Source organism: Vibrio sp. Y51_MX_L26, from assembly GCF_024181935.1.
Classification (GTDB): Bacteria; Pseudomonadota; Gammaproteobacteria; order Enterobacterales; family Vibrionaceae; genus Vibrio; species Vibrio diabolicus.
The window spans coordinates 1-57671 of record NZ_JAMZAS010000005.1; the positions used below are offsets into that span (position 1 = coordinate 1).

Genomic DNA, 57671 nt, shown 5'->3' on the forward strand with positions numbered 1-57671 from the left:
ACTGCTGATAATTCATGGTAGTACTGCTTGTTTCTTTGGCGAGAAGAGCGTACCACTTTCAGCAGTTGGCTTCCTCTTCTACACCTTTCCATGAATGTCGCACTTATTATCTGAAATCGGGTCTAATAGTAGATCTTGAGCTTCTTTAGCAGAAGGAACTAATTTTATGTTTTCACGAGGAATACCAAAATCAACCATCTTTCCAATTAAGGATTTATATCTTAAAATTTGATCATCAGCTATAAGTATTTTCATTTTTTATTAAATAGCCCTAATGTTTTTAATGTAGCAGATATTTTATTTTTCCATTCTGAATATGCGGAGTTATAATAAAGAACATCTATTAAAAATGTCCCAAACTCACTTTTTAATTCATCCGAAATTTGAGATAACTCAACTAAACCTTCTTCTCTCATAAAGGCTTCATAACCAGTTAACACGAGAGTAGGACAGGAAGATCCAGACATTTTAAGGTGCCGCAGTATCTCCAACCCTCCGAATCCTTGTGGTCTTCCCCCCCCTTCAATATCTGATATGTCATACGTAGGTAGAGACATATCTAAAATTATTAATTCAGGCTCGTTGTTATCTAGATAGTCTAAAGAGGAAGACACAGAATGAAAGAAGATAACCTCCAAGGAAGCACTATCTAAATGAGATTTAATGTGTTCCTCAATGTGTTTTCTTTTCGGGTCTTCGTCTTCTATGATCAATATGCTTCTTCTAGCCATGGACTTCCTCCATTGATATAGATGTCATAAATAATCTAGATGTTACATTCAATGTGAATGAGTCATCTATGACTCCGAAATCGATACTACCTAGCGGATCTTGTAATGCAGCCGCAGCGATTTTTAATAAACCACTACCACCCTCTTTTCTAGTTCTTCTTTCAAATTTCCTTTCATCTATTAACTTTTTAATCTCATCTAGCTTTTCATTAGTATTTTTAAGATTTTTACTAGAAAAATCACTCTTAATACTGATTGAATATGATTTTTCCTTCACTCTCGTTTCAATCGCAATGTTTGGCTCTTTAACACCAGAATGGCGACAAACATTACCTAACGCAACAAACATTACATCGTGAGCAAACATCAACGCTGTAGTATCAAGTAATAAATCCTCTTCATTAAATATAGATTTTCTTATTTTAGGATGGAAAGATTGATGGCACTTTAAGGTTGAGTCTATCGCGATGTCTACAATCTGTTCCGCATCAAAAGTGCTTTGAGCAATGTCATCTGTACCACTTCTAGAAAACCATTGTGCCGCTAAGTCTAATTGTCTTTGAACTTTAATGGAGCAATTTTTTATGTCATGTATAAGACTATGTAGTGCCATGTTCTGACATGGTACAATTTTCTTCAAGTTGATTGTAAGTTCATCGAACAATGCTACTATTGCTTGCTTCAAATTGTGTGATATGTATTGTCTGACTTTAGACAATGAGCTAGATAAAGATGTCCAGAAAACTTGAATGGCAATATCTACGAAGTCGCTAAACTCCGTTACTTTATGTGTCATCATTTGGAGAAGAAAAATCGCTTGTTCTTGAATTTCTAGCTGAATAAGCCCTTTAGGATTATCTGCACCATTTATTTGAAAATAGGCATTCTTTGTATTTTCTAGTAGATCATCAAACTTCTTATAAAATTTTCTTAACTCTTTATCAATGGCATTGATTCTATCTTCGGAATAATCGCTAAGTTTAGATAGTATATGCTGATTCTTATCATATTCTCCTGAACTTTCTTTCGTCGTAATAAGGTCATCAAACTCTAATGGCCCTCTAATTAAGCCGATAAAAGACTGATGTCTAACTCGTTTACTAAGATAAAAGTCTAGTCCATACTCAGGACTGTTGAGGAACTCATCGCTAAGTTTTGCTAATAGACTGATAAAAACCATATCGGCTTCTGTATCTTTATTCAGTGACCTCCATTTAGTAGTATTTCCTCCCTTTTTCAACAGCTCTGAAAATATCTCATTAAATTCATTTTCGAAGCTATCCTTGACCTTGACATCTAAAAGGTCATGATAGCGTCTATAGTCTTCAATTAACTCTTTTTCTGCCCATCGACCTAACGCATCAACATCTACGTGGATCCTAGTTCTATCAATGAACCTTTTTCCATTATCGATTGCTAAAGATTTTGCGATACCTGCCAACTCATCTTCATAAAAATCTGTAAATTCATAATCAATATTTGACATATGCGCACAAATTGCTTGCCTTTCGAGTAGTAATTCATTAGACCCTTGTACCAACTGATCTATAAACTGGTTTTTACAAACCTCTCTAAAAAAATATTTCCATACTCTTAACGGCGTGTTTCTTCTTAGTTTAAGCAACTCAGAAGGACGTCTTACTTTATTTTTTCTAACGCACTGCCTAATTGAAAATCTCAACATAGAAGCTGTTTCTGCATTACTATTTTGTTTCCATAGTAGATGTATGGCAACACTTACCAGTATAGGATCGTTCACATTCTTATACTTAGACCAATCATCACAGCTTAAAAATTTTTGTATATTAGATAAAGGATATGATTTATATTCCTTAACCCCTTCAGTCGCAATAAGTCTTGTTATATTATTTACGTCAGATATATTAAAATACGAGGATAATAGTAAATCCAAATTAATTGGCCATAAATTTCTGTAATTAGAACGACCTAAATCTATGATTGTATCAATTGCCGACTCATAATCTTCACTATTTATCATCGATATAGCAACGAGTGTTTTTCTGATACTTTCAGGAATGTCAAAATAATTATTATCAATGCCACGTATCAGATTCCAAGCATAGCTAGTTGCATTAGTGAAATTCTTTGAATTATTACTTCTAGGTGAATTCTCATGCCCTATAAACTTACAGTTAATACCGATATTACTAAAATTGTATTTACGTATAGGAACATTGCATAACATTAGTTCAGCGAAAGTATAAATATCTTTTATGAAATGCAGACCAGAATAATTTAAATAAATTTTCCTGATTTTATCTAGGTATATTTTACCATTAACATTACTTGGTAGGATTATTTCCCTCAATAAAAAAGGTATACTTGAAGGTGATGGTTCTAATTTCCTATCTCTTAACTCTTTTATGCTTGATAAAGCAAAGCCATAGTATATAAACTGCCAAGGATCGCATTTATCCTTTGCTGGCATTTTATTCCATCTTATAAGTGATTTTTTTATATTGCCGACAAATAAATTATCAGAAAGTTCATTGTTTCTAGTTGGTAAGGAATGAGGAGGTGTCTTAATACTACATATTATTTTTTTAATCCTATAATCATCAATATCAGTTAAATTATTACAGCATGATATGATAACTTTATTTAAGCTACTAAAATTATCACTTTGACTAATCTTCTGTAATATATCTAAATATGTATTATACAAATCAAACAGATGATGAGATTGCTCAATAAATAAAACGTCATTAAAACTCTCCAAGTCGCAAGTAAGCTCACCAGATAGTTTATACTTCAAGTAACGTTTAACGCTATCATCATAATACTTATGGTTTTCTAGCCTAGTATTCAAGTCTTCATTAAATTTAGTTATTGTTGTTTTATCTTCATTTCTAATACTTGTATAGTAGCTAATGAATCCCAGAAGACCACCTTTAACTTTACTTCTTACTTCAGCTACATATTCTTTTTGTTTCTCTAATCCGCCATTTGAATTTTCAAGTGCTATACGATTCTCATGTGTATAAAAGGATGTTCCGTGCTTACTCTCAAACTCTTCAATTAGAGAGATGGCTTCTGAAATCAAACCAGATATTATGAAGCACTCTAGTTTTTCATTGAATAAGATAAACTCATTTAGCAGTACGGAGTTTATCTTTAGTATGGTTGAAACCCATATGAGTTCATCTTCTAAGTCACTTCTAGAGACGCCCGTAGAGATAACACCTGCTAAGTCGACATACAGTGCATTTGACTTAGATAAGTCTGATGCGACAGTCTGATTTTGTTCTTGAACCCATAGAAGAAAAGGCTCAAACTCGTGCGGAAACAGTTTTGTTCTTGAATCCAGATAAATTTCTTTAAGCCCTCGACAATAAATATACGAAGGCTCCAAATTCAAACCTTTTTGAAAGGCAGTTGACCTAGCTTTAGATATTAGGCCTCTAAGTTTATTTTTTTGTTTATTTAGCGTTTTGGATTTTAGAGTTTTTCCCACACAGAGTTCCTCAGAGAAGCCAAAGTGATAGACTAACCTAGGATGCTATCTCAAATGACTGTACGATGAAACTAGTATCACAGATGATAGTGGATGTTGTGATTGGTTTTAAATTGCAATCAATTAATTATTGCAGTTGCGCTGTAGGAATGAATTAGTACCAATAATCATACTCTTTAGTGACACCATCATGTCTGTGGTGTGCTATTGGAAAGAACATTATGACCCCGTCTGAGAGAGAGCGCTTTTACGCCTTATATCAACAACACCTCACTCAACTCAAGCCTCAAGGTAAACGGAAAAAACAATTCCAGTATACTCTCTTGCTGTACGACGTATCACTGCCCCTCATGACTCCAAACAGGTTAAAAATACACAAAAAAATTAACCTATCCCGTAAGGCAGTTAACTAGCTAGCTTTCACCCTTGTTCGGCTCTCGACGCTGGGGACACGATAATATCGTGCGATACTTACTAGCGTTCAGCCAGTCTTCATCATATTGGAAGCTATGAGCATTGCTACGCTCTTCAGCGAACAAGCCTACCAACTCACTATGAATTAAAACGTGCAATTGCCTTACCACTTCTCATCGCTCCCATTATTCACTTGGTCTATGCTTTTGCCTTTCGGCACAATATGCATATCCAAATTTAGCGATGATAAGATACGAAATAGCGTCTGAATGCGGGTGGCTTCTGGATTAACCTCAAACTTAGAAACGGTGTCCTGTTTAAGACCCACTGGATCGGCAACTTTAGTTTGAGACAGATTCTTGTTTTTTCTTTCATCACGAAGATGTATTGCTAACTGCTTGGCCGATGTTATCAACATAACAATTCCTCATTTACCCTCGATAGAGGGTAGTTTTAGTTTTACCCCTGAAAGGGGGTAAGAATCACTTCAATTGGCGCTGATGGCATCTCCTTCTTACTAGCACATTATTGGGTGTGGTATCTGCACTAGGCTACTAGAAGAGCTTTTGTTGTCATAGTTTCAATTCAACTTATCGCTCCAATCCGTCTTGCTCATGCGGTTGTGGCTTCGTTAGTTTTTTAAGAACCCGCCTCAAACCGTCTTTCTTCATGCGTGGTATTTTACGTGTTTCATTTCCAATCAAGCGCGATTTCAGCTCACCCTTCAATTTCGGTTCGGAAGCTATAGCGTCAAAAGCTCGACTAAGTTCGAGATAGCTGTCCCGCTGTCTTTCTGCCAGCTTTCCAGCATGTTCAAGCGGCGTTTCAATTGCTCGATTTGCTGTCTCGTGGATACGGATACTTCGTTTGAGGCTTTCGATAGCCCCTGTAACGCTTCGACTGAGGCTTGGTATTCTTGTATCATGAGCTGATTGGTCTGAATAATGTCGTTCAGGATTGTTTTGCGTTCGTGTTGATACTGTTCTTGAATTTCTTTTATCGTGTTCAGGTAAAACTCGTTCTGTGTCTCGACCATAGCGAGTAAATGCTCGTTTGAAATCTGCTGATTCTTCGTCAATGACGTAATTTGTGAAGCTAATTGTTTCTCGATGTCGCTCATATTCTATTTTTCCAGCCAGTAGAAAACTCATCCATTCTTGGATAAACCTTTTTTGTTGCTCGTGATACTGCTCTAGCGCTAACTTTGCATTTCGTTCAGCTAATGCTTTTCTTTCTTCAATTTGCTTAACCATCTCAAACCCTTTTAGGGATGGGTTGAACTCAGGCATGTGTGCAAAATTAACCTGAGGTTGAGGTATGTAAAAAGATGGCGTAGCTGTCCAACGAGAGTTCAAAGGTAAGTAATGCGCTTTGCTCACATTGAATTCGGGCTTACTTTTGTGTAATCCGTAACGTCTGTTGTTGTAGCTAGCTCGTTTAATAATCGCTTTATCGAGTTGGTCTTTTAACTCCTCCAGTCGACTTTGTTTGTTTTGTAATGGCTCGCTGGACTGGGTTAAGGAGTCTCTAGAATGAAACTGCTCAGTAAACACAAAACCATAGAGACGCACGTTCTTTTTATCTTTAAAGTGCAAACGGACGAAGTTGCTCGATTCACTAACATGGGTAACCCCGACTTTTTCTTTAAACTTATCGCTACTTAGTGCTTGTATAATGTCATTGCGATTGTTTACTCGATTGCTAGTAATCATGTCTTTAATCCAGACATTGATTGCTTTCTTTAGCTTGTGCCGCTTGTCAAAGCCGTTACCGTCTTGAGTAAGTCGTTTATGAAGAGAATCGAGAGGACTCACTAAATCATGCTTAAGATTTAAGTAATCCCGCAGTAGATTGAAGTCTTGTTCATGCCCAGGTGGAGCAGGGTTGAATGACAATCCTGTTGCAAGGTGGATCCTAGGTATCAAGAAGTGGTTTTCAATATTAATTTGGTGCGTGTGACGCACCCAGTCGATTAGTCGCTCATCTTTAGGGAAACCAGCAAAGCACAACTCTTCAAACAATTCCCGCCACTCTGCTTCAATCTCTGGATTGGCTTGCAACTTCTCTGTATCTTCAAACGCATGAGCAATAACACCGCTGACGTATTTGTGTTTATGTGGGTTATGCTCAATTGCATATTCCACAGCTTTTCGGTTCCCGTTAATTGATTCTGGGGGTGGATCTCTGCGTCTCCCTTTTTGTTGCTGGAGTACGTAGTCGCATTCCCACTCTGTCTGTATGTCGTTCGTTTCTCTGGCAGATTTACGCATTTGATAAGCATCGCTGTAAATTTGTTTTTGCTCGTCACTGAGACTGCACAAAGGACCATATAGATAGTTAGTAGCAACTTGTGGGTCAGTCTGACCTATTCCGCTTGTTCGAAAGAATGAAATTACTGCCATGCTTCCACCGATAACGGGTCTACTTTAGCTACGCGGTAATAGTGATCCACATGTGGTTTCGCTAGAATATTCATTACTCGAAGATCGTGCTGCTCAAATGCTTTATTTAGCTGGTTAAGCTCAAGCAAGACTTGAACGGCTTCCGCTCCAGATTTATGAGTGTTACACCACTTGACGGTCTGATTAAGCAGAGAATTGAAACGTACGCGTTCATGGATTACGCCTAACATCTCTTTTCTAGTCTGCTCTGCAAAAGGTACTATGATTTGAGTTTTATATAAGGATTCTGACAAAATCTGTGACACGGTTTTGTTAGCTTGCTTAGCTTTGTTCTTCCAGATTTTTTTATCCAGCAGAGTGCAATTCATTTCCATTCGAGTATTTTTTGCTTCGCAGTAGTGATGGTAAAGCGCATCTACTTCAGCGGATTTTAAACCAGTCTCTTTCTTCAAACGGTTTTTGCTGATTTTAATGTTGTTCTCAACACAGTTATCAAGTGATTTTTCGAACAATTCGGAAAGCTTTGGATCGTTAAGATAGTGCTCTGTTATCTGCTTTTTCTTGTATTTTCTAGTCATATTAGTGCCTAATTCTTTAGGTCTGATTATTGTTTGGGGTAGTTAATTAAGGGGTTTGGGCGCAGCCCAAGCGTTCCTAAGCAGCCGCTTAGACTCCCAACCCGATGAAATTTTTCATACGGGGTTGGGGTAACCTTGCTCTTTACTCTTTAGCTTTTACATCAATTTTCCACACTGTCGTCGACATGGAATTCTTTGGATAAGCTGGGATCTGCATCACTCAAATCGCCAAAATACCAATCGGGATGACTGGAAGTGAGACTTTCAATGAGTTTTGTGTTGTGTTCTTGTAGGCGTTCTTTATCGCGAGTTAATGAAGCGATATGCTCATCTAACATTTTCGCGCGAGCGCGTTCAACAACAAGCTCTTGGTTTACCAACAGTAACGTGTCGAGCTTTTGCTGTTGGTGGTCAATTCGAGACCGATAGTCAGAAGCAACTTGCTCTGATTGAGCAAGTTTATTTTCTAACTCATTGCACTTTTGACTCTGTGAATCAGTTTGCCGTATCTGCTTTTGCAATTCGTCAATGAACTCAACAAGCTCTTTGTTTTCTTTTTCTAATTCATCAATTTGCTTAAGAGATTCTTGGGTATGGGCGCTAACGAGCTGTTGAACCTCACCATCGAAAGCCTGCCAAACGATAGACATTTCGGCTTGAAGCGCAGAAATCAGTCGCTGCTCTGAATCTACAAACCACAGCGCTTTGTTACGAACTATAGGAGTTGGTTTTGTAGCTTTCCTTAGTATTTTGAAAGCGATGGACACTCTTCCAAAATCACCGCCAACAAGTTTTTGCAGTGCTTTTGGTGAAGCTGGTGCGATATTTAAATCGCTAAATGCTGATGCATACTCGTCAATGGTTTTACCTTTTTCTGTTGAGTAGCCTTGTTTTTCCAGTTCAGTGGAAAATCTTTCACGTAGCAATACAAGGCTTTCTTCCTGACCGAGGAAGGCAGGAAGACAGGGAGGTGGGATAGCATCCATAATTACTGTCCTTCCTTAAGCGTATCTTCGATAATTTTGTAGATTTGCTCTCTGTGTTTGTCACTCTTTGAAGCACGAGCAAATTGAAGCAAGTTTTGAATAAAGAGTTTGTCATCATTAACAACAGACTCTGCTTCATCTTTAACCTGGGCGATTTCTGTCGGCACAACAATGCTATTTTCATCTGTCGTTTTAAATAGTTCTGCAACTGTTTTATCTGCTTTGACTTGCTCTTTCTTCAAACTCACTTTATTACGTTTCGCATAGTGCTTTTCTACAATGCTGACGTCTCGATGCCCGAGTAACTCCGCTATCCAAGCTACACTAACTCCGTTATTAAAATGGATCGATGCGGCGGTGTGTCGCAATTGATTTGGACCTCGATGTGCTACACCAGCCTCTTTCAAGAAACCAGTAAAGAACTGCTTCGCAAACTGTTTAGGATTCAGCCACGGATGCCCCGTTTGCTCATTAAAAAAAACAAATCTGCGTTTCTCTCGTTTAACTGTGATGTTATCTCGTTGTACAACGTTAATAACTGTTGGTGCTTTGTCACCCGTTAAACGTTCGAGTTTGCGGAGTAATTGAGCGGCTTCTGCTGATAACTCAATTGTTCGTTCAGACTCTTCTGTTTTAGTTACTTTGTATTTGTTTAATGGTTTAGCTAAATCAACGTATAGTCGACACTTTTCAATCCCTTGCTCGGTATAAAACTCGATATTTTCCCAGCAAGTACAAATAAGTTCGCTGATACGTAATGCCGTTAGAATGGCAAAAGAAGCCATGTCTTTTGCCATCTCATTGTCGGTATCAGTCAACAGTAATTGACGTACTTCATCTTCAGTGAATGGGAATGGATCATCATTGACAACTTTCAGGTTTTTGATTTTTTCCATTAGGTCGTTTTTCTGCTGTTCAGAGGAACAAGCTTTAGCGCAGACGGCTCGTAAGATAGTGTAACAACCGTTAATGACCTTGCCTTTTTTGCCTTGTGTGAGAAGTGTGATTTTGAGTTCATCAATATCTTCGATTGTAAGTTCAGATATTGGTTTATCACCTAAGTTTAGGATGATATGTCGACCGTGAGTCTTCATTCCGTTCAGTGTTGATTCAGCAACAACAAGCGCTTTAGTATTTAGCTCATGACAAACAGCTTGGGCGACTGAGCTTAGCGAGTAATCATCTTTGTTTAATGAAATGTCAGACTTGCGAGTGCCTTTCCGAGCTTTTTGAATTCGAGATTTCAGGCGAGGGGATTTTTCATTTTTCTTCGTAGGGTTCATTTCTAGACCTATAGAGTGATAGGCCATTAAGGGCGGCTCTTCTGGCGGAGCCTTATTATGTATAATGGTCTGGTTTATTTGTTTATTATCAAACCACAACGTTTCTTTTTACACAATAGTTACGCATAATTAACTTTAATGTAAGTCTATGTATAATAAAGAAAAATATACATATCTGGAATATTTTTTATAGCGTAACTTATTGATATTTATAAGTGTAAGTGCTGACTAACTTATCGCATTTTCTGAACTTGCAAGATGCCAACGTTTACCTTTAAATGCAATAAATGTGATTGCAATCACAAAAAAAAGACATAGTGCAAATAACTACACTACGTCTTATGGGGTTCATAGAAGAATAAATATTAGGGTTACAGTGCCGTTCTCACCAAGCAACACGGAGGCTACACACTTTTGTCGGAGTGCTTTCTACGTAATTTCGAGTGCCAGCGTTGGTGAGCAATCTTTATTCGTCATCATTTTTCGCCTCTCCAAGAAAATCTAGCATGCCCAAAAGTTCACCATTGAAGTTATTTTGATGACGAATCGCTAACTCTTCGATTAAAGCGATGGGTTTACTGTTTCGACGTTTATGCTCTACAGGCAGATCGTCTATTAACGATATTGCATGTATAGCCTTGCCAGAAACGGAGGATGTATACAAACGAACCTCTATATCTACTGATTCACATTGATTTGTAAGCGTTAATATCGAATCAGCAAAGTTTATTTTGAATCCCGTGTATCGCCCATACCTAGAAATCAAAATCAGCATCATCAACTCAAATTCGTCGGCAGGGATACGCATAGTAGTCCCGCATCTGAACCTTAAGTGCGATACTTGCTTAGCCCCTAACTGCACTTGTAAATTTTCAACAAGAAGAGCACCGTCCATAAAATCACGACGAATTTCATCATAGAAATATTGATACACCATATAGGGTAGACAAAGAGGCTCATCTTCACTTAATCCGTTGGTTTTTAACCAATCTCGGTAAGTATATTCGTTTAAATTGAGCAGTTTTTTGAAATTATCTACGCTGCCAATAGTAAGCTGTACTTTTTGTACACCGTGCTTTGATTCGAAATCATCTTGACTCAAGTAAGGATGAAGTCGCAAGAGATACATAGCTGTATCAATTAGGTGTATCTGCTCTACAGTTACCCCCATTTGTATAAAGCGGGATAGATCGAGTTGGTCTCGATATGAAGCAGCTTCTTCTAGTGCTAGAACAATAGCTTTTCGTAGCGATTGACTGAGTTCTTGCATAATTACCCCTCCAGATCCATTTGGAACGTGCTAACGATTTCAAGCAATTTCTCTAATTTATGTTTCTTCCCATATCGCCCGAAGGTCATGTTCGGATTATTATGACCAACCACCTCGGCTACGCTATGTTCTGGAACATCCTGCTCTTTAAGAACATCAATGAATGTGTGGCGTAGTCCATAAGCGGTAGGACGCTTGCCAGCAAGCATACCCAACTTGGTTTGTAGCTTCCCGAATTGCGTTCGATACGTTTTAGTCCAATCTTTATCTGGTCCGAGCGGTGAGTAATCGAATAGAGGGGCATTGCCTTTATGACGGCGGCTTTCGCAAAATATGACGAAATCATCACGAATCGCAGGGTGAAGAGGGACATTTCGAACTGCATGCTCGTTTTTCAAGTGCTGATCTTTGGATTGGTCGGTGACTCGAAAGTATGGGATCTCATCATCTACAACAATATCTTGGATATATGGCTGACAAGCTTCGCCAGTGCGTAACCCATGAAAGAGCTGTAGTTTAGTGATCCACTGAAAGTCCAACGATTGCTGAGTAAACGCTGGACTTTTAATTAGTAATGTCAGTTCATCAGTTGTCCAACGCTCACGTTGTTCAGAGACATGCTTTTTACTTTTGAACTGGGGATTTAAGTCTTGAGCAGGGTTATTAGGAATATATTTCTTTGATTTTAGCCATTTGAAGAACTGCTTACTTGCTGAGAAATAGTCCTTGTTGGTTTTGGTAGAACGTCCTTCAGAGTAGAGCAGATCTATATAACTATCTAGGTCAGAGCTACTGACTGTATTCCGATTTATGCCCTCCTTTTCAAGGAAATTGATACAGTGACTTATGCGTTGCTCAAGTTGATGGATCGTAAGCTGTCGAACATTACGCTTCTTCTTACTTTCTAGAAATCGCTCAAGCAACTGAGTAAAAGGTACTACTTCGGCAGAGATGCTCTTTACGCTCGGTTCAGTCTCTTCAAGGTTAGTTAGATCGATATTACTTGGAATGTCTGAAACAATGTCATCTTCAAAATACGCAACGGTTTTAGGGGTTAGTTTATAGGCTGTTGGCGAGCTGAAAGATTCTCGCAGCGTCTCCATCTGTTGGTGAAGGACAACCTTAAATTTTGGGAATAATACGGGATTGGTTAAATCAATTTGGCTAATAGCAATCTTAATGCAAGAAGCCATTTTAAAATTGCGCTCTATTGCTTCTGAGCGCTCTTTAGTTAAAAGACTAACTTTGATATCGAAAGGATAACCAAACTCACGTAGTTGTTTAGGGATGCAAATGCGAGTTTGATATACGCCATTAGGCGCTTTTTGTAAGTACATTGTCTCACCTCATTGTCATGAAAGTGATTTGCAGTACTGTAGATACGAAAAAGCCCTTGAAAATCAAGGGCTTAATGCGTAAGAAAAATGGCGGAGAGATAGGGATTTGAACCCTAGATACGCTATTAACGTATGCCGGTTTTCAAGACCGGTGCTTTCAACCACTCAGCCATCTCTCCGTTGTTGAGGCGCATAATATAAGGCTTTGAAAATGTTGTAAACCCCTAGTTGAACTGATTGGATGTTTACTGCGCAAATTTGTGGTTTGTGTTGTTTAAATAAACAAAAACTCCCCAAAAAGGGGAGTTTGAATAGTGTATGGATTGCTAGGTATTAATCGTTTTTAGAATAAAAACGCTGTAACTCAGTTAAACCTTGCATCAAAACTGGCAACTTCGGTGCATCATCTCGAAGTCGTTTGTAATTTTTGTCATACAACTTGTAGTTGCCAAACTTATCGATCACTGTGGTTTGTGAGCTAGTAATTAAGGCAAGCTCACGAGTGTCACCCGCTAGGATCCAACGGCGACGACTTTCGTCAAATAGGTTACGACCACTACTGTAATCATATGGGTTGGAAGATACACCGAGCATATCCTGCAACAACGTGACCGAAAGGTCCAAGTGGCTTGTGCTGTGATTAAATTCACCAGCCAACATTCCTGGCCATTGGATTACCATAGGAACTTGTAACTGATAACGGCTGTAGTTGCTGTTTGCGCCCCAGCTGTTCGTATTGGTTTCGTTAAACTCACTACCGTGATTAGAAGTGATAATCACGATGGTGTTTGTCAATAATCCATTTTTTTCAAGCTCATCAATAATACTAGCGACGGTTTTATCCGCTGATTTCACCGCATATTCATAAGCTTTTTTGAAGCGATCACTTGCGGACATTTCTTCGTCATTATTTGAAGGGATCGATTCAAAATTATCAACGGTGGTGACTTCGATGTAACTAAACCATGGTTGACTCGCTTTCTCTGTTAACCATATATTCCAGTTCGCGATAGATTGCTTATCGGTATGAGCTTGTGTGCCATCGAGGTCTTCCGCTAGTTTTAAGTCGCGGAAAATAATCTCTGAGTAGAGATCATCTTCAAACCCGCTGCCACTGAATAGGCCGAAGTTGTAACCCTGATCTTTCAGTACATCGAGTAACACTGGCGAAGCACCTTGCGCCTTGATGCTTGAGGCGTAACTGGTTGGTAAGCCGTAGAACAAACCAAAAGCCCCGTAAGTATCATTACTTGAACTGTAATGATTACGGAAGTTCTGATTGTTTTCGGCAAACTCATAGAGGTTAGGCATCTCTTCTGGATTCAGCGCGTCTGCACGCAGGTTATTTACGCTGATCATCAACACGTTGAGCTTATTGACTCGACGGTTAAACTCTAGCTTTTCTAGAGGGTAATTGACTAACTCTACGTTGCCTTCATTTTCCGCTAAGCGTTTTAGGTATTCCTCACGGTCAAGTAGACCATGTTTTTCCATAAAGCTCTTCGCCGTCATCGGATAAGACAATGGGAAGTTTGAACGCTGACTGGTAATTGGATTGTAGAAGTATGCATCTGCCCAAATATAAACCAAATGGCTGGTCATAAAGCTGAGGAAAAATACAGCTGCTAGAGGACGTCCTACGTGCTTATGAGATAGTTTGCGCTGTTTTCGCCATACCCATTCGGATAGAGCGAGCTGAATAAGGAAGATCAGCGGCATTACAACAAACAGATGTTGTAGATCAGTGCTGAGTGCACTTTTATCTTCGCTGAATAGTAACTCCCAAACGACAGGAGTTAAGTGCAAATTGATCGACTGATACGCTTGGGTATCAATCAATAATATGGTTTGCCCAACGGTCGCGAAAATCACTGCCACCAAACGGAACAATTTCCGCGATGGCAGGATAAACGTTAACGGGAATAGAACGAGCAAGTAAAGCGCGAAAACTAGAAAGCCAAAGTGACCAACCCAAGAAACCGCCAGATAAAACTGACCAAGTAACGTCTCGGGCCAAGGAGACTGAACAATGTAGCGTGTGCCTATCAACATCGATGCAACGATATTGAAGAATGCAAACCAGTGACCCCAACCAACCAGTCGAGATACACGTTCGCCGTATGAGTTTCCGCTGTCTACCATGTATGTGTTCTATTGTCCGTTATTAGTGTGTTTTTGGTGTTTCTAAAGAAGACATCAGCGCCTGAGCAAATTTTTCAGCAATCGCTTTGCGTTGTGAAGCAGCAACACGTTGATTTAAGACATTGGTTGCGATATTTCCGGCAATCATTAGCGTCAACTCAGGAGAAGCAGCGTGTTTTTCAAGAACTGTTGCTACTTCAGCAAGAATTTTCTCTACTTGCTCGTCAGTATATTTAGATGTAATCGGCATAAAGACTCTAATAATGATAGTAAAAGCGGCTTATGATAACCTACAATGCCCATCAACTAAAACCTTGTAGCAAGATAAAATCACTATGAGCCTTCATCTTTCAAACGTTATTCTGCATCAACTGTGCAAAAACGATCAGGACGAGCTAGTTGTAAACTTTCGTCCAGCATCATTAGAGAACGATGCATCTACTGAAAACTTAGTCGCTGAGCTTCACCGAGTATTCCATTCTAAAGCTGGTAAAGGTTTTGGCTCTTTCCAGTCAGACAGCGAATTTCAATTTTGGCTTCAAGAAATGCGCAAAGGAGAGCGAGATTTTTACGACTTCTCACAAATTAGTGCAAATCGCTTGAAAGAAGAGTTGATTAAGTACCCATTTGCGGATGAAGGTATTTTGGTTTTCGCTGAGTATCAGAGTTTAGCAACGGACTACTTGTTCATCGGTATCTTACCAATGAACCAAAGTTTAAAAGTGACCGAAGGTTTGGACATCAGTGCGACGGATTACCTAGATATCACCAAAATGGATATTGCGGCACGCATTGACTTGTCGAGCTACGACACTGACAAGGAATCTAATCGTTACTTGCAATACATCAAGGGACGCGTCGGCCGTAAAGTGGCGGATTTCTTCCTAGATTTCCTGCAAGCGGACATCGGCTTAGATACTAAACAACAAAACTTAGTGTTGATGCAGGCAGTGGATGATTTTTGTGCTGACTCGAAGCTAGAAAAGCAAGAAGTGAACGAGTACAAGAAACAAGTTTACGATTACTGCAATGAGCAAATTAAATCCGGTGATGAGGTTCAAATCTCAGAGCTTTCTGGAGAGCTTCCTCCAAGCCAAGATGGCACAAGCTTTATGGATTTCACCAAAGAGCAAGGGTACGAACTTGAAGAATCTTTCCCTGGTGACCGTGCGACGGTTCGCAAACTGACTAAATTTGTTGGCGCTGGTGGTGGCTTGAATATTAGCTTTGATAGCCTATTGCTTGGCGAGCGTATTTTTTATGACCCAGAGACGGATACCTTAACGATTAAAGGTACGCCTCCAAATCTAAAAGATCAGCTGAGTCGCAACTAAAACCGTATCGTCAAATTAAGAGAGCCAATGGCTCTCTTTTTTATGTGAATAAGAAACATCCATAGTATATGCTTGTAATTAATGGAGATATGTGAGGGGCGAGTGTTGCTGAAACTAAAAGAAGGAATTAGGCGGTTTGTTTGGTTCTGGTTCGTTTTATGGTGTGTTTTAGTGCTAGGGATTTGGTTGCAAGCCAAACAAACGATTCAAACCATTTCAACGGTGAATGAGCTAGGAAGCAAAGTTGAAGAAGTCAGACATTTTTTTAACTTTGATCTGCCTTATCGTGTTAAGCACGTCGACCAGGTTTCACTAAAACTTCAGTTAGCCTATGCAGTTCGCTTACAGCTTGAAAGTGAGTTTTCTGAAGGAAAAATCACACCAGATATTACTCAATTGCTTTATGCGACCGATCGATTTTTAGAAAGTGCTCGAGCCTTTGTAGGGAGTGACAGTGAGCTTGTATCATTGGCTGAACAGTTGCGAAGGAGCCGTGCCCGAGCTGAAAACTCTGAGCAAATTCAATCAATGTACTATCGCTTAGGCGCACTTGTTTTGGAGTCTATTTTTAGTGACTCAGCAACGAATAGCGATACTTATCGTGATTTAGACCGACTCTTTATCGAGTCGGACACGCTTTCTCCTCAAGAGCGAAGTGCTTTTCAGCGTCAACTTGCCCAGACTTCAAGCGCGCTATCTGCCAAGGCGCAAGGCAGCTATCTAGTTAATCAACTGCTTAATCCTGATTTCCCGAACCAGTTAACTTCGATAAATGACCAGTTGGAACAAAAGTTGATGACCTTTGTTACTTGGTTGTCAGTAATCAGTGGTTTATTTCTTTCTCTTATTTCATGGGGGCTTTTCTCCCAAAGAACCGTTCAGCCGCTAATACCATCAAGAGCAGAAGATAAAGAGTCTGAGCAAGTTGGTGGGTCTTACGTTGTTTTCTCTGCTCAGTCCGAAATCTCTCAAAGCAGCCAAGTTAACGAACAGAGCCCTAATGAGCCGAACACATCGCAAGTGGAAGTCGTGGAACGTGAGCCGTATATAGATATCAATAAGATGCTGGACTCGCTATCGGGAGATGAAAGCGCGGTGCGAATGTTACTTGAAGTCTTTATTCAGGATCACTCTGGCGATGGTTCAAAAATGTATCGGCTATTAGAAGAGGATAAAGAGCAAGCGCAAAGAGCGGCTCATAGTCTTAAAGGGGTCTCGGGAAGTTTAGGGGCAATGCCATTGCACTGCATTTCGGGTGATATTGAACTGTTGATTAAACAAGGGCAAAAAGTGCCGGAAGAGAAACTGACACGTTTAGATGATGTCCTAAAGCAAACCATACTTTTCGCTAACCACGTTCTTAATAGTGAAAAGATACAAGAAGCGCTAACAGATTGATATTGCTCTGACTTACAATCATCAGAGTTGGGGTATTAAAGGCCCGAACTATATGACTTAGTTCGCTTTATTCCTGTTCCATACAATTTGTTAAGGGTACTTTCATGTCCGTTCGTCGATTGTCTTCAATGATGTTGATAGGGTTGGTTGTAATGCTTTCAGGGTGCTCCCTGTTAGAAGTGAAAATCGAGAGTCAAACCGTCCCTCTTACCAAACAAGAGCTTAATATGCGTCTCCTGACTCGTGAGTATGCGCAACAGTTTTTTGCTCAGGTAGAGCAAGCTGCTGATGCATTGCACGATCAATATGAGCCGCATGATAAAGTCCATCAATCTTATATTTTGCTTTGGAAGATAAATGCTGAAGAAGGTCTTCAAGCCGCAGCATACCAAGTCTCGCCAATGGCAGCACTGATTGATACTTGGACTTTTACGCTACAGATGGATCAATTCTTTACGACTGGCCCTGGTAATGAACTATTTGGGACAGATGAGGCAAAGTTAGTTTCTGCTCACTTAGCGAAAGAGGTGGATAAACTGGCTCAATCTCTGTTGAAACAAGAAGCGTACATCAAGACACAAGCGTTTGTTGCAGAGTTCGTTAAGCAACGTCCATTCGCGGACTTAAGTATGATCAGGACGCCAGCTTACCGTGGGTGGTTAGATGCGAATCAAATTAGCGAGGAAGAGGCAGTGACTACGCTAGGTACAATGCCAGAAGCATTAGGGGATGTCTCGGATCGTCTAAGCCTTGTATCAGAACAGACCCCAAAAATTATGACTTGGAAGGCGCAGTTATTAGCATTAAATAGCTCTGCCAGCATCGAAAAAGTTAATGCTGCGCTAAATAGCCTACAAGTTACGGCTGATTCGATGAAGGACTTTATTGATAACAATCCAGAGTACATGCGCTATTTGGCAGAGCAAATGGCGGTAGAGTTACAACCTTTGGTTGACGATATTGACCAAAAAACGCAAGCGCGTTTATCTCAATTGGGTGAGGAGCGCCAAGCTTTAGAGCTGATGGTAGCCAGAGAGCGCCAAGAAATCGCGCAGATCATTACCCATGAGCGTGAGAAGTTTGCTCAAGATATGGACCGAGTCTCGCAGGAAGTGGTCAGTTTAGCGATGACCAAGCTGATTGATCTCGTTAAAAGTACCATTATCTACTTCATCTTGTTCATTGCCGTTATATTCTTTGCACCACTTGGCTTGGGCTATTGGTTTGGTAAGCGTGCAGCAGTGAAAACGCAAGCCAAACAAAGTTAACGTTTGGTTGAGATATAAAAAAGAGCGCTCACGCGCTCTTTTTCTTTGTCTTTCACTCGGAAAGAGAGATTCTTCCTACCTATGCGAACTTAAGCGGTTTGCTGCTTCAATTCGCCTTCTGCTTGTTCAACTGCTTCCGCCGTTGGTTCGCATTTATCAACAAACCAACCCATGTAGGAGCTGATGATGGTCACAATGATACATACAAAGCTTAGCCACATGAACGGTGCATAAGATAGTGTCGCAACACCCAGAATACTTGCCATGTAGATACCATTGTCACTCCATGGAACCATACCAGATGTTAATGTGCCGCCGAACTCTGCGTTACGAGACAAGTTCTTACGTTTGTAGCCTAGGCGATCGTAGTTCTTCGCACAGATTTTTGGTGTCAGGATAAGTGAAACGTACATCGCTGAACCAAATACGTTCCCCATAAAGGCTGTACCGATTGTACTTGTTGCCAGTGAACCTGCACTTTGAACGCGTTTTTCAAACAGCTTAGCGATAGTTTCTAACACACCCACTTTATCTAGTAGACCACCAAAACCAAGGCCGAATACGATAACTGCTACCGAGCCAAGCATTGAAGACATGCCGCCACGGTTAAGAATGGAGTCAATGAAATCTACGCCTGAAGAAATCGCAAACGGAGCCCAAGCGGTGTTGAACGCGGTTAGGAAGTCCACATCTTGAATCATTACTGCCCAAATAATACCGAGCAGAGAGCCAAAACTGATCACTGGGAATGAAGGCATACGCATTGCTAGAAGTGACAATACGATGATCACAGGAACAAATGAGTAAGGGGTGATGTAGAATTGCTGCTCCATCGCTTTAATTACAGAGTCTACCTGGCTCATGTCAACTTGACCTGCGTAGTGGAAGCCAAATGCAGTAAACATAATGCCTGTAATAATGTAGCTAATGAGTGCGATCGGCAGCATGCCTTTAATATGTTCCATCACTTCAACGTTAGACATCGATGAAGCAAGAATCACAGAATCTGATAGAGGCGACATTTTGTCACCAAAGTAACAACCTGAAAGCACCGCACCAGCTGTAATTGGTGCAGGAACGCCAAGGCCTTGGCCAATACCCATCATCGCAATACCAGCAGTACCAGCAGCGCCCCAAGAGGTGCCAGTCGCTAGCGCAGTCAATGAACAGATGATCATGGTTGCGAGCAAAAAGATAGAAGGGTGAATTGCTTTAAGTCCGTAGTAAATAATGGTTGGAACAATACCACCAGAGATCCACGTACCAACAAGCGCGCCAACGGCAAGAAGAATTAAGACGGCTCCAAGTCCATTGGAAATGCCATTTAGTGCAGCTTTTTCCAGATCTTTGTACTGATGACCAAGCTTAATGCCTAATATCATGATAATGAACCAACCGATGTACAGCGCTAGCTGGATCGGTAGGTCTAGCTTGGCAGTGAACGAAAATGCCAGCAGTAGAAATAAACCGAGCGAGATAAATACCTGTATCAAGCTTGGTAGGCGTGGTGTAACTTGCTTCATATGTGCCTCTGTCAATCTTGGAGCAATAGAGGAAGGCGCTCCTTGTTGTAATCGCGCATAACATACATTAACAAAAATTATATTTCGAATATTTGGTGTTTTATCTTGATGTTCGTCGGCAAAAACGTTTGCTTGTGAAATTAACTGTTAGTTTGTTTTAACTTTTTTGGTTTTAAATGTTGTGTAATGTGAAATTATTGTGCTTCATGTGTTATTTTATCACTGAGTGGTAAGACCAATTTGGAGTAACAGGGCTTTCCCTACTTGAAAAATGGCCGAAATCGCAAACCAAACACTAAAAAATCTCGTTTAACACGAATTTTCATAGGAAAAGGTTAAAAAATAGGCTTATTTACAAAATAGGGGTTGAGATTTTGATGCGAAAAATTAACTATGGGGTAGGTTTTTTAATACATGGAGAGTTAATACGATGAGAGTTGGTTTAGTTGGTTGGCGCGGTATGGTTGGTTCAGTCCTTATGCAGCGTATGGTTGAAGAGAAAGACTTCGACCTAATCGAACCAGTATTCTACAGTACTTCTCAAGTTGGTATTCCTGCTCCTAACTTAGGAAAAGACGCAGGCTTACTGCAAGACGCGTATGATATTGAAAGCTTAAAACAGCTTGATGCGGTAATTACATGTCAAGGTGGTAGCTACACAGAAAAAGTTTACCCAGCACTTCGACAAGCCGGTTGGAAAGGCTACTGGATTGACGCCGCATCTACGTTACGTATGGCGGAAGATTCCATCATCACGCTTGATCCTGTGAACTTAAAGCAAATCCAACAAGGCATCCACGGTGGCACGAACACATTTGTTGGTGGTAACTGTACGGTTAGTTTAATGCTAATGGGTCTAGGTGGCTTATTCGAAAAAGGCCTTGTTGAGTGGACAAGCGCAATGACATACCAAGCCGCTTCTGGTGCTGGCGCGCAAAACATGCGTGAACTGATATCGCAAATGGGCGTTATCAATGACTCTGTAAGTTCCGAACTTGCAAACCCATCAAGCTCTATCCTAGATATTGATAAAAAAGTTGCAGACACAATGCGCAGCGGTTCTTTCCCTACCGATAAATTCGGTGTACCACTAGCTGGCTCGCTTATTCCGTGGATCGATGTGAAACGTGATAACGGTCAGAGTAAAGAAGAGTGGAAAGCGGGCGCAGAGGCAAACAAAATTTTGGGCTCACAAAGCTCGCCTGTGCCAATCGATGGTACTTGTGTCCGTATTGGTGCGATGCGCTGTCACTCTCAAGCACTCACTATCAAGCTTAAGCAAAATGTCCCAATGGATGAAATCGAAGAAATCATCGCCACTCATAATGACTGGGTTAAAGTGATTCCTAACGATCGTGACATTACTGCGCAAGAACTTACACCTGCAAAAGTAACAGGCACTATGTCCGTACCAGTAGGTCGTCTACGTAAGATGGCAATGGGTGATGACTTCCTAAATGCTTTCACTGTTGGTGACCAACTACTTTGGGGCGCAGCAGAACCATTGCGTCGTACGTTACGCATTATTCTTTCTGAGAAAGCATAATCACATCAACCTTTGTTTGATGACAAAATAAAAGAGCTCCCTAGGGAGCTCTTTTTTATGCTTCGTCTTCTCCACGAACAACGCGTTTGTCAGGATCGGCCAGTTCACTACCACAGTGTTTACAGTAAGTCGCATCAGAGTCGTGCCCGGCGTGAGAACAGTTCGGACACTTCACTAATACTTTGTGCGATTGCATTTCTTGGTGAAGCTCTGCTGTGAAAATACCAGTAGGGACCGCCAAAATTGAATAACCCAACAACATGGTGAGTGAGGCAAGCCCTTTTCCGAGATCTGTTTGAGGTACCAAGTCACCATATCCAACCGTTGTGATGGTCACAATAGCCCAATAAATACTTTTCGGAATGCTAGTAAATCCGTTTTCAGGCCCCTCAATGACGAAAATCAGCGACCCAAAGATCGTGACCATAATGGCGACAGAGCTAAAGAAGATAAAAATCTTTCTGCGCGCCATCAGTAGAGAGCGTAAGAGGATGTTGGACTCTTGAAGATAGCGGACCAACTTGAGTATGCGGAATATTCGCATGACTCGCAGTGCTCTTATTACGCCCATAAAGGAGGCAGAAGGGAAAAACAGTGCTAAGTAAGTAGGTAAAATCGCGAGTAAATCAACGACGCCATAAAAGCTCTTCGCATAGGCCGCTGGTTTTGGAGAGCAGTAAAGTCGGAGAAAATACTCAATAGTGAATAAACCGGTAAAAGTGTACTCCAAGTATTTTAGCTCTTTTGCCCATTCGGCGCGCACGGATGGTATTGAGTCTAAGACCAGTACGATTAGAGAACTGATAATCGCGATAATGAGTGCAATATCGAAGGTTCGACCAGCTTTGGTATGAGTACCAAAAATGGTGACATATAGAGTATGTTTGAGAGAGTCAGTCGTCATGACAAAGCGATCCATTGTTGAATCGCTCTATCATACAATTTTATAGAAACTCAGGCTAATCCTGGAAATAAGTTGCGTAAACCATTGGCGATAAACTCAATACCCAATGCGCCTAATATCAAACCCATGATACGGGTAATGACGTTGATACCAGTTTGGCCCAAAAATCGCACGATCAGTGGGGCAGAGCGGAACAACAGCCACGAGCATAGACAGAACAAGCCAATTGTAATGCTGATGCCTACCGTATCAAACATGCTTGGGTAGCGTGCACCGTAAACAATAGTCGAACTGATTGCACCTGGCCCTGCCATTAGCGGCATCGCAAGAGGAACAACACCAATCTGCTCGCGACTCACGTATTCTGATTTTTCCTGTTTGTTTTGTTTATCTTCCCCCAGTTTACCGCTCATCATCGAGAACGCGATGCTAAGCAGCAGTAGCCCACCTGCAACACGAAACGAATCCAGAGAAATGCTGAACATATCTAATAGTAACTGGCCAGCAAAGAGCGAAATGATCAGGATGATCGCAACAGCCACGTTCGCTGTGGTTGCCGTATTGCGCTTTTCGTCTGGTGTCATATGTCCGGTTAGTGACACAAACACAGGCATGATACCAACAGGGTTTACTGCGGCGACCAAACCAAGAAAAAACTGCAAGAAGATAGCAAGTTCAAAAGTTTGCATGTTGCGTACTCATTAAAGTTCACATTAGTGAAAAGGCGAAGGGGTAATTTGGGCGTAATGTAAGGCAAAAGTTGAGTTGGAAGAAATGAAAAAAACTAACGCATTTCCTACTGTTTTAGTGAGAAAAACTAATTCTTTAATAAACTGTATCTAATCTGGGAAAGAATTGTTGCGTATAAAGTTGCTGTCAAAGCGTGCTGTTTTACATAAACGTTAACATTCGCACACTTTTGATAAAAACTAAGGTGGTTTGTAGAGAGATGTATTCGGTTCGATATACTCTCAGTAGCACAAGGAATTGGGCCTACATGTAATTTTGTTGGCTAAAAATGAAACTTTTTTACAGGTTGTTGTAGTTTCTTTTATTTATTTGTCTATTTGCTTCTTTTTTGTTCAATAAAAATTGAAGGTTAATTTATTTGTTTATCAGTGGGTTACGTCGTTTTGGTGTGATGGGGCACCACTTTGGTGGTATTTAGGTCGTGAGAACTGATCCAAGTCAATTTTTTTCACACTCTGAAATATTATACTCAGTCCTGAAAGCAATTTACTAAGACGTTTGTTTTCTAAGTGACTGATAAACAGTAAAAACGATAAGTAATAGCCTTAGTAAAAAGTTTTTAATATTTGTTAATTTTAGGAGATTCCCTATGCCTGTAACTAATATGGCTGAACTAGATGCAATGGTCGCTCGCGTTAAGAAAGCGCAAGAAGAGTTCGCTACTTACTCTCAAGAGCAAGTAGACAAAATCTTCCGTGCAGCGTCTCTTGCAGCTAACCAAGCCCGTATCCCGCTAGCTCAACAAGCGGTTGAAGAATCTGGTATGGGTATTGTTGAAGATAAAGTAATCAAGAACCACTTCGCTTCTGAGTTTATCTACAACAAATACAAAGACGAACAAACGTGTGGCATCCTAGAAGAGGATGACAACCTAGGTACTATGACTATCGCTGAACCTGTAGGTATCATCTGCGGTATCGTACCAACGACTAACCCTACATCTACAGCGATCTTCAAATCTCTAATCTCTCTGAAGACTCGTAACGGTATCATCTTCTCACCACACCCACGTGCGAAAAACTCGACTAACGACGCAGCGAAACTGGTTCTAGACGCAGCAGTAGCAGCGGGTGCACCAAAAGACATCATCGGTTGGATCGACCAACCTTCTGTTGAGCTTTCTAACGCTCTTATGAAACACGATGATATTGCTCTTATCCTTGCAACTGGTGGCCCAGGCATGGTTAAAGCAGCTTACTCTTCTGGTAAACCAGCAATCGGTGTAGGTGCAGGTAACGTTCCTGTTGTTATCGACGAAACTGCTGACATCAAACGTGCAGTGGCTTCTATCCTGATGTCTAAGACTTTCGACAACGGCGTAGTATGTGCTTCTGAGCAGGCTGCAATCGTCGTTGACAAAGTGTACGACGAAGTAAAAGAGCGTTTTGCTTCTCACAAAGCTTACGTACTAAGCAAAGCAGAAGCAGAAAAAGTTCGTAAAGTTCTTCTTATCGATGGCGCGCTAAACGCGAAAATCGTAGGTCAGCCAGCAGCGGCAATCGCTGAAATGGCAGGCGTTAAAGTTCCAGCAGATACTAAAGTTCTTGTTGGTGAAGGTCTGGGTAAAGTTTCTTACGATGACGCATTTGCTCACGAGAAACTATCTCCAACTCTAGGTCTATTCCGTGCTGACAACTTCGAAGACGCGGTTGCTCAAGCGGTAACTATGGTTGAGATTGGTGGTATCGGCCACACATCTGGTCTTTACACTAACCAAGATACTAACGCTGACCGTATCCGTTACTTCGGTGACAAGATGAAGACAGCTCGTATCCTAATCAACATCCCGACTACTCACGGTGGTATCGGTGACTTGTACAACTTCAACGTTGCGCCTTCTCTAACTCTAGGTTGTGGTTCATGGGGTGGTAACTCTATCTCTGAGAACGTAGGTCCTAAACACCTAATCAACAAGAAAACTGTAGCGAAGCGAGCTGAAAACATGTTGTGGCATAAACTACCTAAGTCAATCTACTTCCGTCGTGGTAGCCTTCCAATTGCTCTAGGCGACCTAGAAGGTAAGAAACGCGCATTCTTAGTAACTGACCGTTTCCTATTCAACAACGGTTACGCAGATGACGTAGTAAGCCTACTTAAAGCTCAAGGCATGGAAGTTCAAACATTCTTCGATGTTGAAGCTGACCCAACGCTTTCTGTTGTAGAGAAAGGTGCGGCTCAAATGGCTAGCTACCAACCAGATGTTATCCTAGCGTTAGGTGGTGGTTCACCAATGGATGCTGCGAAGATCATGTGGGTAATGTATGAGCACCCAGAAACTCACTTCGAAGAACTAGCAATGCGCTTTATGGACATCCGTAAACGTATTTACAAGTTCCCTAAAATGGGTCAAAAAGCTGAGCTTGTATGTATCACTACAACTTCAGGTACTGGTTCAGAAGTTACACCATTTGCGGTTGTTACTGACGACAAGACTGGCGCTAAATACCCACTAGCTGACTACGAAATCACGCCAAACATGGCTATCGTTGATGCTAACCTAGTGATGAACATGCCTAAGTCTCTAACAGCATTTGGTGGTTACGATGCAGTAACTCACGCTCTAGAAGCTTACGTATCTGTTCTTGCGAACGAATACTCAGATGGTCAGGCCCTACAAGCACTTAAGATGCTAAAAGAATACCTACCTTCAAGCTACGCGAACGGCGCTAACGACCCAATCGCTCGTGAGAAAGTACACAACGCAGCAACTATCGCTGGTGTGGCATTTGCTAACGCATTCCTAGGTGTTTGTCACTCAATGGCGCACAAACTAGGTGCTGAGTTCCACATTCCACATGGCCTAGCAAACGCATTACTTATCTCTAACGTTGTACGTTACAACGCGAACGATAACCCAACTAAACAAACAGCGTTCTCTCAATACGACCGCCCACAAGCACGTCGTCGTTACGCTGAAGTTGCTGACCACTTAGGTCTAAGCCAAGCTGGTGACCGTACTGCTCAGAAAATTGAACGTCTACTAGCATGGTTGGATGAGCTAAAAGTGAACCTAGACATCCCAATGTCTATCCAAGCGGCAGGCGTAGCTGAAGCAGACTTTATCGCGAAACTTGATGAGCTAGCAGTTGAAGCGTTCGATGACCAATGTACTGGTGCGAACCCTCGCTACCCACTAATTAGCGAACTTAAAGATGTGTTAATGGCTTCTTACTACGGTAAAGCATTCGTTGAAGGTGAAACTTTCGAAGGTACAACAGTTATCAAGAAGAAAGCAGACCAAGAAGCAGCGAAAGCGGCGCCTAAAGCAAAGAAAGAAAAAGCTGACGCGTAATCAAGAGTCGTGTGAGTAAGGTTTTCGCTAGCACGAAACCTTAACCGGGAAAAAGTAAAAGCCCCAGTCATTTGACTGGGGCTTTTTTGTTGAGAAAGTTGAGTAATAGCGATCCATTGACGCAACAAACACGTTGTCCATTCATACTTCTGTAGCAACCACTCTGCCACTAAAATACTCATTTGATACGATATATGCGGTATTGCGAACCAATTCATCTTGGATCTCGGCCCAGTGTCTTTCGTTAAGTTCTTCTCTTGTATGGTTTACCGAAGGAATGACGCCACCCACCCGAATATTAAATGGAGTGAGCTCTTTTGCCCAACTGTGAGTAAAACCTGACACCAAAGCAGCCATGCTTTCGACTCCCGTTAAATCTTCATGGCTGTCATGGGAAATGACGTTAACAATTACCCCTTTCTTATTTCTAGCGCGAAATCGTTCGGCTCCCACCTGGCCATAGGTGTAGAGGAAACGTGCTGCAGAAGACAAGTGATCAATGTAAGTACTCATAGGTTCGGGAGCCATCAAGCCTGGCATGGGAGAGCTCGTCCAGCAATTGACTATCACGTCTGGTGTCGCACGCAGCTGCGATTCTATCTGATCAAACAGTAAGTTAATGGACGTTGTGTTATCACTGCACACATTCATCGCATAGACTTTATCTGTGAAGGCACTAATCTGCTCATAGCTCGATTTTAGAGCGCTAGAGTTTTGGTCACAAAGAATCAACGTCGCTCCAAGGTGAGCAAAGTGACTAGCACAAGTCCTTCCTATAACAGAACCTGCAGACGTGACGAGAATAATTGATTCTTTAATATCCATAACACCTTCACTGTATCCCTGTGTGAAAAAAATACACCAGTGGTTTGTGCTATTAGCATGGTTGAAATTAGAAAGGCTCAGTGTGAAAGACTTCAAACTAACGCTTTTGGATGAGGACTATTGTGCGGTAATTTGTAAGGCGTCACATTTCTGACTGTGGATACTGCAAGCTGTTGGTTGAACAATGATCTCTATACTTGCAGTTGAATTTGATACTGACGTTGAGCCGTCACTAGTTGATTGTATAGCCCTGCATCTGGGATGAGGTTTTTGTTGCGCTCGCCCAATTTGCGTCGCTCATGACCGGATAGGTTGTGATAAACGTCTTCAGGAAGGTTAAACGTATCTTCCGGCAAGTAGGTCAGGGCGTCTGGTTTCAAGTAGTGACTCAGTTTCGCTGAGGGTAGACCTGCACCGTGGAATTGTTTTGCTTGCTGCGCTGCTAGCTCATAGCTGCTGCTATCAGAACGAAGAGCTTGAGGCGTTGACAATTCAAGTTGTTGACGGAGTATATCTTCGCTAGTGGCTACTTCTTTGATTTCCTCTACAGGTACAACGTCGCGTACATCGTTAGAAAACATCGACAAAATCAGTGCAAAATCAGCACGACGTCCTTCGTGGACAGCATGGTTGATACCATTGCCGAACTGAAGTTCGTTAATAATTGCCGCTTTGTCTAAAGTATGAATTTGCATGATGTTCCTCGCTCGATGCCATTTTAACGGCGTGTCTGAGAAGAACTTTAGGAAAAAGAAGAGATTAAATTGGAGTTTTTAAGCGAAAAATAAAAAGCTCGCTGGTTCAGCGAGCTTTTAAAATAAGACTAAATTGAACTTAGGGGGAAGTAAAATTACTTCGCTAGGTTCTCAGCTACGAAGTCCCAGTTTACAAGTGCCCAGAAGCCGTTCATGTAATCAGGACGTACGTTGCGGTAATCTATGTAGTATGCGTGTTCCCACAGGTCAACAGTTAGAAGTGGTGTTGTACCTTCTTCTGTTAGAGGAGTAGCAGCGTTAGAAGTGTTAACGATCTCTAGAGAGCCGTCAGCTTTCTTAACAAGCCAAGTCCATGAAGAACCGAAGTTGTTGATTGCTGAATCAGTAAACTTCGCTTTGAATTCTTCGAAAGAACCGAATGCTGCGTTGATTGCGTCAGCAACTGCGCCAGTTGGTTCGCCGCCCGCGTTTGGAGCAAGACAGTGCCAGTAGAACGTGTGGTTCCAGATTTGCGCTGCGTTGTTGAATACGCCACCAGTAGAAGTCTTGATGATCTCTTCTAGAGTTTTGCCTTCGAACTCAGTGCCAGGGATAAGACCATTTAGCTTAACAACGTAAGTGTTGTGGTGCTTACCGTGGTGGTAGTCTAGAGTCTCTGCTGAGATGTGTGGTTCTAGTGCGTCTTTCGCGTAAGGAAGAGCTGGTAGTTCAAATGCCATTACTCGATTCTCCATTGATTTGAAAGGATGACCTTTCGATTGCTTCCAGTGTTTTTTATAGCTATGTAGCCTTTAAGGCTGACTTGCTAAGTATTTTAGCAAGTTTTTACTTTATTAAAACCCCGATATGAAAATATTTTAAGGGGTTAGCGGCTGTGAAGTGCTGAATTGTTCGCCATCAAGCAACCTGAATTTAAGACTTATTAATTATATGGTTTTTATTCTGTCGTTATTGAGTAGAATGTGGCAAATAAACAAAGTTCAAACCCATGAATGAGGAAGCGATGGAAACTATCGACAAAATCAAACAGCAGATCTCTGAAAACTCAATCCTGCTGTACATGAAAGGATCACCGAAACTGCCAAGCTGTGGTTTCTCTTCTCAAGCGTCACAGGCTCTAATGGCATGTGGTGAGAAGTTCGCTTACGTAGACATTCTGCAAAACCCAGATATCCGTGCTGAGCTACCAAAGTACGCACAATGGCCAACATTCCCTCAACTATGGGTTGAAGGCGAGCTTATCGGCGGTTGCGACATCATTCTAGAAATGTTCCAAAAAGGTGAACTTCAGCCTCTAATCAAAGAAGCTGCAGCGCGCGCTGAAGATCAAGCTGAGTAATTCGTAAATACTCACATTTAGCGATAGAATACGAAGGAGCCGTACTGGCTCCTTTTTCTTTTTAGGTTAGTGGAATGAACATAAAGCTTTACTACGTGCATGACCCAATGTGCAGTTGGTGTTGGGGTTACAAACCGACGCTTGATAAATTGAAACAGCAACTGCCAGGCGTTATTCAGTTTGAGTATGTGGTGGGTGGTCTTGCGCCAGATACTAGTTTGCCGATGCCACCAGAGATGCAACAAAAACTCGAAGGTATTTGGAAGCAGATTGAGTGTCAGTTGGGTACCAAGTTTAACTACGATTTCTGGAAGCTTTGTACGCCAGTAAGAAGCACTTACCAATCTTGTCGCGCAGTTATCGCAGCGGGCTTTCAAGATTCTTATGAGCAGATGCTAGAAGCGATTCAACATGCGTATTACTTACGTGCGATGCCTCCCCATGAAGAAGCAACTCACTTGCAGCTAGCTAAAGAAATTGGTTTGAATGTTCAGCAGTTCAAGAACGATATGGACGGCTCTTTCTTAGAAGGTGTGTTCCAAGATCAACTGAGTCTTGCAAAGAGCCTAGGCGTGGATTCTTACCCTAGCTTGGTTCTTCAAATTAACGACGCTTATTTCCCGATTGCCGTGGATTATCTGTCAACAGAGCCTACCTTGAAACTGATACGTGAACGTATTATTGACAATATGCCAGCGCAATAATCGCGATTTCAAATAACAAAAAGCCGCTCAATGAGCGGCTTTTTCGTAACTAAGTATATCCATCAAACAACGGTACTAAAGCACCATTGCAGCAATCCAACCAAAGATGATCAATGGAATGTTGTAGTGGATAAAGGTTGGAACAACCGTTTCCCAAATGTGCTCATGCTGACCGTCGGCATTTAGACCAGATGTAGGGCCTAACGTCGAGTCGGACGCTGGAGAACCAGCATCACCCAAAGCAGCAGCAGTACCAACTAGCGCGATTGTTGCCATTGGCGAAAAACCAAATGCCAACGCGAGTGGAACGTAGATTGTCGCCAAGATTGGAATGGTTGAAAACGATGAACCGATACCCATTGTTACCAACAGACCAACAATTAGCATTAATAGCGCAGCAAGCGGCTTATTATCACCAATGCGGGTAGAGAGAGACTGTACTAATGTCTCAACGCCACCTGTTTGCTTCATTACCGCAGCAAAACCTGCGGCAGCGATCATGATGAAACCAATCATAGCCATCATATGCACGCCTTTTGTGAAGACATCGTGCGTTTCTTTCCAGGCAATCACACCGCCAAAAGTAAACACCATAAAGCCAGCTAGAGCACCAATAATCATTGAGCCGGTGTAAAGCTGAACACCCAATGCGGCGACAATACCAAGAGCGGCCACCAAGATGTGCTTTTTATTGATAGCATGATCTGTCTCGTGAACGACAGTCAACTCCGTTTCTTCGTAGATGCGTGGTTTACGGTAGCTAACAAAGATTGCCAGCAATAGACCAAACAACATACCAGCACCTGGCAGTAACATTGCAGTTGGAACTTGGCTTGCAACCACGTTTTCCAAACCGTTGTCATGTAGGTTCTTTAATAGAATGTTGTTTAAGAAAATACCGCCGAAACCAACAGGTAAGATCATGTAAGGTGTGATCAAACCAAAGGTAAGAACACACGCAACCAAACGTCGATCGAGCTTAAGTTTCGCAAATACGCCCAAAAGAGGTGGAATCAAAATTGGAATAAAGGCGATATGGACCGGAATTACATTCTGAGATGACATAGTGACAAGAACGAGCGCGACTAACACCGCGTACTTTAACCCGGTAGTTGACGCCGAGTTTTCTTTACCATTTAAGCGCTTGATAACACTTTTTGCCAGTAGGTCCGTGATGCCAGATTTAGAGATGGCAACGGCGAAAGTACCTAACATTGCGTAGCTTAGAGCGATAGTCGCACCGCCACCTAAACCACTTTCGAACGCGGCAACTGTGTCTCCAAGGCTCATGCCTGCGACAAGGCCACCAACGATGGCACTAAACGTGAGGGCAACCACCACGTTTACGCGCATCAATGCTAACACGAGCATGACGCACACTGATATAACGACAGGATTCATACTTTTCCTAATATGTTGTGTTTACTTATTATTCTTCGTCAGCAAGCGGCCAACCGCCGAGGGCCTTCCATTTGTTGACAATACCGCAGAATAATTCTGCTGTTTTTTGTGTATCGTAAAGCGCTGAGTGTGCTTCACGATTATCGAATTCCATCCCGGCCGTTTTGCATGCTTTCGCGAGAACCGTTTGACCATAAGCAAGGCCACTCAATGTTGCCGTGTCAAAAGTAGCAAAGGGATGAAAAGGGACTCTTTTTAGTTTACAGCGCTCATTGGCTGCATTTACAAAACCTAAGTCGAATGCTGCGTTATGGGCAACCATAATTGCGCGCGAGCAATCTGCGGCTTTTTGTTCTTTGCGAATAAGTTTATAAATCTCTTTTAACGCTTCTTGCTCAGAAACTGCACCACGAAGAGGGCTATATGGGTCACGAATACCATTGAATTCTAGCGCTTCTTTTTCTAAGTTAGCGCCCTCAAATGGCTCAACATGAAAATGAATGGTGGAGGCCGGATGCAACACGCCATCTTCGTCCATTTTTAACGTAACGGCGCAAATTTCTAAAAGTGCATCAGTTTGAGCATTGAAACCTGCGGTCTCAACGTCTACTACCACAGGGAAATAACCACGAAAGCGTTTTTTCAAGGTCAGAGCTTCATTTTCTATTGTCATGTCGGCTTATTTTTGTGTGACGAAGGCTGCATTATTGCAGATTATACCGACGAGAAAAACCGCAATTTAGGAGAAAAACGGAATTCTATTTTGCATCTCATCAATACGCTCGATCGCATTTCGGGTGATTGAGTTACCATGATTAACGTTAATTGTAATATCACGATATTTCGCACGTTGGCGAGGTTTTTGCATGCCAGGTGAAGTGGTTTTATTGATTCAAATTGACGGCAACAGACTGCCGTTTAAGAGACAGTACTTAGATGAAGAAATGGCTGATTACTAGTGGCGTTGTATTTTCGTTGTTTAGCACAAGCAGTTTTGCTGTGATGGGCAAACGTTATGTTGCCACTCCACAGCAATCTCAATGGGAAATGGTGGTCAACACACCGTTAGAATGCCAACTTGTTCACCCTATTCCAAGTTTTGGAGATGCGGTATTTTCATCTCGTGCGAATAAAAAAATCAATTTAGACTTTGAGTTAAAAATGCGTCGTCCGATGGGAGAAACACGTAACGTCAGTCTCATCTCTATGCCGCCACCTTGGCGACCAGGTGAACACGCCGATCGAATTACAAACCTAAAGTTTTTTAAACAGTTTGATGGTTATGTCGGAGGGCAAACAGCATGGGGCATTTTGTCTGAGCTGGAAAAAGGGCGTTATCCGACCTTTAGTTATCAGGATTGGCAGAGCCGAGATCAGAGAATTGAAGTCGCATTGTCATCCGTGCTGTTTCAAAATAAGTACAACGCGTTTAGCGACTGTATTTCCAATTTATTGAAATACAGTTTTGAAGACATTGCCTTTACGATTTTGCACTACGAAAGACAAGGCGATCAGTTAACCAAGGCTTCCAAAAAGCGTTTATCACAAATTGCAGATTATATCCGACATAATCAAGATATCGATCTCGTGTTGGTGGCGACGTACACCGATTCAACCGATGGCAAAAGTGCGAGTCAAAGTTTATCTGAGCGACGAGCAGAGTCACTTCGTGATTATTTTCAGTCTCTAGGGCTACCGGAAGATCGAATTCAAGTGCAAGGGTACGGCAAGCGTCGTCCTATTGCTGATAACGGTTCGCCAATAGGAAAAGACAAAAACCGCCGAGTCGTAATATCTCTAGGGCGAACCCAAGTGTAACGAATATAAAAACGCCGAAGCTCAAAGCTTCGGCGTTTTTAATTTACTGACGTTGTTAATAATATTTTAATGGGATTTTGCTAAGTACCTTTCGGTGATTCCGGCTGTATAATTTGAATGTTAGTTTAAGCGGAATTTGGCAATGACTTCGCAATTTGTTGCGGTATCGATTTTTTCAACCTGTTTGGCAATAGCCGGATTAGGGTGACGTTTCATGAAGTCTATTAATGCTTTAGTGCAACATCCTATTGAGTCGATAAAGCTTGCACATTCTTTATTTGGGCATTGTGGGATGAGTGTTAAGACTTTCTCTGAAGCCAGCTGAAGGTATTTGAGTTCATAGTCAGTGTCTCCGGCCCAACGCCAGAACTGAGCTAAGTTATGACAAGAAATCACAGAAATTAATAATCGCTCGTCTGCTTCAATTTCCACACATTCGCTAATATCTTCACTCAGGCTTAGGGCTTGCTGGTAATGAAGAATGCTGCGAACAGGGTCATCTAGTTGAAGTGCCGTATCGGCTAGAAGTGTGTGTTTTTCCCATTCACTGATCATTATCGTAATCCCGCATATCGAAGTTGCGAACAAATCTAAACGATAATTATTATCAAGTAAAGTGTTTTGTTTATAAAAGGACAGGCAGATCGCAGACCTGCCTGTAATCGATTTTCAACTTGCAGTACAAGTGATTATTAGAAGTACCGCTTAGCCTTCCAGACCTGCTGAAGCTTGCTTGTTTTGGATAAGCTCAATCATATAGCCATCTGGGTCTTTTACGAATGCAATGTGCGTGCTTCCGCCTTTTACTGGACCTGGTTCACGCGTCACATTACCGCCCGCCGCTTTGATAGCGTCGCAAGTTGTGTAGATATCATCAACACCAATGGCGATATGACCAAAAGCAGTACCTAGGTCATATTCAGTTTTACCCCAGTTGTAAGTTAGCTCGATCACAGCACCTTGGGATTCGTCACCGTAGCCAAGAAACGCCAGTGTGTATTCGTACTCTTTATTCTCGTTCGTACGAAGCAACTGCATGCCCATAACTTCAGTGTAAAACTTGATGGATTTGTCTAGATCACCTACGCGAAGCATAGTGTGGAGAATTCGACCATTTGACATTTTTTGCTCCTAGCTTTGATTTTCAAATAGCGTTAGCTATCTGGATATACTTTCTCTTTATATTCGCACAAATCTTCAATAATGCAGCTACCGCAGCGAGGCTTTCTCGCCAAGCACGTGTAGCGGCCATGGAGAATGAGCCAGTGGTGCACATCGAGTTTGAACTCTTTTGGCACAACTTTTAATAGCTTTTGCTCGACATCATCAACCGTTTTGCCCATTGCAAACTTAGTACGATTCGACACGCGATAAATGTGCGTATCGACGGCAATGGTTGGCCAACCAAAAGCGGTGTTGAGCACGACGTTTGCGGTCTTGCGACCTACGCCTGGTAGCGCTTCTAACGCTGCACGATCTTCAGGAACTTCACCATTGTGTTTTTCCAACAAGATCTTACAAGTCTTGATAGTGTTTTCTGCTTTTGAGTTAAATAAACCGATGGTCTTTATGTATTTTTTTAAGCCATCAACTCCCAAATCGAGAATACTTTGCGGTGTATTAGCGACAGGGAAAAGCTTGTCGGTGGCTTTATTGACACTTACATCGGTTGCTTGCGCTGATAATAATACCGCGATTAGCAGTTCAAAAGGGGAGCTCCAGTTAAGCTCAGTTTGAGGATTCGGATTGTTTTCTCGTAATCGCTCAAGAATTTCGATTCTTTTTATTTTGTTCATTGCTGACTTCCAATACCGTCTCTGCGGTTTATGAAAAAGGCTCCTATGACAGAGCCTTATCTTGTTATGCGTTAGTGACGCGAGCACGTTCTATGGTTGGTTTTTCTTCTTTTGGTTGACGTGCCTGGACTGAATTATCGATGACATTTTTAAGCGCTATCAACAGACCAACACCGATAAATGCACCGGGTGGAAGAAGCGCTAGCAGAAAGCTGTTGTCAAATTGGAAAACTTGAATGCGGAGAGCGGATGCCCAGTCTCCTAATAGCAGATCTGCCCCGTCGAATAGTGTGCCATTACCAATTAACTCACGCATGGCACCTAGCACGACCAAAACGCTTGTCATACCAAGACCCATCCATAAACCGTCTAATGCTGCAGGCGCAACATCATTTTTTGAAGCGTATGCTTCAGCTCGACCAATAATGATGCAGTTCGTTACAATCAGAGGAATAAAGATACCAAGAGACAGGTATAAACCATACGCATAGGCATTCATCAATAACTGAACGCAGGTAACAAGTGAGGCAATAATCATCACGAATACAGGAATGCGGATCTCTTTTGGTACGTAATTACGAATAAGAGAAACCGTGACGTTGGAGCCGACCAGCACTAATAAGGTTGCAATACCAAGACCTAAGGCATTGGTTATTGTGGAAGAAACCGCTAGTAGTGGACACAGACCCAGCAGCTGTACGAGAGCAGGGTTATTGCTCCACATACCGTTTTTCATCAGCAATTTATTTTCACTCATTACTGCTCTCCTTCACAGCCTAACGGTTGGCTAAGAATGTCTTCACGAGATTGGTTTACGTAGTTAACGGTATTTCGCACCACTTTTACGACGGCTCTAGGTGTGATCGTTGCACCAGTAAATTGATCGAAATCACCACCATCTTTACGAACTTTCCATGAGTTCCAGTTACTTTCCGTGACTTGTTTGCCCGTAAAGCTCAGGATCCAGTCGGTGACACGAAGATCAATTTTGTCGCCCAGGCCAGGGGTTTCTTGATGGCTTAAGACGCGTGTCCCCAAAATATTGCCCTGATTGTCAATCCCAGTAATAACTTTTATCTCACCATTGTAGCCATCTGGCGCGATGGATTCTATTGCGATTGCTGTCGGTTCACCATTCTTCGTGGCGAGGTAGGCTGGCATTGCACGCAATGTCCCCAGTTCTGGTGACGTGACCATAGTGCAGGCTTGCGTGAGTGCGTTGTCATGCATGTTTTCTGGAATGACTTGATTCAAAACAGAAAGCAATTGTTGTTGTTCTTGTATCTTGATTTGGTCTTTTGTTAGGTACTGAGTAAAGGCGACTAATCCGGTTGTTGCACAGGCAAAGATCGCAAGTGTCAGACCATTTTTTCTAATAGCGGTTAACATGTTTACCTCAGTGACCGTAAGTTCTAGGTTTGGTGTAGTAATCGATCAGTGGCACACACATATTTGCAAGTAACACTGCGAATGCAACACCATCAGGGAAGCCGCCCCAACTGCGAATGATAAAGACCAAAGCACCAATAAGCGCGCCAAAGATCAAACGTCCTTTAACGGTGGTAGACGCCGACACGGGATCGGTTGCAATAAAGAATGCGCCAAGCATGGTTGCACCTGATAACAAGTGGAAGATTGGCGACGCAGTTTCCCCTGGGGTCAGCAAGCTGAACACGACGCTAAATAGCGTCAGGCTCGCTAGGAAACCTACGGGGATATACCATTGGATGATGCGTTTTTTGATCATCACTAAACCACCAAGTAAGTAGGCAAGATTTACCCATTGCCAACCAATGCCAGCTAAGCCATCGAATATTGGCTGCGACAGTACTTCGCTTGGGGTTGCACCTGTATGAATGCCGGTCTTAAATGCATCAAGTGGCGTCGCCATTGTCACACCGTCAACCCCCGTTCGAACTTGCTGAAGCGATAAGCCGTCGTAATCATAGCCCGTAAAAATTAAAGAGAGTGTATCTGCAAAATTTACGTGATCAGGTATGAGTGACGTCGGGGCACTCCAACTCGTCATTTGCACTGGGAATGAGATCAACAAGACCACATAAGCGACCATGGCAGGATTGAATAAGTTTTGACCAAGGCCACCATATAGGTGTTTAGCGATTACGATCGCGAAAATAAGTCCGATCACCATAATCCACCACGGAGACCATGGTGGGATAGCCACGGCTAATAACCAAGCGGTAACGATCGCACTGTTATCACGTAGTGCTCGCATCGGCGAACGTTTACGGAAGACCATAACTAAGGCTTCAAGTGATACAGCGACTGCGATGGCAAAAATCAGCTGAATAAGAGTTCCCCACCCAAAGAAGTAGGTCTGAGCCGCTAAACCTGGGAGAGCACAAAGTGCCACCCATTTCATTAAGTCAGGTGTACTACGACGGCTGTGGGTATGCGGTGAACTGGCAATAAAAAACGACACTACTCGTTCTCCTCAGTATTATTTTTATTAGCTTCTTGCTGCGCTTTGCGAGCCTTCGCGCGCGCAATAGCAGCAGCGACAGCCGCTTTTTTCGGATCTTCAGTTTGTTCAGCAGGCGTTTCAGCTTCTACCGTTTCGGCTGGTTCTTCTTGCTTAGCTTTACGCGCTTTGGCACGCGCAATAGCCGCAGCGACAGCCGCTTTTTTCGGATCTTCGGTTTGCTCGGCAGGGGCTTCAGCTTCTTTCGCTTCAGTTGAGTCTGCTTGTTGCGCTTTACGAGCCTTCGCGCGCGCAATTGCTGCGGCAACCGCGGCTTTCTTCGGATCCACTTCTGGTTCTTCGGAAGTTGCTTCTTCAACAGGCTCTGTTTGCGTTTCTTGCTTAGCTTTACGCGCTTTGGCACGTGCAATGGCAGCAGCCACGGCGGCTTTTTTCGGATCTTCGGTTTGCTCGGCAGGTGCTTCAGCTTTTTCAGCTTCAGCTTTTTCCGCTTCAGTTGAGTCTGCTTGTTTCGCTTTACGAGCCTTAGCGCGTGCAATTGCAGCGGCAACTGCGGCTTTTTTCGGATCGTCGGTTTGCTCAGCAGGTGCTTCAGCTTCTTCCGCTTCAGTTGAGTCTGCTTGCTTCGCTTTACGCGCTTTGGCACGTGCAATCGCAGCAGCCACGGCGGCTTTTTTCGGATCGTCGGTTTGCTCGGCAGGTGCTTCAGCTTCTTCCGCTTCAGTTGAGTCTGCTTGTTTCGCTTTACGTGCTTTGGCACGTGCAATGGCAGCAGCAACCGCGGCTTTCTTCGGATCGTCGGTTTGCTCAGCAGACGCTTGAGCTTCTAACGTTTCGGTTGGTTCTTCTTGTTGAGTTTTTTTCGCTTTAGCTCGGGCGATGGCTGCTGCAACTGCCGATTTCTTATCATCAGCGTTGTTGTCTGGCGTTTCGCCTTGTTCTTTTTGTGCTTTACGTTCGCGGGCTAGACGTTTGCGTTCTTCGCGCAGTTTTGCCATTTCTGAGTTATCAGGTTCACTAGAGCCTGCTTTAGCGGCTGCGGCCTGTTTTGCCTTCGCTTTGGCAATGGCTGCAGCGACGGCAGGTTTCACGGCTGGCTCTGCTTTTTCTGTTGTTTCTGTCTTCTGAGCTTTCACTCGTGCGATCGCTGCTGCAATCGCATCATCACCACCAGAAGATTTCATGTCTTTACGGCGCTGATCGGCTGCTTTCTTAAAGCGATTTTCACGTTCTGCTTTTTCGCGCTCCATACGCGCTTTCTTCTCTTCAAAACGCAGCTTCGCTCGCTCCGCAGCTTCCGCTTCTTGTGCTCTGGTGCGAATTTCCGCTTTTGCTTGGCGGTAGTACTGTACGAGAGGAATTTCACTTGGACACACAAACGCACAAGCACCGCACTCGATACAATCCTTTAAGTTTAGTTCTTCGAGTTTCTCATACTCTTCAGCTTTTGCATGCCATTGCAGTTGCTGAGGTAGCAGTGAAGCCGGGCAAGCTTCAGCACATTGGCTACAGCGAATACATTCCATCTCATGTTGGTGCGGAGAGATCTCACGACGAGTCGGGGCAAGGATACAGTTTGCTGTCTTGGTAATCGGCACTTGAGAGTGGGGAAGGGTGAAGCCCATCATTGGTCCACCCATGATTAAACGTTGTAACTTCTTATCGGCTTTATAGCCAAACTCATCCAATAACGCCTGTACTGGTGTACCTAATAATGCCCAAACATTACGTGGTTGTTTGAATGTTTTACCAGTGAGGGTCACGACGCGTTTTATCATCGGTTCACCATCGATGATTGCGCGTTTGATTGAGTATAGAGAACCGACATTTTGAACCAAAATACCAATATCGGCTGGAATTGCGCCGCTTGGTACTTCTTTATTGGTCAAAATTTTGATCAGCTGTTTTTCACCACCAGAAGGGTATTTAGTCGGGATAACGCGAATGACGATATCTTTGTTTAGAGCCGCAGCTTCTAACGCTTTGATTGCCTCTGGTTTGTTATCTTCAATACCAATAATCGTGAGCTTTGGTGTCAGGATATGTTCGACAATCTCGATACCTTGGATGAGCTCTTCGGCATGCTCTTGCATGAGCTTGTCATCAGATGTGATGTACGGCTCACACTCAGCCGCGTTGACGATAAGAATCTCTGTGCGAGCAAAGCCAGATTGGATTTTTTTTGCGGTAGGGAAACCTGCGCCACCCATACCAGAAATGCCTGCGAGACGAATAATATCTATCAGTGCGTCAGGTGTTTCTTGTTTGTAATCCACGACGGGTTTTCTGTCACACCATGTATCGTTACCATCAGGTGTAATGACCGCACAGAGTTCACTCAGACCTGAAGGGTGAGCAACGGTTCTAGGCTCAATTGCGGTGATCGTACCCGATGTAGGAGCATGCACTGGAACGGTAAAACCAGTTTCGGATTGCGTTAATGGCTGACCTTTTAATACGTGGTCACCTTCGGCAACCAATAAGTTACCAGCCTTACCAATGTGCTGTTTTAGCGGTAATACAATTTCTGATGGGATAGCCGCGTGAACGAGCTCAGTTTTATTGGACTGCTTTTTGTTTTCTGCCGGATGCACACCACCAGGGAAATCCCAAAGCGAGCCTGTACGAATTTGTTCAATCAAAGACAACATGCGAAACCTTACTTAATTGAATCTTTCACGTTCGCTGCATCGTCGGCAGCATCCGTAATGTTGAGTACTGGAATGGAGTTAAGTTGCCACTTCCAGCTTTCCGTGGTGGTTGCCACAGGAATCATTTCAATACAATCAGTTGGACATGGTGCAACACATAAGTCACACCCCGTACATTCGTCTTTAATTACGGTATGGACCGCTTTTGTACCGCCTACAATTGCATCCACTGGACACGCTTGAATACACTTAGTACAGCCAATGCACATATCTTCGTGGATAAACGCAACGGTTGGAATTTTGCTGTCGAGATCGTGCGCAGATTCCTCTGGCTCAACACCCATTAAGTCGGCGAGCTTTTCGATTGTTGCCTGACCGCCAGGTGGACATTTGTTGATGTGGTCGCCATTTGCAATCGCTTCAGCATAAGGGCGGCAACCAGGGTAGCCACATTGACCGCATTGAGTTTGAGGTAAGATTGCGTCGATTTGATCCACAATTGGGTCTGCCTCGACTTTGAAGCGAATAGAAGCAAAACCAAGTATCGCGCCGAAAATCGCAGCAAGAACCGCTAACGCGATGATCGCAATTAAAATCGTACTCATTGTTTACTTCACCAAACCTGTAAAGCCCATAAAGGCTAGTGACATTAAACCCGCTGTAATCATTGCAATCGATGCACCTTTAAAAGGCACTGGTACGTCGGCGGCAGCTATGCGCTCACGCATGGATGCAAAAAGTATCAACACCAATGAGAAACCAACAGCGGCGCCGAAGCCGTAGATAATCGATTCGATAAAGTTATGGTTCTCATTAATATTAAGAAGCGCGACACCTAATACCGCGCAGTTTGTAGTGATCAGCGGTAAGAAAATACCAAGCAAGCGATAAAGTGTTGGACTTGTTTTGTGCACAACCATTTCGGTGAACTGCACCACAACGGCTATCACCAAAATAAAACTCATGGTTCGAAGGTACTCAATACCCAGTGGACGAAGAATGTAGCTTTCCACTAAATACGCACACACTGACGCGAGCGTTAGCACAAAAGTTGTCGCTAAGCCCATACCTATTGCTGTTTCCAGTTTTTTGGACACACCCATAAAAGGACAGAGGCCCAAAAACTTCACCAGTACAAAGTTGTTCACCAGCACAGTGCCGACCAACAACAAAACATATTCGGTCATAGTTATTACGTTCTTAAAATCCGATCTTGATATTATCGTGTTTTGTGACACCAATAACAACCAGTGAACGATGTGGTTTTACATACACGATGGAAAAATAGTCGTCTATGTGAGGTATTTTGATGAATCAATAAGAAATTGAACAGCTTGCTGAATGGATTTTACAAAGACGCTGGTGCTGTCTTTCTTCAAAGAATCTTTTGCTCAGAAGGCGGGAATTACATTTAGCGAGTAATTTTAAGTCGTCACTTGAGATATTGATGGTGAAAGAAGTTTTTTATTTCAAAACGAAAAAAGCCGTGTCTTGCGACACGACTTTTCTGGAATTTGGCTCCTCCTGCTGGGCTCGAACCAGCGACCTGCGGATTAACAGTCCGTCGCTCTACCAACTGAGCTAAGGAGGAATTGCTTTGCTTGAAAGCGGAACGAATCTTACCGAGCAGCCAAACTACTGTCAACAGTAAAAAAATACATTTTTAGCAAAAAATATTGGGGGAAGGGCTTTACTTTTCTGTACTGCTTGTCAGTAAAGGGGTGAGGTTACTTATCCACTAATTTTGTGGATAACTATGTTGATGAGATCTGAGTAAAGATCTTTTATATGCAACCTGGTTTTTGTTTAGTGAATTTTTAATCAGAGTTATACAGGGAATATGCAATTAAAACATAGATTTATTGATGTTAAGCAAAATGTATTCAAGGTGGATAAAAATCTAGCTTTTGGGGATAAAGAGTGTTTAGACCAATTTTTGGGGAAAAGTTGTGGAAATTGCAATGTGAAGAATGGGTGTGGCTCTTCAGCTAGGGCGAAGTACTATATCAGAGTAGGTTTTGTATGGCTACAGCATTCTAGACAAACAAGAAAATTTATTAACAATGGTGGGTAAATTTTCGATAGACGTAGATTTCATTGGCTAAGGTGTATATATATACAGCCAAAGCGCAGTGAATTTGAGGAAGGGTATGAGTAAAGTCTATGAATTGGTCTCCGATTATCAGCCATCGGGTGACCAGCCGGGAGCGATCAAGCAGCTGCTTGAGGGGCTCGATGCTGGACTGGCACATCAAACACTATTGGGGGTAACGGGATCGGGTAAAACGTTCACACTAGCGAATGTTATCGCTCAAGCCCAGCGACCTGCAATATTACTTGCTCCAAACAAAACGCTCGCAGCGCAATTATATGGCGAGATGAAATCATTCTTTCCTAATAATGCGGTGGAGTACTTTGTTTCCTACTACGATTACTACCAGCCTGAAGCTTATGTCCCGACGACGGATACTTTCATTGAAAAAGACGCATCGGTTAACGCTCACATAGAGCAAATGCGCCTTTCCGCAACGAAAGCACTATTGGAACGTAAAGACGCGATTATCGTTGCGTCTGTTTCTGCTATCTATGGTTTGGGAGACCCAGAATCTTACTTGCAAATGATGTTGCATTTACGTCGTGGTGACGTGATTGATCAACGGGACATGCTACGACGTTTGGCAGAGCTACAATATTCAAGAAATGACGTGGCATTTGAGCGAGGACAGTTCCGGGTTCGTGGCGAAGTGATTGATATCTTTCCAGCGGAATCTGACCAAGACGCAGTTCGTGTCGAAATGTTTGATGATGAAATTGACTGCATCAGTGTTTTTGATCCATTGACTGGTGTGGTGAAACAGCGAGATTTACCACGCTACACCATTTATCCTAAGACGCACTACGTGACACCAAGAGATCGTATTCTTGAAGCGATTGAAAATATTAAGGTTGAATTAGAAGTACGCAAAAAACAGCTTCTAGACAACAACAAGCTACTGGAAGAACAGCGTATTAGCCAGCGGACTCAATTCGATATCGAGATGATGAATGAGTTAGGTTTTTGCTCAGGTATCGAAAACTATTCTCGCTATCTCAGCGGACGATCGGAAGGCGAGCCGCCACCGACATTGTTTGATTATTTGCCTCATGACGGTTTGTTGATCATCGATGAATCCCACGTGACGGTGCCGCAGATTGGTGCCATGTATAAAGGTGACCGCTCTCGTAAAGAAACGCTGGTAGAGTTTGGTTTTCGCTTACCTTCTGCGTTAGATAATCGTCCCCTCAAGTTTGAAGAGTTTGAAGCGTTAGCACCGCAGACGATTTTTGTCTCTGCGACGCCAGGAAATTATGAACTAGAAAAATCGGCTGGTGATGTAGCGGATCAAGTTGTTCGTCCAACAGGCTTGCTTGACCCAGAATTGGAAGTTCGCCCAGTGGCGACCCAAGTAGACGACTTGTTGTCTGAAATTCGCCTCCGTTCTGCTAAAGATGAGCGAGTTCTAGTGACAACATTGACCAAACGAATGGCCGAAGATCTCACCGAGTACTTGCACGAACATGATGTTAGGGTACGTTACTTACACTCAGATATTGATACCGTAGAACGTGTGGAGATCATCCGTGATCTTCGTCTTGGCGAGTTTGACGTGCTGGTGGGAATTAACTTGCTACGAGAAGGCTTGGACATGCCTGAAGTTTCGCTGGTTGCAATATTGGATGCAGATAAAGAGGGCTTCTTGCGCTCCGAGCGTTCACTGATTCAGACCATTGGTCGTGCTGCGCGAAATCTTGAAGGTAAGGCGATCTTGTATGCTGACCGAATCACCAACTCCATGAAAAAGGCGATGGATGAAACCAACCGCCGCCGCGAGAAGCAGAAAGCGTACAACGAAGAAATGGGCATTTCGCCGCAAGCGCTCAAACGAAATATCAAAGATATTATGGAATTGGGCGATATTACCAAGTCTAAACGTCAGCGTAATACTAAACAGGTACCGTTGTCGAAAGTGGCGGAGCCTTCGCAAACATACGAGGTCATGTCTCCTCAACAGTTGGAAAAAGAAATCAGTCGACTTGAGGCGGCAATGTATCAGCACGCGCAAGATTTAGAGTTTGAATTGGCGGCGCAAAAGCGTGACGAGATTGAAAAACTAAGAGCGCAGTTCATCGCAAATAGTTAAAAATAAGCTTAATGATCTAGCTTAGCCAAGTGTTTTAGATTGCTTGCAGAAAAAAAGAAGCCAATAGGCAGTCGGGTCTATTGGCTTGTTTTGTGAACATCTCGTTCACTAACAACGTCAGTTGGCTAGGTGACCCGAGGGGTCACTAAACTATCAGCATGGTTTATGCCATTTTTTAAATAATTGATATTATTTTTGAATCCTTTCTCTTACCCATAATTTAGCTAATGTTATTTGCAAAATGCAAAGCGTAATGCGATTATTGTTTAAAACACAACAAAATATTAGCTAGGTTATGCAACAAAAATCTGAAGGTCCTAAATCTCGTTACCTTTTAATGGTTGAGGATACCGCATCTGTTGCGGCACTGTACCGCTCATACCTGACACCGCTTGGTATAGATATCAATATTGTCGGTACAGGTAGGGATGCCATTGAAAGTCTCAACCATAGAATTCCAGATCTTATTCTGCTCGATCTTCGTCTGCCAGATATGACGGGGATGGACGTTTTACACGCTGTAAAAAAGAGTCATCCAGACGTACCTATTATTTTTATGACCGCTCACGGTTCTATCGATACCGCGGTAGAAGCAATGCGTCATGGCTCTCAAGACTTTTTGATCAAACCGTGTGAAGCAGACCGTTTACGTGTCACGGTTAACAATGCGATTCGTAAAGCGACTAAGCTAAAAAACGAGGCTGATAACCCGGGAAATCAAAGTTATCAAGGCTTTATTGGCAGTAGTCAAACAATGCAACAGGTTTACCGCACGATTGATTCAGCAGCGAGCAGCAAAGCGAGTATCTTCATCACTGGTGAAAGTGGTACGGGTAAAGAGGTATGTGCCGAGGCAATCCATGCGGCAAGCAAGCGTGGTGACAAGCCTTTTATTGCGATTAACTGTGCTGCAATTCCAAAAGATTTGATTGAGAGTGAGCTGTTTGGTCACGTGAAAGGTGCTTTTACCGGTGCAGCAAATGATCGTCAGGGTGCAGCGGAATTAGCGGATGGTGGCACACTTTTCCTTGATGAACTGTGTGAGATGGACTTAGATTTGCAAACCAAATTGCTGCGATTTATTCAAACCGGCACGTTCCAAAAAGTGGGCTCATCAAAAATGAAGAGCGTGGATGTTCGCTTTGTTTGTGCAACTAACCGTGATCCATGGAAAGAGGTACAAGAAGGTCGATTCCGTGAAGATTTGTACTATCGTTTGTATGTCATTCCTTTGCATTTGCCGCCTTTACGTGAACGAGGTGAAGATGTCATTGAAATTGCATATTCACTGTTAGGCTATATGTCGCACGAGGAAGGAAAAAGCTTCGTGCGTTTTGCGCCTGATGTAATCGACCGATTTAATAGCTATGAGTGGCCAGGCAACGTTCGTCAGTTACAAAACGTGCTGCGCAATATCGTTGTTCTAAACAACGGTAAAGAAATTACGTTGGATATGTTACCGCCACCGCTGAATCAACCGCTTGACCGTCCGTCTTCTGTGGCGAAATTTATTGAGCCGAAAGTGATGACTGCGTCTGAGATTATGCCGTTGTGGATGACAGAAAAAATGGCGATAGAGCAAGCGATTGAAGCGTGTGATGGCAATATCCCCCGAGCGGCGGGATACCTTGATGTCAGTCCGTCGACGATTTACCGCAAGTTACAGGCTTGGAATGGCAAGGAAGAGCGGCAAAAAGTATGAGTGTGAATGTATTAAATCAGCAAAAAATCGATGAACTGTCGATGGAGATTGGCAGTGACAATGTTCCTGTTTTACTCGATATTTTCTTGGGGGAGATGGATACCTACATCGAGAATTTATCTCAGTTTCAAGGGACAGAGCGATTACGTTACCTAAAAGAAATCAGTCACGCGTTAAAAAGCAGCGCAGCGAGCTTTGGAGCAGACCGTCTTTGTCAATTGGCGATGTCGATAGATAAAAAAGCCAAAGCAGGTGAGTTAGCTGAAGAGTCAGACGAGTTAAAAACGATGTTCGATCTTTTGCATGAAACACGCGACGCTTACCGTGATTGGCAGCAGTAATGCGCTGTTCTAATGAGGCTCTTACACAAAACCCTTCACTTGAGTGAAGGGTTTTTTCATTGCTGACAGCGAGTAAACTTGAAGCTATCCCCTAGCTTTAGAGGGCGTTTTTTAAATTGAAAGCCTTAGCTGGCTTTCAATAGCGAGCTTGAGTTTATCTCGGTCGTGACGCCAATCTCGGTTCGACGAAGCTAACGATTCCGTCACTACATTCCACTGGCTCAAGACTTCTTGCTCGGTTTCCTCTGCTAGAACCACGTCTATCTTCCTACCTTGGCAGGCACGCTCACACCATTCTAATTTTTGTGCCATGGTCATTCGTCCGGCTGGGCCGTACTCTGGACTCAAGTTGGCAACGAAAATGACTTTTGCTTTCTCATTGGCGGCAATGGCTTTGCCGAGCTCAGGCAACAGCAAAGGAGGCATGATGCTGGTTAAAAAGCTGCCAGGACCAAGAATAATAGCGTCTGCCTCTGCCAGTGCAGTTACTGCTTCTTTAGTTGCAGGAACTTCTGGTGATAGATCGAGACGGCGTAAATCGGTGTCCATCTCGTCTACATTCGTTTCTCCCGTGACCCACTTCCCATCCACGGATAACGCGGAAAGATCGGAAGGGTGTTCAGACATAGGAAGAATGTTAACGTCGACTTTTAACATGTTTCGAATCAGATTGATGGCATCTAACGGTCTGACCGATAAGTTATCGAGCGCCGTAAGCATCAAGTTACCGAGGTTATGACCATCAAGCTCGCCAGTACCTTTGAAGCGATATTCAAACATCATTGAACTGATCGACGGCTCTGTGATCAGCTGATTAATGCAGTTCCGTGTGTCGCCCCAGGCGATTCCACCTTGGCAGTGACGAATTCTTCCTGTTGAGCCACCATTGTCTGTTGTGGCGACAATGCCAGTTGCATTGCCGCCAAAATCCCGTAGTGCGGCCAACATTCGACCTAAGCCATGACCACCGCCAACAGCGACCACTTTTTTATCCGTGTAGATATTCATTACGTTCTTCTAATAATCTTGTAAAAAACGGCTACAATTTATCTCAAGGAGTGCTTGAAAGGTACTCACTTAGCGGTAAATTGTGTCTCTAGAGAGTTTTTTATCACTCAAGTCTGGATTCCAGTACAAATATTAAGTATTTTACACCGCAAAGCTATCAGAGGTTTCATATCTCTGGTTGCCATAACTCCGAGCTCACTATTGCTAAGTCCGAGGATAAGCGTTTTGAGCCAGTGGCGTACTGTCACAAGGGCATGATTGGAAATGGCCATGCCTCCCGTGTTTGGAAAGGTGTTCCGTGGCGCAACAATTCGAAGACAAATTTCATCGTAAGTTCTATTACTTGCGTCTGTCTGTGACCGACGTATGTAATTTCAAATGTACCTATTGCCTTCCTGATGGCTATAAGCCTTCGGGCAATAAAAACTCGTCTTTTTTATCTCTTCCTGAAATCAAACGGGTCGTAAAAGCGTTTGCTGATTGTGGCACGTCAAAAGTGCGCATTACTGGCGGTGAACCAAGTTTACGCAAAGATTTTACCGACATTATCCACTCAGTGGCGACGACGCCTGGTATCCAAAAAGTTGCAACGACGACCAATGGTTACCGCATGGCGAAGCAAGTCGCAGACTGGCGTGAAGCGGGCTTAACTCACATCAACGTCAGCGTGGACAGCCTTGATCCGCGCATGTTCCATCAAATCACGGGTGAAAATAAGTTCACTGAGGTGATGAATGGTATCGAGCGCGCGTTTGAAGTTGGTTATGAGCAAGTCAAAGTTAATGTGGTTTTGATGAAAGATCTTAACCATCAAGAGCTGCCAGCGTTTCTCAACTGGATAAAAGATCGTCCAATCCAACTGCGCTTCATCGAATTGATGCAAACGGGTGAGATGGATGATTTATTCAATAAGCATCATGTGTCTGGCGTAGCAATTCGTAATCAGTTGATTGCGAACGGTTGGCTGCTTAAAGTGCGCTCTCATAATGACGGCCCCGCGCAAGTGTTTGTTCATCCAGATTACAAGGGTGAAATTGGCCTGATCATGCCTTATGAAAAAGACTTTTGTGAGAGCTGCAACCGACTACGCGTCTCTGCGATGGGTAAGCTGCATCTGTGTTTGTTTGGAGACCACGGTGTAGAACTACGTGATCTATTGGAACGTGATGAGCAAGAAAGCGAGCTTATTGAACGCATCCAAGCGCAGTTACAAACTAAGTCGGTGAGCCACTTCTTGCACGATGGTAATACGGGTATGACGCCACATCTGGCGTCTATCGGCGGCTAAATCAACTCAAATTTTGTAGGGAAAGCTTATTTATAGGCTAGCTTTCCCTCGCTTTTCTAGAATCGATACCAAACGTATCAAAGTTAAAAGAGAATAGGTGAACACATGGGTCACGCTGAAAGCAAATTTCAACCTGCAAATATTGCCGTTCTAACGGTATCTGACACTCGTACCGAAGAAAACGATACCTCTGGTCGCTACCTTGTTGAACACGCTCAAGAAGCGGGTCACAATGTTGTCGATAAGCAAATTGTTATTGATGACATGTACAAAATTCGCGCAATTGTTTCTCAGTGGATTGCGGACGACAATGTTCAAGCGATCATGATTACTGGTGGTACAGGGTTCACGTCACGTGACAGCACGCCAGAAGCGCTGAAGCCTCTGTTTGATAAAGAAGTAGAAGGTTTTGGTGAGTTATTCCGCATGGTGTCTTACGAAGAAATTGGTACGTCAACGATCCAATCGCGTGCAATTGCAGGTTTTGCTAACCATACAGTTATCTTCGCAATGCCTGGTTCAACAGGCGCGTGCCGCACTGGCTGGACGAAGATCATCAAGCAGCAGTTAGATGCAAGCCATCGCCCTTGTAACTTCATGCCGCACCTATCTGTATAACCTTTCCTAAAAGCGAAGGAAAAACAATGACTCAATTTACCCATATCAATGCGTCTGGCGAAGCTAACATGGTCGACGTGTCTGCAAAAGCTGAAACGGTTCGTGAAGCACGTGCAGAAGCATTTGTTCACATGGCCCCAGAAACCTTGCAACTGATTGTTTCCGGGCAGCATCACAAAGGTGATGTGTTCGCGACGGCTCGAATTGCTGGTATCCAAGCTGCAAAGAAAACGTGGGATTTGATTCCACTTTGTCATCCTCTGTTGCTTTCTAAAGTCGAAGTTCAGTTGGAGGCTATTGAGTCAGAAAACAAAGTTCGTATTGAATCTGTTTGTAAGCTTGCAGGTAAAACGGGCGTAGAAATGGAAGCGCTCACGGCGGCTTCTGTTGCTGCACTGACGATTTACGATATGTGTAAAGCGGTGCAAAAAGACATGGTTATCGGTCAAGTTCGTCTCCTAGAAAAGACGGGTGGAAAATCTGGACACTTCAAGGCGGAATCATGATTAAAGTACTTTTTTTTGCTCAGACTCGTGAGCTGATTGGTATCGACAGTGTCGAATTAGATGATCAATTTGAAACGGTTGAAGCGATTCGCGCACATCTCGTGGAAGAGGGCGCTGATAAAAATGGTAAGTGGGATTTGGCTTTAGAGCCAGGAAAGCTACTTGCTGCTGTTAATCAATCTATTGTCCCACTTGATACCGAAGTAAAAGCGGGGGATGAAGTTGCATTTTTCCCACCGGTAACCGGAGGTTAAGATGGACCCACGCGTCTCTGTACAAGTTGAAGACTTTTCCGTTGATCACGAATATCAACGTTTATCCGAAGGTACGGCTGCTGGTGCTGTCGTAACATTCATTGGTAAAGTTCGAGATATGAACCTTGGCGATAATGTTGTTGGTTTGCACTTGGAACACTACCCAGGCATGACTGAGAAGAGCTTGAGCGACATTTGCGATCAAGCTGAATCACGTTGGCCATTATTGGGCGTACGCGTGATTCATCGCGTTGGTGACATGGATAGCGGTGATCAAATCGTCTTTGTTGGTGTTTCAAGTGCACACCGCGGAGCAGCATTTGATGCTTGCGAGTTCATTATGGACTACTTGAAAACCAAAGCACCATTTTGGAAGAAAGAACGCACGACGAGTGAAGATCGTTGGATTGAGTCGCGCGATACTGATCACCAAGCTGCGCAGCGTTGGGAAAAATAGAACCCACTCCTCATTCTAGTGAAAAAAGCTAAGTGTCAATGGCACTTAGCTTTTTTTGTACTTATCTTCATAATTCTGCTCATTTGACTTCAACACAACCCGTACTCGCTCTGGTGATATTCTTCACAATAAAAGTTTTTAGCCCAATATATAAACAATTATTTGTTAGACTTCATTTGTCATAAATGTTAAATAATATGTAAATATCTAGCATAAGATGCTATCAAATGGTTTAAATGTAGATTAATCGAAAGTTTTGTCTGTGGAATGTCGCTTCTGGTCTCCATTTGGCTGGTGAATACTTTTTGATTAGAGTTTACTGCTAGATATGTGTGGTTTAGTCAGGATTATTGGTTTTTTTGCTACATTTTTATGGCAAATTACTTCAATGATTGCTAATGTGTGCCGCAGTCTTTGTAAGGTTTTAGGCTTTTGTGCTCAGAAAACGCACTAAAAAAATCTAAAACTCTGACCGTTCCAGGCCCTTACAAAGAAGTCATGGATGCTAACGAAAAAATTTGGAGTTTTACGCATGTATAAGAATAAAATCACGCGCGCTTTATTTATTGGTGCTGGTCTTTCTCTCGCTTTAGCTGGTTGTGGCGAAAAGCCTGCAGAGAAACAAGCTGCTGAGCCTGCTCCGGCTCCAGCCCCTGAAGCTAAATCTGATTCTAAAGAGCCAAAACTTGCTGCTGTTCAAGAATTGGTGCGTGGTAACGGTACAGAAGTTGCGACAATAGACCCTCATAAATCTCAAGGTGTTCCAGAATCCCACGTGATTCGCGATCTTCTTGAAGGCCTAGTAAACCAAGATGCGGATGGTAACACTATCCCTGGTGTTGCAGAATCTTGGGAAACTGAAGACAACAAAACATACACTTTCCACCTACGTGAAGACGCAAAATGGTCTAACGGTGATCCTGTTACTGCAGGTGATTTTGTATACAGCTTCCAACGCGCAGTCGACCCAGCAACCGCTTCTCCATACGCTTGGTACATGGAATACACCAAGATGAAGAACGCAAAAGACATTGTTGCGGGTAAAAAAGACAAGAGTGAGTTGGGTGTTAAAGCGGTTGACGACCACACGTTAGTGGTTGAGCTAGACACTGCTGTACCATACTTTGTGATGATGATGGGCCACACAACAGTGAAACCTGTTCACCAAGCAACCGTTGAAAAGTTCGGCGATCAATGGACGAAGCCTGAAAACTTTGTAGGTAACGGTGCTTATGTTGTTGACAACTGGGTTGTAAACGAGCGTTTAGTTCTAAAACGTAACGAACAATACTGGGACAACGAAAACACGACGCTTGATCAAGTTACTTTCCTGCCAATCGAAAACCAAGTAGCGGAAATGAACCGCTTCCTAGCAGGTGAAATCGACTTCACGAATGAACTGCCTACAGAGCACTTCAAGCGTTTGAAGCAAGAGCATCCAGAAGACGTGTCTGTATCGGGTAACTTGTGTACTTACTACTACATCTTCAACACGAAGAAAAAGCCGTTTGATGATGTTCGCGTACGTAAAGCGATTTCTTATGCGATTGACCGTAATATCGTGACTGATGCGATCCTAGCACAAGGTCAAAAGCCAGCTTATTTCCTAACGCCTGAAATCACGGCGGGTTTCAACCCAGAAATCCCTGCATACGGCAAAATGACGCAAGAAGAGCGTAACGCAGAAGCGGCGCGTCTATTGGAAGAAGCGGGTTACGGCGCAGACAACCCTCTTGAATTTAACCTTCTATACAACACGTCAGAGAACCACAAGAAACTTGCGGTTGCACTGGGTTCAATGTGGAAGAAGACGCTTGGTCTAGACGTTACGCTAGAAAACCAAGAGTGGAAAACTTACCTATCTACCAAAGATTCTGGCAACTTTGAGGTTGCTCGTGCAGGTTGGTGTGGCGACTACAACGAAGCTTCATCTTTCCTAACGCTGATGATGAGTAATAACACTACTGGTGGTATTCACTACGACAGCAAAGAGTACGATGCAATCATGAACAAAGCATTTGCTTCAACTTCTGACGAAGAGCGTCAAGCGCTTTACCTAGAAGCAGAGAAGTTGATGGCAAAAGATATGCCAATCGCACCTATCTACCAGTACGTGAAATCACGTCTACTATCACCGAAAGTTGGTGGCTTCCCAGTAAATAACGCGGAAGACAAGATTTACTCTAAAGATCTCTACATCACAGAGTAATTCGTAACTCGATAGAACTATAAAAATGAGGCTCTACATGTGAGAAATTGCATGTAGCGCCTATCTTTAGTCCAAAAGAATTGGACGACTTCTTTAATTTAACTGTCACAGACTGAAAGAGTGAGTTTATGCTTAAATTCATCGCAAAAAGGATATTTGAGGCGATCCCAACAATGTTGGTTTTGATCACCGTATCTTTCTTTCTTATGCGCTTTGCACCGGGAAACCCTTTCTCGACAGAGCGTCCATTGCCACCCGAAGTAATGGCAAATATCGAAGCTAAATATGGCTTAGATAAACCTGTATTTGAACAATACACCACGTATTTGACCAATGTTATCCAAGGGGATTTCGGACCGTCATTTAAATACCTTGATTACTCGGTTAACGAGCTGATCGCGGTTGCCTTACCGGTTTCGGCTAAAGTGGGCTTCATCGCCTTTATCTTTACCCTGATTATGGGGGTTACCGTCGGTACCATTGCTGCGCTCAAGCAGAATACTTGGATTGATTACACCATCATGTCGACAGCGATGCTCGGCGTGGTAATGCCTTCTTTTGTATTGGCACCTGCGCTTATCTATCTATTCTCGCTTCACTGGAATATCTTCCCTGCGGGCGGTTGGCAAGATGGTAGCTGGCAGTATTTAGTGCTTCCTGTCATTGGTATGTCACTACTGTATGTTGCAACCTTCGCTCGTATTACGCGTGGCTCGATGATCGAGACACTGAACAGTAACTTTATTCGTACGGCTCGTGCTAAAGGTCTAAGCTACCGTTACATCATCATCAAGCACGCTCTTAAGCCGGCACTTCTCCCTGTTGTTTCTTACATGGGTCCTGCTTTCGTAGGTATCATCACTGGTTCTGTTGTTATCGAAACCATTTTTGGTCTACCAGGTATTGGTAAGCTATTCGTTAACGCTGCGTTTAACCGTGACTACTCGCTAGTAATGGGTGTAACCATCCTGATTGGTTTCCTATTCATTTTATTCAACGCGATTGTCGATATTCTACTTGCAATGATTGACCCGAAAATTCGCTACTAACAGGGACGTTTGGTTATGTTAACGAAAAAAGAAAACCTAGAAGCGATTGAGAAGTTCTCCGAAAACTTGGAGATTGAAGGTCGCAGTCTTTGGCAAGATGCTCGTATCCGTTTTATGCGCAACAAAGCGGCAATGGTGAGCTTATTCCTTCTTGTTCTAATGACGTTGGCGGTGATTATTCTGCCAATGATCGCACCGCACACCTTTGATGATACTGACTGGTACGCGATGCACGTTGCACCGAATGCTGACCATTGGTTTGGTACTGACAGCCTAGGCCGTGATTTATACGTGCGTACGCTAATTGGGGGTCGTATTTCGTTGATGGTGGGTGTTATGGGCGCATTTGTAGCGGTACTGATTGGTACGCTCTACGGCGCAGCATCTGGTTTTATCGGCGGTAAAGTTGACCGCGTAATGATGCGTATTCTAGAAATTTTATACGCGGTACCGTTTATGTTCCTGGTAATCGTACTGGTAACATTCTTCGGTCGTAACATCATGCTGATCTTCGTTGCGATTGGTGCTATCGCATGGCTAGATATGGCGCGTATCGTACGTGGTCAGACACTCAGCTTACGTAGCAAAGAGTTCATCGAAGCTGCACATGTGTGTGGTGTTAGCAACTGGAAAATTATCACTCGTCATATCGTGCCGAACGTACTGGGTATTGTAGCGGTTTACTCTACGCTGCTTATTCCGAGCATGATCCTGACGGAGTCATTCCTATCATTCCTTGGTCTTGGTGTTCAGGAACCGATGACAAGTTGGGGCGCGCTTCTACAAGAAGGTGCACAGACAATGGAAGTGGCAATCTGGCAGCTGGCATTCCCAGCCGTGTTCATGGTTGTGACGCTATTCTGCTTCAACTACGTTGGTGACGGCCTGCGCGATGCGCTGGATCCAAAAGACAGATAATTAAAAGATAAGATTAAGGAAGCAATGATGAGCTTATTAGATGTCAAAGATCTGCGCGTCGAATTCACCACGCAAGATGGTATCGTAACCGCAGTAAACGATTTGAACTTCTCTCTCAACCAAGGCGAAACCTTAGGCATCGTTGGAGAGTCGGGATCAGGTAAATCTCAAACCGTATTCGCAATCATGGGCCTTTTGGCTAAAAACGGTATTATCTCTGGTAGCGCAAAGTTTGAAGGCAAAGAAATCCTAAACTTACCAGAAAAAGAACTGAACAAAGTGCGTGCGGAACAGATCGCAATGATCTTCCAAGACCCAATGACATCACTGAACCCTTACATGAAAGTAAGTGATCAGTTGATGGAAGTGCTTATGCTGCACAAAGGAATGGGCAAAGCGGAAGCATTTGAAGAATCAGTACGCATGCTGGAAGCGGTGAAAATCCCTGAAGCGCGTAAGCGTATCACGATGTACCCGCATGAGTTTTCAGGCGGTATGCGTCAGCGTGTAATGATCGCGATGGCGTTGTTATGTCGTCCTAAGTTGCTTATTGCCGATGAGCCAACAACAGCACTTGATGTGACGGTTCAAGCACAGATAATGGACCTGCTTAATGAGCTTAAAGACGAGTTCAACACGGCGATCATCATGATCACGCACGACCTTGGTGTTGTTGCAGGTTCGTGTGATAAGGTGCTGGTGATGTATGCAGGTCGTACGATGGAGTACGGCAACGTAAACGAAATCTTCTATAATCCAAGTCACCCTTATGCAGAGGGTCTGTTGAAAGCGATTCCTCGCCTTGATACGGAAGGTGAAATTCTGCCAACCATTCCTGGTAATCCACCAAACTTGCTTCGTTTACCACCGGGCTGCCCTTATCAAGAGCGTTGCCATCGAGTGATGGATCGTTGTAAGCGTGAAGCGCCAATTCTGACTCCATTTGGTGATGGCCGTCAGCGCGCATGTTTTTCTGAATGGGAGGCTTGGAACAAATGAACGCAGTAGATAAAAAGCTAATTCTGGACATTTCAGAGCTGAAAGTTCACTTCAGCATTGCGTCAAAATCGGCATGGCCGTGGTCAAAGCCTTCAAGCCTAAAAGCGGTTGATGGGGTGAACGTTCGACTATACGAAGGGGAAACACTTGGTGTAGTAGGCGAGTCAGGTTGTGGTAAATCGACGTTTGCGCGCGCCATCATCGGTCTTGTTGAAGCGACGGATGGCGAAGTAGTTTGGTTGGGTCAAGATCTAACTAAGATGAAAGACGTCCAACGTCGTGAAACGCGTAAAGAAATCCAAATGATTTTCCAAGATCCTTTGGCTTCTCTTAACCCACGTATGACGGTTGGCGACATTATTGCTGAGCCTCTTGAAACGTTCTACCCAGAACTGTCTAAGCAGGAAGTGAAAGACCGCGTTAAAGAGATGATGGCGAAAGTGGGTCTACTACCAAATGTGATCAACCGTTATCCGCACGAGTTCTCGGGTGGTCAGTGCCAGCGTATCGGTATTGCGCGTGCGCTTATCCTTAAGCCTAAGATGATCATCTGTGATGAACCCGTATCGGCGCTTGATGTATCTATTCAAGCTCAGGTTGTTAACCTGCTTAAAGAGATTCAAAAAGAACTAGGCCTTTCTCTGGTATTCATTGCGCATGACTTGTCAGTGGTTAAACATATCTCAGATCGTGTTTTGGTCATGTACTTGGGTAATGCTGTCGAGCTCGGTGAGGCGGAGGCGCTGTTTGCTGATCCTAAGCACCCATATACACGCGCATTGATGTCAGCGGTTCCGATTCCGGACCCGAACATTGAACGCAGTAAGAAAATCCAGATGCTGGAAGGCGACCTTCCTTCGCCGATCAGTCCACCATCGGGTTGTGTGTTCCGCACTCGTTGCCCACAAGCAACCGAAGAGTGTGCGAAGACGAAGCCAACGATTCAAGGTAACGACGTTCACGCGGTATCTTGTTTACACGTTAGTGTATAAATTCAGCCTGTGACGGGCTTAAGCGCGACACCTTTATCGGGTCGCGCTTTTTTTATGCATCTGATTTATACATTCGAATTTCTTGAACATGATGTCCTAAGTTCAGTGATTTTCTGTTTGATAGGAAACGCTAATATAGACATAAACAGAATGAGAGGAGCGCAATCATGGGTAAGTTGGTCGAAGGTGTTTGGCATGACGTCTGGTATGACACAAAATCAAATGGTGGCAAATTTGTGCGTGAAGATGCCGGATTCCGTAACTGGGTTAAAAACGAACCTGATGCGGAGTTTAAACCAGAGTCTGGTCGATACCATTTGTATGTCTCTCTTGCTTGTCCTTGGGCACACCGAACGCTCATCTTCCGCAAGCTGAAAGGCTTAGAACCACATATTGATGTCACGGTTGTTTGCCCTGATATGTTAAGCCAAGGCTGGCAAATGGGGCTTCCTGAGCCACTATTTGGTCACACTCGTATGCACCAAATCTACACGCAGGCCAAACCAGATTATACAGGCCGTGTAACTGTGCCTGTGCTTTGGGATAAAAAGACCAATACGATCGTGTCGAATGAGTCGTCAGAAATTATTCGTATGTTTAACTCGGAGTTCAATGAGTTAACAGGAAACCACGATGACTATTATCCAGAACAGCTAAAGCATGTTATTGACGAATGGAACGATTTTGTTTATCCAAACGTCAACAATGGAGTGTATCGCTGTGGTTTTGCGACCACGCAAGAGGCATATGAAGAAGCATTCGATTCTTTATTCGCTGCGCTAGATAAAATCGATTCGCACCTAGCGACGCATCGTTATTTAGC

52 protein-coding genes, 2 tRNA genes and 1 riboswitch (1 of these 55 running past the window's edge) are annotated in these 57671 nt (G+C 43.1%); of the genes, 22 read left to right on the plus strand and 32 right to left on the minus strand.

The annotated features are described in order from the left end of the window. Positions 1–251: 251 nt before the first annotated feature. The 13 genes from NL645_RS12740 to NL645_RS12795 all read right to left on the minus strand — a co-directional run bounded on the left by NL645_RS12740 (position 252) and on the right by NL645_RS12795 (position 14868). Positions 252–731: a hypothetical protein gene (locus NL645_RS12740; protein WP_253651799.1), complete on the minus strand. Its 480-nt coding sequence runs from the start codon at positions 729–731 to the stop codon at positions 252–254. Beyond that, positions 724–4206: a hypothetical protein gene (locus NL645_RS12745; RefSeq protein WP_253651800.1), complete on the minus strand. Its 3483-nt coding sequence runs from the start codon at positions 4204–4206 to the stop codon at positions 724–726. Before NL645_RS12745 ends, NL645_RS12740 begins: the two co-directional genes overlap by 8 nt. 413 nt (positions 4207–4619) lie before the next feature. Further along, entirely contained in the window at positions 4620–4790 is a 171-nt protein-coding gene (locus tag NL645_RS23195; protein ID WP_140100069.1) for a HipA N-terminal domain-containing protein, read from the minus strand. After that, complete coding sequence (locus NL645_RS12750) at positions 4784–5038, minus strand: helix-turn-helix domain-containing protein (protein ID WP_140100068.1); 255 nt, start codon at positions 5036–5038, stop codon at positions 4784–4786. The genes NL645_RS23195 and NL645_RS12750 overlap by 7 nt, the downstream gene beginning before the upstream one ends. Positions 5039–5210: 172 nt before the next feature. Continuing rightward, positions 5211–7022, minus strand: a complete 1812-nt coding sequence (locus NL645_RS12755; protein WP_253651801.1) for a relaxase/mobilization nuclease domain-containing protein — start codon at positions 7020–7022, stop codon at positions 5211–5213. Beyond that, entirely contained in the window at positions 7013–7600 is a 588-nt protein-coding gene (locus NL645_RS12760; RefSeq protein WP_053805379.1) for a hypothetical protein, read from the minus strand. Before NL645_RS12760 ends, NL645_RS12755 begins: the two co-directional genes overlap by 10 nt. A gap of 161 nt (positions 7601–7761) precedes the next feature. Next, positions 7762–8586 (minus strand): hypothetical protein, encoded by an 825-nt coding sequence (locus NL645_RS12765; RefSeq protein ID WP_065871101.1) that lies wholly within the window; start codon positions 8584–8586, stop codon positions 7762–7764. 2 nt (positions 8587–8588) lie between these two features. After that, positions 8589–9869: a site-specific integrase gene (locus NL645_RS12770; protein ID WP_253651802.1), complete on the minus strand. Its 1281-nt coding sequence runs from the start codon at positions 9867–9869 to the stop codon at positions 8589–8591. Positions 9870–10335: 466 nt separating this feature from the next. Beyond that, the gene (locus NL645_RS12775) at positions 10336–11139 is read right to left on the minus strand and encodes a hypothetical protein (RefSeq protein WP_065871099.1); all 804 of its coding nucleotides are present in this window, start codon (positions 11137–11139) and stop codon (positions 10336–10338) included. Between the two features lie 2 nt (positions 11140–11141). Then, a complete protein-coding gene (locus NL645_RS12780; protein WP_065871098.1) occupies positions 11142–12476 on the minus strand; it encodes a site-specific integrase in 1335 nt (444 codons plus the stop codon). A gap of 88 nt (positions 12477–12564) precedes the next feature. Beyond that, positions 12565–12655: transfer RNA gene (locus NL645_RS12785), tRNA-Ser, on the minus strand. 154 nt (positions 12656–12809) lie between these two features. After that, positions 12810–14618, minus strand: a complete 1809-nt coding sequence (locus NL645_RS12790; RefSeq protein WP_253651803.1) for a DUF3413 domain-containing protein — start codon at positions 14616–14618, stop codon at positions 12810–12812. A gap of 22 nt (positions 14619–14640) precedes the next feature. Beyond that, positions 14641–14868, minus strand: a complete 228-nt coding sequence (locus NL645_RS12795) for a YejL family protein (RefSeq protein ID WP_005380722.1) — start codon at positions 14866–14868, stop codon at positions 14641–14643. A gap of 85 nt (positions 14869–14953) precedes the next feature. Between NL645_RS12795 and yejK the strand changes: the two genes are divergently transcribed. The 3 genes from yejK (at position 14954) to NL645_RS12810 (ending at position 18618) form a co-directional block, all read left to right on the plus strand. Then, complete coding sequence (gene yejK / locus NL645_RS12800) at positions 14954–15952, plus strand: nucleoid-associated protein YejK (RefSeq protein WP_005396521.1); 999 nt, start codon at positions 14954–14956, stop codon at positions 15950–15952. An 81-nt stretch (positions 15953–16033) separates the two neighbouring features. Further along, positions 16034–17350, plus strand: coding sequence for an Hpt domain-containing protein (locus NL645_RS12805; RefSeq protein WP_253651804.1), 1317 nt, complete (start codon positions 16034–16036; stop codon positions 17348–17350). A gap of 104 nt (positions 17351–17454) precedes the next feature. Next, on the plus strand, positions 17455–18618 hold the full coding sequence (locus NL645_RS12810) for a chemotaxis protein (RefSeq protein WP_253651805.1): 1164 nt from the start codon (positions 17455–17457) through the stop codon (positions 18616–18618). Between the two features lie 89 nt (positions 18619–18707). Here NL645_RS12810 and nhaC read toward each other — a convergent pair whose 3' ends face one another. After that, positions 18708–20141 (minus strand): Na+/H+ antiporter NhaC, encoded by a 1434-nt coding sequence (gene nhaC / locus NL645_RS12815; RefSeq protein WP_005396525.1) that lies wholly within the window; start codon positions 20139–20141, stop codon positions 18708–18710. 430 nt (positions 20142–20571) lie between these two features. On the opposite strand from nhaC, the gene asd reads away from it, so the two are divergent. Continuing rightward, entirely contained in the window at positions 20572–21687 is a 1116-nt protein-coding gene (asd, locus tag NL645_RS12820; RefSeq protein WP_005396526.1) for an aspartate-semialdehyde dehydrogenase, read from the plus strand. A 55-nt stretch (positions 21688–21742) separates the two neighbouring features. On the opposite strand, the gene NL645_RS12825 is transcribed toward asd, so the two are convergent. Then, on the minus strand, positions 21743–22606 hold the full coding sequence (locus tag NL645_RS12825) for an ion transporter (protein WP_005396527.1): 864 nt from the start codon (positions 22604–22606) through the stop codon (positions 21743–21745). A gap of 35 nt (positions 22607–22641) precedes the next feature. Continuing rightward, positions 22642–23280 (minus strand): YchE family NAAT transporter, encoded by a 639-nt coding sequence (locus tag NL645_RS12830; RefSeq protein ID WP_005396528.1) that lies wholly within the window; start codon positions 23278–23280, stop codon positions 22642–22644. Positions 23281–23930: 650 nt separating this feature from the next. Between NL645_RS12830 and adhE the strand changes: the two genes are divergently transcribed. Then, positions 23931–26633 (plus strand): bifunctional acetaldehyde-CoA/alcohol dehydrogenase, encoded by a 2703-nt coding sequence (adhE, locus tag NL645_RS12835; RefSeq protein ID WP_253651806.1) that lies wholly within the window; start codon positions 23931–23933, stop codon positions 26631–26633. Positions 26634–26774: 141 nt separating this feature from the next. Here adhE and NL645_RS12840 read toward each other — a convergent pair whose 3' ends face one another. From NL645_RS12840 to sodB, 3 genes are all read right to left on the minus strand, one after another. Next, positions 26775–27458 carry an SDR family oxidoreductase gene (locus NL645_RS12840; protein WP_012841565.1) on the minus strand — a complete coding sequence of 228 codons (684 nt, stop codon included), beginning with the start codon at positions 27456–27458 and terminating at the stop codon, positions 26775–26777. 191 nt (positions 27459–27649) lie between these two features. Further along, the gene (locus NL645_RS12845) at positions 27650–28153 is read right to left on the minus strand and encodes a VC2046/SO_2500 family protein (protein ID WP_012841566.1); all 504 of its coding nucleotides are present in this window, start codon (positions 28151–28153) and stop codon (positions 27650–27652) included. A 155-nt stretch (positions 28154–28308) separates the two neighbouring features. Beyond that, complete coding sequence (gene sodB, locus NL645_RS12850; protein WP_005396533.1) at positions 28309–28893, minus strand: superoxide dismutase [Fe]; 585 nt, start codon at positions 28891–28893, stop codon at positions 28309–28311. A gap of 284 nt (positions 28894–29177) precedes the next feature. Between sodB and NL645_RS12855 the strand changes: the two genes are divergently transcribed. Beyond that, positions 29178–29513 (plus strand): Grx4 family monothiol glutaredoxin, encoded by a 336-nt coding sequence (locus NL645_RS12855; protein WP_017635833.1) that lies wholly within the window; start codon positions 29178–29180, stop codon positions 29511–29513. Positions 29514–29587: 74 nt separating this feature from the next. Beyond that, a complete protein-coding gene (locus NL645_RS12860) occupies positions 29588–30217 on the plus strand; it encodes a DsbA family protein (RefSeq protein ID WP_253651807.1) in 630 nt (209 codons plus the stop codon). Between the two features lie 75 nt (positions 30218–30292). Here the strand turns inward: NL645_RS12860 and NL645_RS12865 are convergent, their stop codons facing one another. Then, complete coding sequence (locus NL645_RS12865; RefSeq protein ID WP_253651808.1) at positions 30293–31618, minus strand: Na+/H+ antiporter family protein; 1326 nt, start codon at positions 31616–31618, stop codon at positions 30293–30295. Between the two features lie 28 nt (positions 31619–31646). Further along, the gene (gene rnt, locus NL645_RS12870; RefSeq protein WP_005396536.1) at positions 31647–32291 is read right to left on the minus strand and encodes a ribonuclease T; all 645 of its coding nucleotides are present in this window, start codon (positions 32289–32291) and stop codon (positions 31647–31649) included. A gap of 263 nt (positions 32292–32554) precedes the next feature. Here rnt and NL645_RS12875 point away from each other — a divergent pair, with 263 nt between their 5' ends. Next, positions 32555–33436, plus strand: a complete 882-nt coding sequence (locus NL645_RS12875; protein WP_012841571.1) for an OmpA family protein — start codon at positions 32555–32557, stop codon at positions 33434–33436. A gap of 120 nt (positions 33437–33556) precedes the next feature. Here the strand turns inward: NL645_RS12875 and NL645_RS12880 are convergent, their stop codons facing one another. From NL645_RS12880 to NL645_RS12925, 10 genes are all read right to left on the minus strand, one after another. Next, entirely contained in the window at positions 33557–33991 is a 435-nt protein-coding gene (locus tag NL645_RS12880; protein WP_005384886.1) for a DUF2753 domain-containing protein, read from the minus strand. 150 nt (positions 33992–34141) lie between these two features. Continuing rightward, positions 34142–34558 (minus strand): lactoylglutathione lyase, encoded by a 417-nt coding sequence (gloA, locus tag NL645_RS12885; protein WP_005380739.1) that lies wholly within the window; start codon positions 34556–34558, stop codon positions 34142–34144. Between the two features lie 32 nt (positions 34559–34590). Continuing rightward, complete coding sequence (gene nth / locus NL645_RS12890) at positions 34591–35232, minus strand: endonuclease III (protein ID WP_104971973.1); 642 nt, start codon at positions 35230–35232, stop codon at positions 34591–34593. 64 nt (positions 35233–35296) lie between these two features. Next, complete coding sequence (locus tag NL645_RS12895; RefSeq protein WP_005396543.1) at positions 35297–35989, minus strand: electron transport complex subunit E; 693 nt, start codon at positions 35987–35989, stop codon at positions 35297–35299. After that, positions 35989–36621, minus strand: a complete 633-nt coding sequence (rsxG, locus tag NL645_RS12900; protein WP_006743364.1) for an electron transport complex subunit RsxG — start codon at positions 36619–36621, stop codon at positions 35989–35991. The genes NL645_RS12895 and rsxG overlap by 1 nt, the downstream gene beginning before the upstream one ends. Before the next feature lie 7 nt (positions 36622–36628). Further along, positions 36629–37675: an electron transport complex subunit RsxD gene (gene rsxD, locus NL645_RS12905; RefSeq protein ID WP_047010069.1), complete on the minus strand. Its 1047-nt coding sequence runs from the start codon at positions 37673–37675 to the stop codon at positions 36629–36631. Beyond that, a complete protein-coding gene (rsxC, locus tag NL645_RS12910) occupies positions 37675–40326 on the minus strand; it encodes an electron transport complex subunit RsxC (protein WP_253651809.1) in 2652 nt (883 codons plus the stop codon). The genes rsxD and rsxC overlap by 1 nt, the downstream gene beginning before the upstream one ends. A gap of 8 nt (positions 40327–40334) precedes the next feature. Next, positions 40335–40931 (minus strand): electron transport complex subunit RsxB, encoded by a 597-nt coding sequence (gene rsxB / locus NL645_RS12915; RefSeq protein WP_005396655.1) that lies wholly within the window; start codon positions 40929–40931, stop codon positions 40335–40337. A gap of 3 nt (positions 40932–40934) precedes the next feature. Continuing rightward, positions 40935–41513 carry an electron transport complex subunit RsxA gene (gene rsxA / locus NL645_RS12920; RefSeq protein WP_005380762.1) on the minus strand — a complete coding sequence of 193 codons (579 nt, stop codon included), beginning with the start codon at positions 41511–41513 and terminating at the stop codon, positions 40935–40937. Between the two features lie 328 nt (positions 41514–41841). Further along, positions 41842–41917 (minus strand) — tRNA-Asn (locus NL645_RS12925). 559 nt (positions 41918–42476) lie between these two features. Between NL645_RS12925 and uvrB the strand changes: the two genes are divergently transcribed. From uvrB to luxU, 3 genes are all read left to right on the plus strand, one after another. Beyond that, entirely contained in the window at positions 42477–44507 is a 2031-nt protein-coding gene (uvrB, locus tag NL645_RS12930; protein WP_047010067.1) for an excinuclease ABC subunit UvrB, read from the plus strand. Between the two features lie 295 nt (positions 44508–44802). Next, complete coding sequence (gene luxO / locus NL645_RS12935) at positions 44803–46209, plus strand: quorum-sensing sigma-54 dependent transcriptional regulator LuxO (protein ID WP_005396653.1); 1407 nt, start codon at positions 44803–44805, stop codon at positions 46207–46209. Continuing rightward, positions 46206–46550 (plus strand): quorum-sensing phosphorelay protein LuxU, encoded by a 345-nt coding sequence (luxU, locus tag NL645_RS12940; RefSeq protein WP_012841577.1) that lies wholly within the window; start codon positions 46206–46208, stop codon positions 46548–46550. The genes luxO and luxU overlap by 4 nt, the downstream gene beginning before the upstream one ends. Before the next feature lie 111 nt (positions 46551–46661). Here luxU and NL645_RS12945 read toward each other — a convergent pair whose 3' ends face one another. Beyond that, on the minus strand, positions 46662–47558 hold the full coding sequence (locus NL645_RS12945) for a YvcK family protein (RefSeq protein ID WP_006742807.1): 897 nt from the start codon (positions 47556–47558) through the stop codon (positions 46662–46664). Positions 47559–47733: 175 nt separating this feature from the next. Beyond that, a riboswitch (molybdenum cofactor riboswitch) is annotated at positions 47734–47868 on the plus strand. Between NL645_RS12945 and moaA the strand changes: the two genes are divergently transcribed. The 11 genes from moaA to NL645_RS13000 all read left to right on the plus strand — a co-directional run. Further along, entirely contained in the window at positions 47857–48846 is a 990-nt protein-coding gene (moaA, locus tag NL645_RS12950) for a GTP 3',8-cyclase MoaA (RefSeq protein WP_005396649.1), read from the plus strand. It overlaps the preceding riboswitch by 12 nt. Positions 48847–48951: 105 nt before the next feature. Then, complete coding sequence (gene moaB, locus NL645_RS12955; protein WP_005396648.1) at positions 48952–49464, plus strand: molybdenum cofactor biosynthesis protein B; 513 nt, start codon at positions 48952–48954, stop codon at positions 49462–49464. Positions 49465–49490: 26 nt separating this feature from the next. Next, positions 49491–49970, plus strand: coding sequence for a cyclic pyranopterin monophosphate synthase MoaC (gene moaC / locus NL645_RS12960; RefSeq protein WP_005396647.1), 480 nt, complete (start codon positions 49491–49493; stop codon positions 49968–49970). Next, positions 49967–50224, plus strand: coding sequence for a molybdopterin synthase sulfur carrier subunit (moaD, locus tag NL645_RS12965; RefSeq protein WP_005396646.1), 258 nt, complete (start codon positions 49967–49969; stop codon positions 50222–50224). Before moaC ends, moaD begins: the two co-directional genes overlap by 4 nt. A 1-nt stretch (position 50225) precedes the next feature. After that, complete coding sequence (moaE, locus tag NL645_RS12970) at positions 50226–50681, plus strand: molybdopterin synthase catalytic subunit MoaE (RefSeq protein WP_048625774.1); 456 nt, start codon at positions 50226–50228, stop codon at positions 50679–50681. A gap of 532 nt (positions 50682–51213) precedes the next feature. Beyond that, the gene (locus NL645_RS12975; protein ID WP_005396644.1) at positions 51214–52890 is read left to right on the plus strand and encodes an ABC transporter substrate-binding protein; all 1677 of its coding nucleotides are present in this window, start codon (positions 51214–51216) and stop codon (positions 52888–52890) included. A 128-nt stretch (positions 52891–53018) separates the two neighbouring features. Beyond that, on the plus strand, positions 53019–53939 hold the full coding sequence (gene oppB / locus NL645_RS12980; RefSeq protein ID WP_006742810.1) for an oligopeptide ABC transporter permease OppB: 921 nt from the start codon (positions 53019–53021) through the stop codon (positions 53937–53939). Positions 53940–53954: 15 nt separating this feature from the next. Next, a complete protein-coding gene (gene oppC / locus NL645_RS12985; protein WP_005396642.1) occupies positions 53955–54857 on the plus strand; it encodes an oligopeptide ABC transporter permease OppC in 903 nt (300 codons plus the stop codon). 27 nt (positions 54858–54884) lie between these two features. Beyond that, positions 54885–55856 (plus strand): ABC transporter ATP-binding protein, encoded by a 972-nt coding sequence (locus NL645_RS12990; RefSeq protein WP_005396641.1) that lies wholly within the window; start codon positions 54885–54887, stop codon positions 55854–55856. Further along, positions 55835–56848, plus strand: a complete 1014-nt coding sequence (gene oppF, locus NL645_RS12995; protein ID WP_006742812.1) for a murein tripeptide/oligopeptide ABC transporter ATP binding protein OppF — start codon at positions 55835–55837, stop codon at positions 56846–56848. The genes NL645_RS12990 and oppF overlap by 22 nt, the downstream gene beginning before the upstream one ends. A gap of 167 nt (positions 56849–57015) precedes the next feature. Continuing rightward, positions 57016–57671 carry the 5' portion of a glutathione S-transferase family protein gene (locus NL645_RS13000; RefSeq protein WP_170902930.1) on the plus strand. 292 nt of this gene lie beyond the right edge of the window, so the window shows 656 of its 948 coding nt (coding positions 1–656); its start codon is at positions 57016–57018; its stop codon lies beyond the right edge, outside the window.

Excerpts from the sequence above, each read along its gene's own strand:
- NL645_RS12740 (WP_253651799.1), bottom strand. The coding sequence starts at position 731 with ATGGCTAGAAGAAGCATATTGATCATAGAAGACGAAGACCCGAAAAGA.
- NL645_RS12750 (WP_140100068.1), bottom strand. The coding sequence starts at position 5,038 with ATGTTGATAACATCGGCCAAGCAGTTAGCAATACATCTTCGTGATGAA.
- NL645_RS12755 (WP_253651801.1), bottom strand. The coding sequence starts at position 7,022 with ATGGCAGTAATTTCATTCTTTCGAACAAGCGGAATAGGTCAGACTGAC.
- NL645_RS12760 (WP_053805379.1), bottom strand. The coding sequence starts at position 7,600 with ATGACTAGAAAATACAAGAAAAAGCAGATAACAGAGCACTATCTTAAC.
- NL645_RS12765 (WP_065871101.1), bottom strand. The coding sequence starts at position 8,586 with ATGGATGCTATCCCACCTCCCTGTCTTCCTGCCTTCCTCGGTCAGGAA.
- NL645_RS12770 (WP_253651802.1), bottom strand. The coding sequence starts at position 9,869 with ATGAACCCTACGAAGAAAAATGAAAAATCCCCTCGCCTGAAATCTCGA.
- NL645_RS12775 (WP_065871099.1), bottom strand. The coding sequence starts at position 11,139 with ATGCAAGAACTCAGTCAATCGCTACGAAAAGCTATTGTTCTAGCACTA.
- NL645_RS12780 (WP_065871098.1), bottom strand. The coding sequence starts at position 12,476 with ATGTACTTACAAAAAGCGCCTAATGGCGTATATCAAACTCGCATTTGC.
- NL645_RS12790 (WP_253651803.1), bottom strand. The coding sequence starts at position 14,618 with ATGGTAGACAGCGGAAACTCATACGGCGAACGTGTATCTCGACTGGTT.
- NL645_RS12795 (WP_005380722.1), bottom strand. The coding sequence starts at position 14,868 with ATGCCGATTACATCTAAATATACTGACGAGCAAGTAGAGAAAATTCTT.
- yejK (WP_005396521.1), top strand. The coding sequence starts at position 14,954 with ATGAGCCTTCATCTTTCAAACGTTATTCTGCATCAACTGTGCAAAAAC.
- NL645_RS12805 (WP_253651804.1), top strand. The coding sequence starts at position 16,034 with ATGGAGATATGTGAGGGGCGAGTGTTGCTGAAACTAAAAGAAGGAATT.
- NL645_RS12810 (WP_253651805.1), top strand. The coding sequence starts at position 17,455 with ATGTCCGTTCGTCGATTGTCTTCAATGATGTTGATAGGGTTGGTTGTA.
- nhaC (WP_005396525.1), bottom strand. The coding sequence starts at position 20,141 with ATGAAGCAAGTTACACCACGCCTACCAAGCTTGATACAGGTATTTATC.
- asd (WP_005396526.1), top strand. The coding sequence starts at position 20,572 with ATGAGAGTTGGTTTAGTTGGTTGGCGCGGTATGGTTGGTTCAGTCCTT.
- NL645_RS12825 (WP_005396527.1), bottom strand. The coding sequence starts at position 22,606 with ATGGATCGCTTTGTCATGACGACTGACTCTCTCAAACATACTCTATAT.
- NL645_RS12830 (WP_005396528.1), bottom strand. The coding sequence starts at position 23,280 with ATGCAAACTTTTGAACTTGCTATCTTCTTGCAGTTTTTTCTTGGTTTG.
- adhE (WP_253651806.1), top strand. The coding sequence starts at position 23,931 with ATGCCTGTAACTAATATGGCTGAACTAGATGCAATGGTCGCTCGCGTT.
- NL645_RS12840 (WP_012841565.1), bottom strand. The coding sequence starts at position 27,458 with ATGGATATTAAAGAATCAATTATTCTCGTCACGTCTGCAGGTTCTGTT.
- NL645_RS12845 (WP_012841566.1), bottom strand. The coding sequence starts at position 28,153 with ATGCAAATTCATACTTTAGACAAAGCGGCAATTATTAACGAACTTCAG.
- sodB (WP_005396533.1), bottom strand. The coding sequence starts at position 28,893 with ATGGCATTTGAACTACCAGCTCTTCCTTACGCGAAAGACGCACTAGAA.
- NL645_RS12855 (WP_017635833.1), top strand. The coding sequence starts at position 29,178 with ATGGAAACTATCGACAAAATCAAACAGCAGATCTCTGAAAACTCAATC.
- NL645_RS12860 (WP_253651807.1), top strand. The coding sequence starts at position 29,588 with ATGAACATAAAGCTTTACTACGTGCATGACCCAATGTGCAGTTGGTGT.
- NL645_RS12865 (WP_253651808.1), bottom strand. The coding sequence starts at position 31,618 with ATGAATCCTGTCGTTATATCAGTGTGCGTCATGCTCGTGTTAGCATTG.
- rnt (WP_005396536.1), bottom strand. The coding sequence starts at position 32,291 with ATGACAATAGAAAATGAAGCTCTGACCTTGAAAAAACGCTTTCGTGGT.
- NL645_RS12875 (WP_012841571.1), top strand. The coding sequence starts at position 32,555 with ATGAAGAAATGGCTGATTACTAGTGGCGTTGTATTTTCGTTGTTTAGC.
- NL645_RS12880 (WP_005384886.1), bottom strand. The coding sequence starts at position 33,991 with ATGATCAGTGAATGGGAAAAACACACACTTCTAGCCGATACGGCACTT.
- gloA (WP_005380739.1), bottom strand. The coding sequence starts at position 34,558 with ATGTCAAATGGTCGAATTCTCCACACTATGCTTCGCGTAGGTGATCTA.
- nth (WP_104971973.1), bottom strand. The coding sequence starts at position 35,232 with ATGAACAAAATAAAAAGAATCGAAATTCTTGAGCGATTACGAGAAAAC.
- NL645_RS12895 (WP_005396543.1), bottom strand. The coding sequence starts at position 35,989 with ATGAGTGAAAATAAATTGCTGATGAAAAACGGTATGTGGAGCAATAAC.
- rsxG (WP_006743364.1), bottom strand. The coding sequence starts at position 36,621 with ATGTTAACCGCTATTAGAAAAAATGGTCTGACACTTGCGATCTTTGCC.
- rsxC (WP_253651809.1), bottom strand. The coding sequence starts at position 40,326 with ATGTTGTCTTTGATTGAACAAATTCGTACAGGCTCGCTTTGGGATTTC.
- rsxB (WP_005396655.1), bottom strand. The coding sequence starts at position 40,931 with ATGAGTACGATTTTAATTGCGATCATCGCGTTAGCGGTTCTTGCTGCG.
- rsxA (WP_005380762.1), bottom strand. The coding sequence starts at position 41,513 with ATGACCGAATATGTTTTGTTGTTGGTCGGCACTGTGCTGGTGAACAAC.
- uvrB (WP_047010067.1), top strand. The coding sequence starts at position 42,477 with ATGAGTAAAGTCTATGAATTGGTCTCCGATTATCAGCCATCGGGTGAC.
- luxO (WP_005396653.1), top strand. The coding sequence starts at position 44,803 with ATGCAACAAAAATCTGAAGGTCCTAAATCTCGTTACCTTTTAATGGTT.
- luxU (WP_012841577.1), top strand. The coding sequence starts at position 46,206 with ATGAGTGTGAATGTATTAAATCAGCAAAAAATCGATGAACTGTCGATG.
- NL645_RS12945 (WP_006742807.1), bottom strand. The coding sequence starts at position 47,558 with ATGAATATCTACACGGATAAAAAAGTGGTCGCTGTTGGCGGTGGTCAT.
- moaB (WP_005396648.1), top strand. The coding sequence starts at position 48,952 with ATGGGTCACGCTGAAAGCAAATTTCAACCTGCAAATATTGCCGTTCTA.
- moaC (WP_005396647.1), top strand. The coding sequence starts at position 49,491 with ATGACTCAATTTACCCATATCAATGCGTCTGGCGAAGCTAACATGGTC.
- moaD (WP_005396646.1), top strand. The coding sequence starts at position 49,967 with ATGATTAAAGTACTTTTTTTTGCTCAGACTCGTGAGCTGATTGGTATC.
- moaE (WP_048625774.1), top strand. The coding sequence starts at position 50,226 with ATGGACCCACGCGTCTCTGTACAAGTTGAAGACTTTTCCGTTGATCAC.
- NL645_RS12975 (WP_005396644.1), top strand. The coding sequence starts at position 51,214 with ATGTATAAGAATAAAATCACGCGCGCTTTATTTATTGGTGCTGGTCTT.
- oppB (WP_006742810.1), top strand. The coding sequence starts at position 53,019 with ATGCTTAAATTCATCGCAAAAAGGATATTTGAGGCGATCCCAACAATG.
- oppC (WP_005396642.1), top strand. The coding sequence starts at position 53,955 with ATGTTAACGAAAAAAGAAAACCTAGAAGCGATTGAGAAGTTCTCCGAA.
- NL645_RS12990 (WP_005396641.1), top strand. The coding sequence starts at position 54,885 with ATGAGCTTATTAGATGTCAAAGATCTGCGCGTCGAATTCACCACGCAA.
- oppF (WP_006742812.1), top strand. The coding sequence starts at position 55,835 with ATGGGAGGCTTGGAACAAATGAACGCAGTAGATAAAAAGCTAATTCTG.